Origin of the sequence: Pseudovibrio denitrificans JCM 12308 (assembly GCF_001310815.1) — a bacterium.
In the GTDB taxonomy this organism is placed as follows: domain Bacteria; phylum Pseudomonadota; class Alphaproteobacteria; order Rhizobiales; family Stappiaceae; genus Pseudovibrio; species Pseudovibrio denitrificans.
In genome coordinates this window covers 1-57,487 of the sequence record NZ_BAZK01000004.1, presented here as the reverse complement: position 1 = coordinate 57,487, position 57,487 = coordinate 1, and the positions used below count along the sequence as shown (strand labels likewise).

At 53.2% G+C, this 57,487-nt stretch carries 50 protein-coding genes and 6 pseudogenes (1 of these 56 cut by a window edge); 21 read left to right on the top strand and 35 right to left on the bottom strand.

Going from position 1 to position 57,487, the window contains the following annotated elements; translation table 11 throughout:
* From JCM12308_RS05640 to JCM12308_RS05625, 3 genes and pseudogenes are all read right to left on the bottom strand, one after another.
* Positions 1–48 carry the 5' portion of a CDP-alcohol phosphatidyltransferase family protein gene (locus tag JCM12308_RS05640; RefSeq protein ID WP_008549886.1) on the bottom strand. 579 nt of this gene lie to the left of the window's left edge, so 48 of the gene's 627 nt are visible here — the first part of the coding sequence; it begins with the start codon at positions 46–48; its stop codon lies beyond the left edge, outside the window.
* Between the two features lie 180 nt (positions 49–228).
* Entirely contained in the window at positions 229–1,035 is an 807-nt protein-coding gene (locus JCM12308_RS05635) for an ion transporter (RefSeq protein ID WP_083417076.1), read from the bottom strand.
* Between the two features lie 360 nt (positions 1,036–1,395).
* Positions 1,396–2,213: pseudogene (locus JCM12308_RS05625) on the bottom strand (ion transporter).
* A 253-nt stretch (positions 2,214–2,466) separates the two neighbouring features.
* Here JCM12308_RS05625 and JCM12308_RS05620 point away from each other — a divergent pair.
* Complete coding sequence (locus JCM12308_RS05620) at positions 2,467–2,910, top strand: DUF1810 domain-containing protein (protein ID WP_054783115.1); 444 nt, start codon at positions 2,467–2,469, stop codon at positions 2,908–2,910.
* A 14-nt stretch (positions 2,911–2,924) separates the two neighbouring features.
* On the opposite strand, the gene JCM12308_RS05615 is transcribed toward JCM12308_RS05620, so the two are convergent.
* Positions 2,925–4,967: a glycosyltransferase family 2 protein gene (locus tag JCM12308_RS05615; protein WP_208609074.1), complete on the bottom strand. Its 2,043-nt coding sequence runs from the start codon at positions 4,965–4,967 to the stop codon at positions 2,925–2,927.
* A gap of 241 nt (positions 4,968–5,208) precedes the next feature.
* On the opposite strand from JCM12308_RS05615, the gene JCM12308_RS05610 reads away from it, so the two are divergent.
* The gene (locus tag JCM12308_RS05610; protein ID WP_054783113.1) at positions 5,209–6,081 is read left to right on the top strand and encodes a transporter substrate-binding domain-containing protein; all 873 of its coding nucleotides are present in this window, start codon (positions 5,209–5,211) and stop codon (positions 6,079–6,081) included.
* Here JCM12308_RS05610 and JCM12308_RS05605 read toward each other — a convergent pair.
* Positions 6,078–6,926 carry a sterol desaturase family protein gene (locus tag JCM12308_RS05605; RefSeq protein WP_054783112.1) on the bottom strand — a complete coding sequence of 283 codons (849 nt, stop codon included), beginning with the start codon at positions 6,924–6,926 and terminating at the stop codon, positions 6,078–6,080. The two genes, JCM12308_RS05610 and JCM12308_RS05605, sit on opposite strands and share 4 nt — an antisense overlap.
* Before the next feature lie 132 nt (positions 6,927–7,058).
* On the opposite strand from JCM12308_RS05605, the gene JCM12308_RS05600 reads away from it, so the two are divergent.
* Positions 7,059–7,709: an alpha/beta family hydrolase gene (locus tag JCM12308_RS05600; RefSeq protein ID WP_054783111.1), complete on the top strand. Its 651-nt coding sequence runs from the start codon at positions 7,059–7,061 to the stop codon at positions 7,707–7,709.
* 55 nt (positions 7,710–7,764) lie between these two features.
* A complete protein-coding gene (locus JCM12308_RS05595) occupies positions 7,765–9,114 on the top strand; it encodes an anti-phage deoxyguanosine triphosphatase (protein WP_054783110.1) in 1,350 nt (449 codons plus the stop codon).
* Between the two features lie 109 nt (positions 9,115–9,223).
* Here the strand turns inward: JCM12308_RS05595 and JCM12308_RS05590 are convergent, their stop codons facing one another.
* From JCM12308_RS05590 to JCM12308_RS05580, 3 genes are all read right to left on the bottom strand, one after another.
* Positions 9,224–10,210 carry an Hsp33 family molecular chaperone gene (locus JCM12308_RS05590; RefSeq protein ID WP_008549972.1) on the bottom strand — a complete coding sequence of 329 codons (987 nt, stop codon included), beginning with the start codon at positions 10,208–10,210 and terminating at the stop codon, positions 9,224–9,226.
* Positions 10,211–10,332: 122 nt separating this feature from the next.
* Positions 10,333–11,271 (bottom strand): ornithine carbamoyltransferase, encoded by a 939-nt coding sequence (gene argF / locus JCM12308_RS05585; RefSeq protein WP_054783109.1) that lies wholly within the window; start codon positions 11,269–11,271, stop codon positions 10,333–10,335.
* Positions 11,268–12,470: an aspartate aminotransferase family protein gene (locus tag JCM12308_RS05580; RefSeq protein ID WP_083417075.1), complete on the bottom strand. Its 1,203-nt coding sequence runs from the start codon at positions 12,468–12,470 to the stop codon at positions 11,268–11,270. The genes argF and JCM12308_RS05580 overlap by 4 nt, the downstream gene beginning before the upstream one ends.
* An 817-nt stretch (positions 12,471–13,287) precedes the next feature.
* Between JCM12308_RS05580 and JCM12308_RS05575 the strand changes: the two genes are divergently transcribed.
* On the top strand, positions 13,288–13,848 hold the full coding sequence (locus tag JCM12308_RS05575; protein WP_008549984.1) for a GcrA family cell cycle regulator: 561 nt from the start codon (positions 13,288–13,290) through the stop codon (positions 13,846–13,848).
* 96 nt (positions 13,849–13,944) lie between these two features.
* Here the strand turns inward: JCM12308_RS05575 and JCM12308_RS05570 are convergent, their stop codons facing one another.
* The 9 genes and pseudogenes from JCM12308_RS05570 to JCM12308_RS05535 all read right to left on the bottom strand — a co-directional run bounded on the left by JCM12308_RS05570 (position 13,945) and on the right by JCM12308_RS05535 (position 22,982).
* A complete protein-coding gene (locus tag JCM12308_RS05570) occupies positions 13,945–14,415 on the bottom strand; it encodes a GNAT family N-acetyltransferase (protein ID WP_054783108.1) in 471 nt (156 codons plus the stop codon).
* Positions 14,416–14,492: 77 nt separating this feature from the next.
* Positions 14,493–15,188, bottom strand: coding sequence for a phosphate regulon transcriptional regulator PhoB (phoB, locus tag JCM12308_RS05565; protein ID WP_008549923.1), 696 nt, complete (start codon positions 15,186–15,188; stop codon positions 14,493–14,495).
* Positions 15,189–15,408: 220 nt separating this feature from the next.
* Positions 15,409–16,113 carry a phosphate signaling complex protein PhoU gene (gene phoU / locus JCM12308_RS05560; RefSeq protein ID WP_008549853.1) on the bottom strand — a complete coding sequence of 235 codons (705 nt, stop codon included), beginning with the start codon at positions 16,111–16,113 and terminating at the stop codon, positions 15,409–15,411.
* A gap of 35 nt (positions 16,114–16,148) precedes the next feature.
* Positions 16,149–16,952 carry a phosphate ABC transporter ATP-binding protein PstB gene (gene pstB, locus JCM12308_RS05555; RefSeq protein ID WP_050773927.1) on the bottom strand — a complete coding sequence of 268 codons (804 nt, stop codon included), beginning with the start codon at positions 16,950–16,952 and terminating at the stop codon, positions 16,149–16,151.
* A 52-nt stretch (positions 16,953–17,004) separates the two neighbouring features.
* A pseudogene (pstA, locus tag JCM12308_RS32715) lies at positions 17,005–17,715 on the bottom strand (phosphate ABC transporter permease PstA); the annotation flags it as partial.
* 633 nt (positions 17,716–18,348) lie between these two features.
* A pseudogene (locus JCM12308_RS32710) lies at positions 18,349–18,852 on the bottom strand (DUF3333 domain-containing protein); the annotation flags it as partial.
* On the bottom strand, positions 18,845–20,233 hold the full coding sequence (gene pstC / locus JCM12308_RS05545) for a phosphate ABC transporter permease subunit PstC (RefSeq protein ID WP_054783106.1): 1,389 nt from the start codon (positions 20,231–20,233) through the stop codon (positions 18,845–18,847). The gene pstC and the pseudogene JCM12308_RS32710, both read right to left, overlap by 8 nt.
* A 198-nt stretch (positions 20,234–20,431) precedes the next feature.
* Entirely contained in the window at positions 20,432–21,451 is a 1,020-nt protein-coding gene (locus tag JCM12308_RS05540) for a PstS family phosphate ABC transporter substrate-binding protein (RefSeq protein WP_054783105.1), read from the bottom strand.
* Positions 21,452–21,614: 163 nt separating this feature from the next.
* Complete coding sequence (locus tag JCM12308_RS05535) at positions 21,615–22,982, bottom strand: ATP-binding protein (RefSeq protein WP_054783104.1); 1,368 nt, start codon at positions 22,980–22,982, stop codon at positions 21,615–21,617.
* A gap of 484 nt (positions 22,983–23,466) precedes the next feature.
* Between JCM12308_RS05535 and JCM12308_RS05530 the strand changes: the two genes are divergently transcribed.
* Positions 23,467–24,051, top strand: a complete 585-nt coding sequence (locus JCM12308_RS05530; protein WP_037036960.1) for a tetratricopeptide repeat protein — start codon at positions 23,467–23,469, stop codon at positions 24,049–24,051.
* Between the two features lie 21 nt (positions 24,052–24,072).
* On the opposite strand, the gene JCM12308_RS05525 is transcribed toward JCM12308_RS05530, so the two are convergent.
* Genes JCM12308_RS05525 through JCM12308_RS31320 form a run of 3 tightly spaced genes read right to left on the bottom strand, consistent with a single transcriptional unit; the run spans position 24,073 to position 25,889 of the window.
* The gene (locus tag JCM12308_RS05525; RefSeq protein ID WP_054783103.1) at positions 24,073–24,789 is read right to left on the bottom strand and encodes a hypothetical protein; all 717 of its coding nucleotides are present in this window, start codon (positions 24,787–24,789) and stop codon (positions 24,073–24,075) included.
* Positions 24,790–24,846: 57 nt separating this feature from the next.
* On the bottom strand, positions 24,847–25,335 hold the full coding sequence (locus tag JCM12308_RS05520) for an SRPBCC family protein (RefSeq protein ID WP_008549934.1): 489 nt from the start codon (positions 25,333–25,335) through the stop codon (positions 24,847–24,849).
* A gap of 23 nt (positions 25,336–25,358) precedes the next feature.
* On the bottom strand, positions 25,359–25,889 hold the full coding sequence (locus JCM12308_RS31320; protein ID WP_244271837.1) for an ABC transporter permease: 531 nt from the start codon (positions 25,887–25,889) through the stop codon (positions 25,359–25,361).
* Here JCM12308_RS31320 and JCM12308_RS31315 point away from each other — a divergent pair.
* On the top strand, positions 25,889–26,047 hold the full coding sequence (locus tag JCM12308_RS31315) for a hypothetical protein (RefSeq protein WP_244271836.1): 159 nt from the start codon (positions 25,889–25,891) through the stop codon (positions 26,045–26,047). The two genes, JCM12308_RS31320 and JCM12308_RS31315, sit on opposite strands and share 1 nt — an antisense overlap.
* 146 nt (positions 26,048–26,193) lie before the next feature.
* Here the strand turns inward: JCM12308_RS31315 and JCM12308_RS05510 are convergent, their stop codons facing one another.
* The 7 genes from JCM12308_RS05510 to JCM12308_RS05480 form a co-directional block, all read right to left on the bottom strand.
* Positions 26,194–27,528, bottom strand: coding sequence for an ABC transporter permease subunit (locus JCM12308_RS05510; RefSeq protein ID WP_208609072.1), 1,335 nt, complete (start codon positions 27,526–27,528; stop codon positions 26,194–26,196).
* On the bottom strand, positions 27,521–28,606 hold the full coding sequence (locus JCM12308_RS05505; RefSeq protein WP_054783102.1) for an ABC transporter ATP-binding protein: 1,086 nt from the start codon (positions 28,604–28,606) through the stop codon (positions 27,521–27,523). Before JCM12308_RS05505 ends, JCM12308_RS05510 begins: the two co-directional genes overlap by 8 nt.
* Positions 28,607–28,784: 178 nt before the next feature.
* Positions 28,785–29,912, bottom strand: a complete 1,128-nt coding sequence (locus JCM12308_RS05500; protein ID WP_008549908.1) for an extracellular solute-binding protein — start codon at positions 29,910–29,912, stop codon at positions 28,785–28,787.
* Between the two features lie 303 nt (positions 29,913–30,215).
* Complete coding sequence (locus JCM12308_RS05495; protein ID WP_054783101.1) at positions 30,216–31,157, bottom strand: metal ABC transporter permease; 942 nt, start codon at positions 31,155–31,157, stop codon at positions 30,216–30,218.
* Positions 31,157–32,392 carry a metal ABC transporter permease gene (locus JCM12308_RS05490; protein ID WP_054783100.1) on the bottom strand — a complete coding sequence of 412 codons (1,236 nt, stop codon included), beginning with the start codon at positions 32,390–32,392 and terminating at the stop codon, positions 31,157–31,159. The genes JCM12308_RS05495 and JCM12308_RS05490 overlap by 1 nt, the downstream gene beginning before the upstream one ends.
* A gap of 9 nt (positions 32,393–32,401) precedes the next feature.
* Positions 32,402–33,226, bottom strand: coding sequence for a metal ABC transporter ATP-binding protein (locus JCM12308_RS05485; RefSeq protein WP_054783099.1), 825 nt, complete (start codon positions 33,224–33,226; stop codon positions 32,402–32,404).
* Between the two features lies 1 nt (position 33,227).
* Complete coding sequence (locus JCM12308_RS05480; protein ID WP_054783098.1) at positions 33,228–34,196, bottom strand: metal ABC transporter solute-binding protein, Zn/Mn family; 969 nt, start codon at positions 34,194–34,196, stop codon at positions 33,228–33,230.
* A gap of 341 nt (positions 34,197–34,537) precedes the next feature.
* On the opposite strand from JCM12308_RS05480, the gene JCM12308_RS05475 reads away from it, so the two are divergent.
* Both JCM12308_RS05475 and JCM12308_RS05470 read left to right on the top strand, forming a co-directional pair.
* Positions 34,538–35,455 carry an MBL fold metallo-hydrolase gene (locus tag JCM12308_RS05475; RefSeq protein ID WP_054783097.1) on the top strand — a complete coding sequence of 306 codons (918 nt, stop codon included), beginning with the start codon at positions 34,538–34,540 and terminating at the stop codon, positions 35,453–35,455.
* Between the two features lie 62 nt (positions 35,456–35,517).
* The gene (locus JCM12308_RS05470) at positions 35,518–36,729 is read left to right on the top strand and encodes a MalY/PatB family protein (RefSeq protein ID WP_054783096.1); all 1,212 of its coding nucleotides are present in this window, start codon (positions 35,518–35,520) and stop codon (positions 36,727–36,729) included.
* A 286-nt stretch (positions 36,730–37,015) separates the two neighbouring features.
* On the opposite strand, the gene JCM12308_RS05465 is transcribed toward JCM12308_RS05470, so the two are convergent.
* Positions 37,016–37,948 carry a DUF1499 domain-containing protein gene (locus tag JCM12308_RS05465; RefSeq protein ID WP_008549967.1) on the bottom strand — a complete coding sequence of 311 codons (933 nt, stop codon included), beginning with the start codon at positions 37,946–37,948 and terminating at the stop codon, positions 37,016–37,018.
* Between the two features lie 187 nt (positions 37,949–38,135).
* Positions 38,136–38,861, bottom strand: a complete 726-nt coding sequence (locus JCM12308_RS05460) for an HAD family hydrolase (protein WP_208609071.1) — start codon at positions 38,859–38,861, stop codon at positions 38,136–38,138.
* A gap of 566 nt (positions 38,862–39,427) precedes the next feature.
* Here JCM12308_RS05460 and JCM12308_RS28210 point away from each other — a divergent pair.
* Positions 39,428–39,598 (top strand): hypothetical protein, encoded by a 171-nt coding sequence (locus tag JCM12308_RS28210; protein ID WP_008549913.1) that lies wholly within the window; start codon positions 39,428–39,430, stop codon positions 39,596–39,598.
* Between the two features lie 368 nt (positions 39,599–39,966).
* Here JCM12308_RS28210 and pdxH read toward each other — a convergent pair whose 3' ends face one another.
* On the bottom strand, positions 39,967–40,593 hold the full coding sequence (pdxH, locus tag JCM12308_RS05455; protein WP_371256321.1) for a pyridoxamine 5'-phosphate oxidase: 627 nt from the start codon (positions 40,591–40,593) through the stop codon (positions 39,967–39,969).
* A 189-nt stretch (positions 40,594–40,782) separates the two neighbouring features.
* Here pdxH and JCM12308_RS05450 point away from each other — a divergent pair, with 189 nt between their 5' ends.
* Complete coding sequence (locus tag JCM12308_RS05450) at positions 40,783–41,181, top strand: RT0821/Lpp0805 family surface protein (RefSeq protein ID WP_164845265.1); 399 nt, start codon at positions 40,783–40,785, stop codon at positions 41,179–41,181.
* A gap of 172 nt (positions 41,182–41,353) precedes the next feature.
* Positions 41,354–42,354, top strand: a pseudogene (locus JCM12308_RS05445) (DnaJ C-terminal domain-containing protein).
* 117 nt (positions 42,355–42,471) lie between these two features.
* On the opposite strand, the gene JCM12308_RS05440 reads toward JCM12308_RS05445, so the two are convergent.
* From JCM12308_RS05440 to JCM12308_RS05420, 5 genes and pseudogenes are all read right to left on the bottom strand, one after another.
* Complete coding sequence (locus tag JCM12308_RS05440; RefSeq protein ID WP_054783094.1) at positions 42,472–43,521, bottom strand: FUSC family protein; 1,050 nt, start codon at positions 43,519–43,521, stop codon at positions 42,472–42,474.
* An 8-nt stretch (positions 43,522–43,529) separates the two neighbouring features.
* Positions 43,530–44,453 (bottom strand): HlyD family secretion protein, encoded by a 924-nt coding sequence (locus JCM12308_RS05435; protein ID WP_208609070.1) that lies wholly within the window; start codon positions 44,451–44,453, stop codon positions 43,530–43,532.
* Positions 44,454–44,806: 353 nt separating this feature from the next.
* Positions 44,807–45,673: an SDR family oxidoreductase gene (locus JCM12308_RS05430; protein WP_054783092.1), complete on the bottom strand. Its 867-nt coding sequence runs from the start codon at positions 45,671–45,673 to the stop codon at positions 44,807–44,809.
* Positions 45,674–45,727: 54 nt separating this feature from the next.
* On the bottom strand, positions 45,728–46,465 hold the full coding sequence (locus JCM12308_RS05425) for a crotonase/enoyl-CoA hydratase family protein (RefSeq protein WP_054783091.1): 738 nt from the start codon (positions 46,463–46,465) through the stop codon (positions 45,728–45,730).
* A 71-nt stretch (positions 46,466–46,536) separates the two neighbouring features.
* Positions 46,537–48,314, bottom strand: a pseudogene (locus JCM12308_RS05420) (acyl-CoA dehydrogenase).
* A gap of 324 nt (positions 48,315–48,638) precedes the next feature.
* On the opposite strand from JCM12308_RS05420, the gene JCM12308_RS05415 reads away from it, so the two are divergent.
* From JCM12308_RS05415 to JCM12308_RS28205, 9 genes and pseudogenes are all read left to right on the top strand, one after another.
* Positions 48,639–49,628 (top strand): L-threonylcarbamoyladenylate synthase, encoded by a 990-nt coding sequence (locus JCM12308_RS05415; protein ID WP_054783090.1) that lies wholly within the window; start codon positions 48,639–48,641, stop codon positions 49,626–49,628.
* A gap of 590 nt (positions 49,629–50,218) precedes the next feature.
* Positions 50,219–51,147, top strand: a pseudogene (locus JCM12308_RS05410) (histone deacetylase family protein).
* 35 nt (positions 51,148–51,182) lie between these two features.
* The gene (locus JCM12308_RS05405) at positions 51,183–51,434 is read left to right on the top strand and encodes an exodeoxyribonuclease VII small subunit (protein ID WP_008549902.1); all 252 of its coding nucleotides are present in this window, start codon (positions 51,183–51,185) and stop codon (positions 51,432–51,434) included.
* A 782-nt stretch (positions 51,435–52,216) separates the two neighbouring features.
* The gene (dxs, locus tag JCM12308_RS05400; protein WP_014284398.1) at positions 52,217–54,118 is read left to right on the top strand and encodes a 1-deoxy-D-xylulose-5-phosphate synthase; all 1,902 of its coding nucleotides are present in this window, start codon (positions 52,217–52,219) and stop codon (positions 54,116–54,118) included.
* Between the two features lie 114 nt (positions 54,119–54,232).
* The gene (locus tag JCM12308_RS05395) at positions 54,233–55,636 is read left to right on the top strand and encodes an MFS transporter (protein WP_208978287.1); all 1,404 of its coding nucleotides are present in this window, start codon (positions 54,233–54,235) and stop codon (positions 55,634–55,636) included.
* Between the two features lie 38 nt (positions 55,637–55,674).
* On the top strand, positions 55,675–56,088 hold the full coding sequence (locus tag JCM12308_RS05390; protein WP_037036970.1) for a hypothetical protein: 414 nt from the start codon (positions 55,675–55,677) through the stop codon (positions 56,086–56,088).
* 87 nt (positions 56,089–56,175) lie between these two features.
* Positions 56,176–56,649: a copper chaperone PCu(A)C gene (locus JCM12308_RS05385; protein ID WP_208609065.1), complete on the top strand. Its 474-nt coding sequence runs from the start codon at positions 56,176–56,178 to the stop codon at positions 56,647–56,649.
* A gap of 29 nt (positions 56,650–56,678) precedes the next feature.
* Positions 56,679–57,281 (top strand): SCO family protein, encoded by a 603-nt coding sequence (locus tag JCM12308_RS05380; RefSeq protein WP_054783088.1) that lies wholly within the window; start codon positions 56,679–56,681, stop codon positions 57,279–57,281.
* Between the two features lie 50 nt (positions 57,282–57,331).
* Positions 57,332–57,478 (top strand): hypothetical protein, encoded by a 147-nt coding sequence (locus JCM12308_RS28205; protein WP_164845264.1) that lies wholly within the window; start codon positions 57,332–57,334, stop codon positions 57,476–57,478.
* Positions 57,479–57,487: the final 9 nt, after the last annotated feature.

The window sequence follows — 57,487 nt, the reverse complement described above, 5'->3', positions numbered from 1 at the left end:
TCTGTTGAGCGGGGGATCTATATAGCCGCGGAGTTTTGCATCAAACATATCGTATCCTATCAGATATGCTTTTCGTCTTAGGCCTTTTTTATGCAGGTGCCTATATTAGCAAACCCGCAATCCACACGCGCTGCGATCAAGATTACTTCAACACGACTTGATCGCAAATACAGCAGCGGCAACCCTTTGAAGGGAAAGAAGCTCCTGCTGCAAAGACCTGAGAGTACATCAGCCCTTCTTGCGGTCCTTTCGGATGCGCTCCAGCTCACTGAGCAGTTCAACCTTCAGATCTTTGAGTTCGTGCAAAACGTGGCGTGTTTCTTCGTGCACGTTGATACGGTCTTCCTCAAGATCCTTATCATGCTCCTGCTGCATTGCTGCAACGATTATACCGATGAACAGGTTCAACACTGTGAAGGCCGTGCATAGGATGAACGGAATGAAGAACATCCACGCATTCGGGAAGACTTCCATCACCGGACGCACAATGCCCATACTCCAGCTTTCCAGCGTCATGATCTGGAACAGTGAATAGGCCGAAGCGCCGATGGAGCCGAACCATTCCGGAAACACTGCGCCGTATAGCCGTGTCGCCATGACGGAGAAGACATAGAACACGAGGCCCATGAGCAGAACGATGGAGCCCATGCCTGGCAGCGCGAGGATAAGGCCACCGATAACACTTCGGAGCGATGGAACCACCGAGATCAGGCGTAAGATCCTGAGAATTCGCAGGGAACGTAGGATGGTTGCCGGGCCTGTTGCCGGCACAAGCGCAATAGAAATGATGAAGAAGTCGAAGAGATTCCAAGGACCTTTGAAGAAACTTGGGCCAAACGCGATGATACGTAAGGTCAGCTCTACAACAAAAATTGCGAGGATCAACTCATCCAAAAACCGCAGGATCATGCCGTAATTCGCAATCAGCGACATGCTTGTATCCAACCCCAGGATAATAGCATTCAACGCGATTATACTAATAATTGTGTATTCCCATTGGCGGCTTTCAATGATGGATCGCAACTTCGCCCGCATTTCGACACTTGACCTCACAATACGTATTTGGGCCCACCCTAAGTATTTATCTGATGGTTTCAAGTTGAAAGGGGCCAGCAAAATAATGGCGCGCAGAGATGAAGAAATCGCCAAGAACTAGAGGTAGTAAAGGTGAAACAACACCACCAAATTTAGCTTATAGTTTTCATGGGGTTGCTCGTTTCCACAAGACCTTACACAAATTTGTTCAAATTCTGTAGATATTGCGGCAGCAACCCGCCCAGAGGCTGTTGCTTTGAGAAATATGAGAGGGTCGGCATGAAAGATGTCGTTTGAACTTCGATAACGTGGCATTGAGACCGCCGCTTGTTTTGACAACCGGCGGTCGTATCTTTGCGCTTAAGTCATTTCGACTTTCTGTTTGTGGCTGGCCTTACGGTTGCGTCTCAGCTTTGCCACATCCTGCCGCAGAGTTCTGAGTTCTTTCATGATCTCACTGGCTTCCATGCGCACATAGTGATGGTGTTCTTCCATCTCCTTTTCATGCTCCTCCTCCATGGCTGCCACAATCACGCCGATGAACAGGTTCAGCACAGTCAGCGCTGTTGTGAGGATGAAGGGGATGAAGAACATCCAGGCATTTGGATAAACATCCATGACCGGGCGCACAATCGCGTCACTCCAGCCTTCCAACGTCATGATCTGGAACAGAGAATAGCTGAAGCGCCGATTGTGCCGAACCATTCGGGGAAGGTCTCGCCATAGAGCTGTGTGGCCATGACGGAGAAGACATAATAGACGAGAGACAGGAGCAGCATGATTGAACCCATACCGGGCAATGCCAGAACCAGCCCTCCTATTACGCGTCTGAGTGATGGCACAACTGAGATCAGGCGCAGGATACGCAGGATCCTGAGTGAGCGCAGTATGGCAGCTGGGCCGGTGGTTGGAACAAGAGCAATGCTTACGATTATGAAATCAAAGAGATTCCAGGCTCCTCGAAAGAACCGTAAGCCATATGCATATACGCGAAGAGAGATCTCAACCACGTAAATGCCCACTACGATGTCATCCAATGTGCGGAGAATTGGGCCGTAATGTTGTTGAACAGTCTGGCTGGTTTCTATCCCTAGTGTTATCGCATTCAACGCGATAATGGATATGATTGTGTACTCCCAAGCCTTGCTTTCGATGATCGCACGAAGTTTTTCTCGCATCGTCCATATACCCAGGACATTACGTTAGGGAAGGTCAATTAAAACTCCGAAACCAGATGTTTTTTATGTTCTTGCAATGTGAAACTTATCAGGACAGCAAACAGCAGATTACTCAGTGAGATAAAAATGTAGTTCACTCTTAGGTATCTGCACGGTTTTGGCTCTGGTTGAACGTCAAAAGTATTCGTGTTTTCGCTGGGAAGTCGTAGTCACCGTGTTTACTGTTAAGCTGAAACCAAGTGGAGGAAATCCCATGGTTAGAACCGTTAAGGACGACATCACCCGGTTTGTTATTGGGCAGGAGCCAGTGTTTCAACAGGTGGTTCAGGAGCTGCAGCAAGGCCATAAGACCAGTCACTGGATCTGGTTCATCTTCCCGCAACTTCGAAAGCTTGGGCGCTCCTCAACAGCCCACTTTTATGGGATTGAAAACCTTGAAGAGGCACAGCGGTATCTTGCCTATCCCCTCCTCGCCTCACGTTTGCGCGGATGTTGCCAGTTGTTGCTTCAGCATATCGACCTTACCTCCCGTCAGATCCTTGGTGAGATTGACAGCATGAAGGTACGCAGCTGTGCCACCCTGTTTGCATATGCGGCAGATGATCCAACAGTGTTTCATCAGGTGCTCAACCAGTTTTATGAGGGCCAACCCTGTGAGCTTACAGTCGATGCACTCCGCATCCCCTGGAAACCTTAGTCGCATCCGCTGAGCTAGGCTCCTTCTGCATCCTTGATTTTTCCACGGTGCCGAACGATGCCGTGCTCGGTTTTTCGCCAGTAATGCGGTTTGACGATGAACTCAAACAAGGCTTTGTAGGAGGCAATGCAGCCAAGTACCCAATAGAGCGGAATGCTTACGATCTCCCAGCCGCGAGGTCTGAAGCCCCGCTTTGCGCTGCCTTGAAGGACAGTCACGACAGTCCCCCCCAAACCGAACAGGAAGCAGAAAAGAGCGTATATGCTGAAAGCATCGAAGGCTTGTAGACCGGATTGGTGGACACCCCAGAGGACTCCAGCAAACATCAATGCTGTCAGTGGAGCCGCCCAGAGGCACAGCATACCACCAAAGAAAGTCAGCAGCAGTAGTGTAAAGTTATTCGCGCCTAGTTGCTTATAGATCAATCGTGGGCTTCTGAGGTGGACAGCCAGTGTCTGTATCCAGCCTTTGTGCCAACGAGTGCGCTGATGCAGCCATGCTTTGAGCGTCAGTGGCGCTTCCTCATAGGTGGAGCTGTTCAAGGTGCGCGTTCTGAAACCCTGTCTGGCAAACCTGACGGCGAGATCTGCATCTTCAGTGACGTTGAAGGGATCCCATCCCCCTACTTTGCGAAGTGCGCTGACGCGGAAGTGGTTGGAGGTGCCACCCAGCGGGAGCAGTAGGTTGTTGCGCGAGAGGAACGGAAGGAAGACATCAAACAGAGCGGCATACTCAAAGGCGAACTGGCGCACGAGCCAGCCTTCTTTGGCATGATCGATAGATAGCGCTGCTTGCAGGCAGGCGACGTCATGGCCTTCCAACGCAAACTGGCAGATCGCTTTCTTAAGTTGCTGCGGTTCTGGGCGGTCTTCTGCATCAAAAACCGTAACAAATTCGCCCTTTGTGGCAGCTAGGCCAACTGAAAGTGCTCTTGGTTTGGTTTGAGGCTTGCCGGGAGGCAGGATGATCATCCGCATGGACTTGCGCAGAAGTTTGCGGAGGTTCTTTTGCGTGAGTTCGTCATCCTGCTCCACCAGAAAGATGACATCGAGCGCCTCTTTTGGGTAGTCCAATGCATCCAATGCATCAACCAGTTGGCGACAGATAGCTGACTCTTTGTAAAGCGGGACCAGAACGGTGTAATGCGGCCACTTTTCAAGTTCTGGGACCACGAAATCCTGTTTGTCGGAGTAGGTGAAGAAGGAGGCAATCCTGAGCAAACCAATAGCTCCGAGAGAGAGCGTCAGCAGTATGAACAGGGCCCAATAGAACACATCAAATGCAAAGCCGATTGTGCCGAGGAAGAAGATTGGCGAGACCGTGAGAAGCTTTCGCTGTGACGGCATGAAACGATGAACCGCTGACATGGAAAGATTGTCTTGCACCAAGGCGTTAGAGCTTGCTGTGGTGACGGTGAGTGCCTTCTGGTACTCAGGCGTTACCACGACAATTTTGCTGGTGGCTTCGTCAAAGTACCCAAGCGCCCGCTCAAAGGCCTCCAGTTGGTGTCCGAGGGGAGCGGCGGCGAAGACAACTTTCTGGTTCAGGTCCAGTGCTGGTACAAACAGAATGCCTTCTGTTTCAAAGGGTTTTAGCTTGTCCGAGATGGGGGCAATGGCAGATAGGCTGCCATCCGCAGCGTAGCGGATGTTCATTTTGCCGGAGATGCCCCAATAAAACACGGAGGCATCCAGAAACCCTTGGTCAATCAGATAGCTGCTGACGCATTTATCTTCAGCTGAGCATCGGGACTTTGCAAAATCAATCAAGGCATCAGAGCAGTTGCATTGCAGCAAGATTTCTCGCTCTAAAGCATTGCGTAAACGTAGAAATTCCGGGACATAGCGTTCTTTGTCTTGGCTGCCTGAGATTTTCTGAACAACTGATGATGTCCTCCGCGAATGCGAAGGAGCTTCTAGCGGTGAGATGGTGGTCATGCGGCTTCGTAGGGCTTGCCCGGCTTCGGCGGAGCGCATGCTGTCGATACGGCTGATGGAGAGCGCCAGAGAGCGCAGCGTGTTTGCCTGCTGCACTGACCTCGATGGTTCGTTACTCACTGAGTTATCAGAGTATTCCCGACTTCCCCATGATACTTCCGCCCCTGTTAATCCATGAGGCTGGTTTCCGGCTACAGGCCTTTCCCTCTCGCAGACATTCACTTAGTATCTCCTTGAGAATTTCCCGTTAGGCTTACGCTCTGTTGCAAACTGGATTGGATAGCTTTTGCGTTTCCCTTTATTCTTCATATTGCTGATTTTCTGTAGTGCCCAGCCGCTCATTTTCGCGGCGTCAAATGCCATGGCACAGAATGCATATGGCACTGATACATGGGCGATTTCCCAGAGCTCTCCCTTGTTGGGAGCGGGAAACGATGGCTCTGAAAATGCAGTAAACTCGCAAAAAGCTCCCTCTTCCGTGACAATCCCACTGTTCTCAGGTGGACAATCTGGCTTAGCGACAACTGGCAAGGTGCCAGAGCGTATTCGTTTCATTGCAGCCGATGATTTTCCGCCCTTCATTTTCCGGGATAGTGAAGAGCGTCTGATGGGGTACAACGTGGATCTTGCCCGTGAGATCTGCCAGAGCCTGAAAGCGGCTTGTAGTCTGAAGATCCTGCCGTTTAATCATCTGGCCAATACCGTGGCCAATGGTGAGGCTGATGCTGTGATTGCTGGTGTCAGCATGACACCGGCCAACCTTGAAAAGCTTTCCTTTTCACAGATTTACATGCGCTTTCCAGGGCGCTTTGTAACCAGCAAGCGCAGCACTCTGGAGCCTCTACCTGAAACAATGGGCGGTAAACGTGTTGCGGTGGTTCAAGGGTCTCGTCACGAGGCGTTTTTAGAGCGGTTCTTTACCGATGCTGTTGCTGTTCCCTTTGAGAATGAAGAACTTGCACGAAACGCTCTTGTGAGTTCCGAGGTAGATGCTTTGTTCGGCGATGGGATGCGATTGTCGTTCTGGCTGGATACTCAGAAAGCCAACGGGTGCTGCAAGTTTGCCGGGGGGCCGTGGCTGGACCCAAGTTATTTCAGTGGCGGGCTGGCGATTGCAACAAAGGCAGGCAATATCAAGATGCTGAATGCGATCAATCTTGGTCTTACCCGCCTTCAATCCAATGGCCGTTTGGGGGAGCTTTATCTCAGATATTTCCCACGTGGCTTTTTCTAGTGCCCTGCTTTTGGCGTTCCATCTTTGTTGACACGGCTGGACAGCCAGCCTTGTACATGAGTTAAGGCCTTGAAAGGCAAGAGCAATGCCCAACCTAACTGGCGTGGCTCTTTGCCCTGAAATTCCTTCAGACCAAACGTGATGTTCTCTTGCCCGCCTTTCGGATCATGGACATAGGTGGAGAATAACCGGTCCCACCAAGGGAAGTTGAAGCCGTAGTTGCTATCGGTTTCGATTGGGCGGGTTGAGTGGTGGATGCGGTGCATATCTGGCGTCACAATCACCCATCTCAGCACACGGTCAGCCTTCTCAGAAAGCTTGATGTTGGCATGGTTGAACATAGCAGCGGCATTGAGGACCACTTCGAAGATCACAACTGAGAGAACAGGCGCGCCAAGCAAGGCGACCACGACCACTTTCCAGAGCATAGAGACGGCAATTTCCAGCGGGTGGAAGCGAAGTGCGGTGGTGACATCGAAGCGCGGATCGGTGTGGTGCACCTTATGCAGATGCCACAGGAACGGGACTTTATGGCTTGCGACATGCATGGCCCATACTGCGAAATCGAGGGCAAAGAATGCGATGATGCCGCCGAGCACGGGATCCAGCACCAGCCAGTGAACCAAACCGAAGCCCTGCATCTGCGCCCAGTAAGCCGTTGAAACTGCAGCAAAAGGCAGGGCAAAGCGCAGCATAAGTGTATTGATTGCCGACAGGATAAGGTTGGTGGACCAGCGCTGTGGCCGTTCCTGGCTCTCGGAGCGCCGGGGGATAAATATTTCCAGCAGCGCGAACACGAGGAACGCTCCTGCAAAAATTCCCAGGCGAATGGCGCCTTCTTCCATAGTGTATTCCGTTCTATTCTCGCGTAGGTTCTACGCATTTATATTAGCTAATTTGAATATGGGTCTTATTGAAGACGGGGACAAGTAAATTTCCTGTCACTTTTGATGTGAAAGAGGCGTTAAAATAGCGTCATGACTGAGATTTTATGGACACGTCCTGAAGGTGAGTGCCTTGGCACTCTGGTGTTGGCTCATGGTGCGGGTGCGCCAATGGATGCCAATTTTATGAACCGGTTTGCGGAAGCGGCGGCGGCAAATGGTGTTGCTGTGGCGCGGTTTGAGTTTGGCTATATGGCTAAGCGTCGGGAAACAGGGAAGAAATCGCCTCCACCAAGAGCTGACAAGCTGATTGGTGAGTACCAAAAGGCTGTGCAGCTGATTTTGGAAAGTGCTGATGGGCCTGTACTGATTGGTGGGAAGTCCATGGGTGGGCGCGTTGCGGCGATGCTGGCGGGTGGTGAGAGCCTTCCGAAGCGGGTTCTGGGCGTTGTGTGTCTGGGCTATCCCTTTCATGCTATTGGGAAATCTGATCTGGCAGACTGGCGTATGGAGCCGCTGCAAAATGCGCAGCGTCCGATCTTCATTGCGCAGGGAGACCGGGATCAGATGGGGAACCAGAGCGAGGTGCAAGCTGTTGATCTTCCTGAGACAATCAGCATTGATTGGCTGGAGGATGGCAACCATGATCTGGCGCCGCGCGGGGCGTCTCCCGCGACCTGGAACGGTAATATCGAACAGTCTGCTGCGAAGACCGCCGAGTTCCTTAAGAGCCTGATAGCTTAAGCTTTTTTCTGCCCTGCGCTTTGTTGTGCAGGGCTTTTTTGTGTGAGGTTTAGACGTGAGTGATGTTGTTTGGACTGCTCGTCAGAGTGGCTGGGTTCCCAAGTCGGATGATGCGCGAACGCCTTATGATGTAGATTATGCCCGCATTGTTCACTCTCATGCCTTTCGCCGCCTGCAGGGGAAAACCCAAATCCTCAATCTGGGGGACAGCGACTTTTATCGCACGCGCCTGACCCACACACTGGAAGTGGCGCAGATTGCCTCCGGCATCACGCGGCAGTTTCGGGCCTTCTTCAAAGATCACCCGGCCTATGACTTCATCCCAGAAGAAAGCCTCGTTAAAACAATCAGCTATTGCCATGACATCGGCCATCCTCCGTTTGGGCACGGGGGTGAAGTGGCGCTGAACTACTGCATGCGGGAGAATGGTGGGTTTGAAGGCAACGGCCAGACCCTGCGCATTGTTTCACGTCTGGAGAAGATGTCTGCCAAGCATGGGGCGGATCTGACACGGCGGGCATTACTGGGCATGATGAAGTATCCGGTCGCGTTTTCCCGCGTGCATAATCCCGATTTATCCCCGCAGCTTAGTCCCAACACCTCGACGGTGAGCCTGATCGACAGGAAACGCTCAGCTCCGCCTAAGTGTTTTATGGATGGGGAACAAGAGATCGTCGATTGGGTGCTGGAGCCGCTCTCTGAGCAGGATCGCTCGCTGTTCTGCAGCTTTGCGCGTAAAGACGGTAAGCACGCGAAATCCCGTTTTAAATCATGGGATTGCTCCATCATGGATCTGGCTGATGACATCGCTTACGGGGTTCATGACTTTGAAGATGCGATTGCTTTGGGGCTGGTGCGAGAGGAGCAGTTCCGGGAGGATATCTCAAAAGAAGACTGTTCGGCATTCCTTGAAGATCTGGCTTCCAGCAATCCGGGTAAGTATTCAAAAGATCCCTATGAGCAGATGATTGCAGGGCTGTTTGGCAATGCCAATCGGCGAAAGCAGTTCATCGGTAAGCTGGTTCATTTCTTCATCGTGGCCGTTCAGATCAAGGAACAAGAAGCGTTCAGCGAGCCGCTTTTGAAGTACAAAGCTGTTCTGCCAGAAGGCCACGCGAAGGTTCTGGATGCACTGAAAGGCTTTGTCTTTAAACGGGTTATTCAGGCGCCGAACGTTCAGCATCTTGAGTTCAAAGGGCAAACCATGGTGGTTGCCGTTTTTGAGACGCTGATGAGCGAGCCGCAAGCGTTTTTGCCGGAAGATGTTTACGCGGACTTCAAAGAGGCTGAAGAGGGTTCACGGATCATCTGTGATTACGTTGCCAGCATGACAGACATGATGCTGCTGAAAACCTATGACCGGCTGTTCAGCCCGCGTATGGGGTCGATCTTTGATCGTGTTTAGCGGAATAATCCATTCAGTTTCAATGAGTTAAAGAAAAACGCTGCCAGAGGTTTTCTGACAGCGTTTTTTATTGCGTTCGTTTGCGTTATTTACGCTTTTCCTGAAAGGATTAGTCCTTGAACACCTTGTTGGCGTCCAGCTCATAATCCTTGGAGCAGAAGTCGCACTTGATGTGGACCGTACCTTCCGCTTTCATCTCAGCTTTGTCTGCATCAGAAAAGTTCTGCATCATGGCAGTGATTTTTTCTTCAGAGCAGGTGCACTTGTCTGCCATGCTCTGCGGGGAGAAGACGGATGCACCACGTTCGTGGAACAAACGGTAGAGCAGACCTTCAACGGTGAGGCTCGGATCGATGAGTTCGTCATCTTTCACGGTCTCAACCAGTGAGCGCGCTTCGACCCATGCGTCGTCTTCATCAACCTGATGAGCTTCGTGCCCTTCTGGCGCGTCACCCGGGTGGATGTCTGCCTGTCTCAGGCGATCCAGAGACTGTGGCAGGAACTGAACCATGATGCCGCCAGCAGCCCAGGAGTGCTCTGCACCCCCTTCTTCCGCTTTGGTCAGCACTTCAGCAACGCCGAGGCGTACGAATGTCGGGATCTGTTCGGACTTCTGGAAGTACTCATGCGCAGCTTCTTCCAGAGTGGTGCCGTTCAGAACCACGATTCCCTGGTAACGGCTGGTATGGGCGCCCTGATCGATGGTGAAGGCGAGATGGCCTTTGCCGAGCAGCTGGTCTGGCTTGAAGCCATCCTTGCTTGCGACTTCAGCAACCTTTGCCTCGTCAAACTGAGCCATAGCGCGCAGGCCATCAGGTGCGTTGAAGTCTACCACGAGCATGGAGACTGCACCGTCTGTCTGGGCTTGCAGGGTCAGGCGACCTTCGAACTTGAGGGTACTGCCAAGCATGGATGTCAGGACAATGGCCTCTGACAGCAGCTTGTTTACCGGCGCAGGGTACTTGTGCCGCGCCAGCATTGAGTTCAGCACCGGCCCCATATTGATAACCCGACCGCGAACGTCCAGTGCTTCAACAGCAAATGGAACGACAGCGTCAACGCCGGCGGCGGTCGGTTGAGCAGGTGTATTTGTCATCTTGTTCTTTTATCCTTGCGCATATCTTCAACTGAAGACCGGACAACCACTTTTCAGCGATATGCACTATGCTTGCGCATATCGTTACCTGAAAACCAGCAGCCACTTTTCAGCGATATGCTTTATCCTTGAGGCGATGCACCCATGCACCACGCCATAATGCCTTTTTGGGCGTGGAGTCGGTTTTCTGCCTCGTCGAATACCACAGAATGCGGGCCGTCGATCACCTCATTTGTCACTTCTTCCCCACGATGTGCAGGCAGGCAGTGCATAAACAGGGCTGAATCGTTGGCTTCACTCATCAGGCGTTCGTTCACCTGATAGGCAGCCAGCATGTTGTGACGGGTTTCAGCATCGCTGTCACCCATGGAAACCCAGCAGTCGGTGATAACACAATCACTGTTTTTAACAGCAGCAAACGGATCGTCTGTTACTGAAAGTTCAGCACCGGATGTATAGGCCTTTTCGATCCATTCAAGGGGTACTGTCAGTTCATTTGGTGCGGCAACGTTAATTTTGAAGTCAAATATGGATGCCGCTTCGATCCAGGAATAAAGAACGTTGTTGCTGTCACCCACCCAGGAAACGGTTTTACCCTTAATGCTTCCGCGGTGTTCTTCGAAGGTCATGATGTCTGCCATGATCTGGCAAGGATGTGAAATCTTAGTCAAACCATTGATGACCGGCACGGTTGCATATTCCGCCAGCTCTCTGACGGCATCATGGTCCAGCATGCGGATCATGATCATGTCGACGAAGCGGGACAGGACGCGGGCGGTGTCCGGAATGGACTCGCCACGACCAAGCTGCATTTCTGCACCGGTCAGCATCAGGGTTTCGCCGCCGAGCTCACGCATGCCCACATCAAAGGAGATGCGGGTTCTGGTGGATGGCTGTTCGAAGACCATGGCCAGCACTTTGCCTGCCAGAGGCCCCTGCCCGCGATGAACGCCATTGCGGGTGGATTTGATCTGCTTGGAGACATCCATGATGTGACGGAGTTCGTCACTTGAAAAATCACTGATATCGAGAAAGTGCTGTGGTTTTGTCAGTGTAGTCATTTGGCAGTCTCGGCAGTTTTCAGCTCGTTTTCCATGTCCGCAGCAGCGGCTTCAATTTTCTGGGCGAGCACGTCAATTTCTTCAGCGGTGATGGTCATTGGCGGCATAATGCGGAGCACGTTGTCTCCCGCACCAACCGGCAGCAAGCCATTATTACGCATGTGAACCAGCAGCTGGGTGTTTGGAACCTTACATTTGAGGCCAAGCATCAGGCCCTCACCGCGCACCAGCTCAAACACGTCGCCGTGCTGGTCTACAATGCAGGCAAGCTTTTGCTTCAGCATCAGGCCTTTTTCCTGAACAGCTTCCAGAAAGCCCGGCTCCAGAACGGTTTCCATAACAGCGGTGCCGACAGCCATCGCCAGCGGGTTGCCGCCGAATGTGGTGCCATGCACGCCCGGCACCATGCCACTGGCTGCTTCGTTGGTTGCGAGGAACGCCCCCATCGGGAAGCCACCGCCGATGCCTTTTGCAATCGCCATCAGGTCTGGTGCAACACCAGCCCATTCGTGGGCAAAGAGCTTGCCGGTACGACCAACGCCGGTCTGGATCTCGTCATAGATCAGCAGCAAGTCGTTTTCATCACAGATCTCACGCAGGCCTTTCAGGAAAGCCGGATCCATGGAGCGGATGCCGCCTTCGCCCTGAACAGGCTCCAGCATGATGGCTGCGGTTTCCGGGCCAACAATCTTTTTGACTGCTTCCAGATCGCCAGCTGGCACCTGATCAAAGCCTTCTGGTGCAGGACCGAAGCCTTCCAGATACTTTTGCTGACCACCAGCAGCCAGAGCTGCCATGGTTCTGCCGTGGAACGCATTTTCAAAGGTGATGATGCGGTTCTTTTCCGGGTTGCCCTTGGCAAAGTGGTAGCGACGCGCTGCCTTCATGGCACCTTCAGTTGCTTCCGTACCGGAGTTGGTAAAGAACACAACGTCAGCAAAGGTGTTGTCTGTCAGCAGCTTTGCGAGCTTCTCACCCTCTGGAATGGTGTAGAGGTTGGTGACGTGCCACAGCTTTTCAGCCTGAGACTTGAGCGCCTCAACGAGCTTTGGGTGCGCATGACCCAAGCCGGAGACGGCGATACCCGAGGCACAATCCATGTATCGTCGACCATCAGCCGCATAAAGCCAGACACCTTCCCCACGCTCAAACGCCAGGTCTGAACGTGCATAAGTCTGCATTAGCGACGAAGTCGTCATTTCTCACTCCTCATGGATTGAGCTCTGGGCTCAAAAATCTTGGTTGCTACAAAAACAAAAAACGCCATCTGGCGCTTCATTCAACACCCGAAGGTGTCCGGTTGTAAGGGAAGCGACATATAAACCGCGTTCCCTCAGGGCAGTCAATAACACGTATTGCCAGCAATACCTTACTCCTGTTCAGGAATGGGCAGCCGGCTTTTTGCTCTTCCTATCGGAGCATTCTGGTTGGTCTGCTACCTGAGGAAGGGCACATTGTGGCATTTTTAAATGGTGGAGTAGAGGTCTAATCCCCTCTTCACTGGCCAGTTTTTTTCCATATCTCTTAAGGTTTATTCAATACACCTCTAGCGTGTACCGCGTCATATGAAGGTGTCATTCGGTGAGTGCATCTGCACTGCAATTTGTAGTTTACTAGTGTTTTTTACTAGTTGTTTTTCAGTGGTAAATATATGTATTAAATATCAACGGGGTAACGCTATCAGCTCTTACTTTGTGTTGGAAAGAATGCGGTGGAACTTGGTTTAACAAACAGCTCCTATTCTTTAGATTGATAATCTTCTCCCACCACAAGAAGGCTGTTATAGGTAAGTAGTAGTACGGCAATTCTGGGGAAAACCAGAGTCTTCCCCACCTCAATTCTTTGAGGTTATTGCTCGTAGGAACGCCGATATAGTACTGTGCGATAAGAGTTATACACCATCTCGTAGTTACTGAACGCTGCAAGCACACACGCTCAGGTTAGCGGCAAATTCGGATACGTCCGAGCTGAGCGAATACTGTTTTGCGCGCCACTGAAGGAAGACGGGGGCCTTTAATGAGCTGGACAGCAGAACGTGTAGAGTTACTAACCAAGCTTTGGGCAGACGGGTTAAGCGCAAGCCAGATCGCTGGAGAACTAGGCAATGTGACCCGAAATGCCGTAATTGGTAAGGTTCACCGGCTCGGGCTTTCAGGGCGTGCTAAATCAGGGGGCGGTGCAACCAAGACGAGAAAGGCAACTGCCCCAGCGGCAAGAACAGCTTCTCCAATTAAACCAACAGTGACCGAAGCGGTCGCAGCAGCAGCTCCCTCTCCTACTCCTCGACAAGTTCAGCCAACAGTGGCAGGCGCCAACGCCCTTAAAGTTGAGCCAATTGAAACGATCGAGACCGAAATCGCTCCCGTCCCAGTCGCAGAAATCTTTATTCCGGTTTCCGAACGCGCATCCATCCTGACATTGAACGAACGCACCTGTAAGTGGCCAATTGGCGATCCGGGTTCTGAAGACTTCTACTTCTGCGGTCGTCAATCGGATGCAGGCACACCGTATTGCGCGCATCACCGCAGCATTGCCTATCAGCCAGTCAGCGACCGCCGCAACCGCCGCGCCAGCTAAGACAGACTGACAGCAAGCGTTATGAGCCGGGTCCAGTACCCGGCTTTTTGCTGTCTGGATGCCTGTAATGTAACGACTATCCGCCTGTGACTGCGTTTAGTGCTTCTGAGCGCTGAAGGTTTGGCGGGTGACATTGCCCCAGTACGGGTCGTTGTAGCTGTCTTCCTGATAGTGGCCTGAAGTGTAGTCATTCACCACTGCGCGCCAGAAGGCAGTGGCGTGGTCAGCCCCTTCGATCTGCTTGATCTGCCAGTTACCGGGCATCTGATCAAACAGCGCGCTGGCGAACTGCAGGCCTAGCTTGTGTCGTCGGTAGTAAGGTACAACGTAGAATTCGCAGACTTCGAACTCTGCGTGCTCATCCTGCTTGATGGCCGCCAGTCCTGCCGGAAGGTCGTCGCTGTACACCAGATAGCCGGTGATATTGCCTTCCAGCAGCGTGTCCTTAGCGAACAGACCGTTGGCGTCGGCTTGTTTGTGCGTGAGAGGCGAGAACTCTGCCTCATAAGCCTGGCAGAGATTGTCGTAGATATGAGCGGTTGCTCTATCAACCGTCTTGATTTTCATTTGTTATCCGCATTGTTTTTAGTCTGCACCTCCGGATCAGAGATGCAGTTTCACAATGCGCATATAGCAGAAATCGATTACCCGACAGCAAACTGGTCGTTGAAAGCGTATCCGGCGCCGCGGACGGTGCGGATTGGGTCTTTCATGCGGCCTTTGTTGATGGCTTTGCGCAGGCGGCCCACATGGACGTCGACAGTGCGTTCATCCACGTAAACATCGTGTCCCCACACGCCGTCGAGCAGTTGCTCGCGGGAGTAGACGCGGCCTGGGGCGCTCATGAGGAACTCCAGCAGGCGGAATTCGGTTGGGCCTAGGTGGATTTCGCGGCCAGTTCTGCGGACGCGGTGGGTTTCGCGGTCGAGCTCAATGTCGCCGGACTTGAGCATGGTGGAGACAACTTCTGGCAATGCACGGCGGAAGATCGCTCGCACGCGGGCCATAAGCTCCGGAATGGAGAAAGGTTTGACGACGTAATCATCGGCTCCGGTTGCCAGCCCACGGATGCGTTCGGACTCTTCCCCACGCGCTGTGAGCATGATGATTGGCATGCGTTCGGTTTCTGAACGTGCCCGAAGACGGCGGCAAAGCTCGATACCGGAGAGGCCGGGCAGCATCCAGTCCAGCAAGAGCAGGTCCGGCTGACTTTCCTGCAGCAGGAGTTCTGCCTCATCTCCTCTTGCGCATACGTCGACATTGTAGCCTTCCGCTTCGAGGTTGTATCTCAGCAGCAGGCTTAAGGGTTCTTCGTCTTCTACAATCAGTATCTTAGGCATACCCTAGTGCTCTCTTTGCACCTTCTGTTATAAAGCAGTTTACCGTCATCACTGTGCATGTAAACCACTTTAACCTTTTGTAGTTGCGTCTTTTCTTATCAGAAACGCGAAGCCGCCCTCTGATTTGACGCATGAAGTGCCGCGTAATGAACCCGACACTCCAAACCTTGTTCAACGTGTTCACCTTCCGGGCTTGCAGCGTCCCGGAGAGCGGCACGTCTCAGACAGCGCTGCTGTCTGCCAGTTCGTCCGTTTTTGGGCGATCAGCCGGAAGCTGATTTCCGGAGATCATGTAGTAGATGTTCTCGGCAATGTTGGTCGCATGGTCACCGATGCGCTCAATGTTCTTTGCGCAGAACAGCAGGTGGGCGCACATGGTGATGGAGCGTGGATCTTCCATCATGTAGGTGAGTAGCTGACGGAACAGGCTGGTATACAGCGCATCGACCTCATCATCGCGCAGATGCACGCGCTGAACGACTTCCAGATCACCAGAGGTGTAAGCATCGAGAACCGCTTTGAGCTGTTCCAACGCCAGATCGGACATATGCTCCACACCAACAGCAAGCTGTTTGTTGTTGAACTCACTCTCGATTGCCAGTGTCCGCTTGGCGATGTTCTTGGCCATGTCGCCAACACGCTCCAGATCGTTGGAGATGCGCATAGCGGCGATGATGTCGCGCAGGTCGCTTGCCATTGGCTGGCGGCGTGCAATCACGGAGATGCACAGCTCTTCCAGCTCGGCCTGCATGTTGTCGAGGCGTCTGTCCGCCGCAATGGTGCGGGTTGCGAGCTCGCGGTCCTGTCTCAGTAGTGCGCTGACGGCGTCATGTACCAGCGTTTCTGCGAGGCCGCCCATTTCGACGACACGACCGGCCAGCTCTTTCAGTTCTTCATTGAAGGACGAGACGATATGATCTTTCATCGGATGATCTCCTTAGACCTCCTTGCCTATTATTCTTAACCGAAACGGCCAGTGATGTAATCCTGCGTGCGCTGGTCTTTGGGGTTGGTGAAGATGTCGTTGGTCAGACCCTCTTCCACCAGTGTTCCTAAGTGGAAGAATGCAGTGCGCTGCGAAACACGCGCCGCCTGCTGCATGGAGTGGGTTACGATCACGATGGTGTAGTTCTGGCGCAGTTCGTCGATCAGCTCTTCCACTTTTGCGGTGGCGATCGGGTCGAGCGCGGAACATGGCTCATCCATCAGGATCACTTCCGGAGACACTGCGATTGCGCGCGCGATGCACAAACGCTGCTGCTGACCACCGGAGAGGCCGGTTCCCGGCTCATCCAGACGGTCTTTCACTTCCTCAAACAGACCGGCGCGCTGCAGGGAGCTGGCGACGATCTCTTCCAGATCGGCCTTGCTTTGTGCCAGACCGTGAATGCGTGGGCCGTAAGCCACGTTCTCGAAGATGGACTTCGGGAACGGGTTTGGCTTCTGGAACACCATGCCAACACGGGCCCGCAGTTCCACCACATCAATGCGTGGGTCATAGACATCATCGTTGTCGAGAAGGATATCACCTTCCACGCGGCAGATGTCGATGGTGTCGTTCATGCGGTTGAGGCAGCGCAGGAAGGTGGACTTGCCGCAACCGGACGGGCCGATCAGTGCGGTCACCTGATTTTTGCGCACATCCAGATCCACGCCATGCAGAGCCTGCTTGTCGCCGTAAAACACTTTTACATCACGGCCACGCATTTTGAGCGTTTCGCCTTCAGCGGATACGGCTGGAGGGGCACTTATTGTTGTATCCATTGCACTCTCGGTGTCTGTGGTCATTTCCAATGCCATGATCTTGCCTTTCAAATCACCAGCGGCGCTCAAAACGTTTACGTAGGACGATTGCGATTGCATTCATCGAGATCAGGAAGCCGAGCAGCACCATGATCGCGGCAGAGGTTTTCTGCTGGAAGGCCGGTTCGGGGAAGTCTGCCCACATGAAGATCTGAACCGGCAGCACGGTCGATGGATCAACCGGGTTTGCCGGGATGTCGACGATGAAAGCCACCATACCGATCATGAGAAGCGGTGCGGTTTCGCCCAGAGCCTGCGCCATGCCGATGATGGTTCCTGTCAGGATGCCCGGCATTGCCAGTGGCAGCACATGGTGGAACACAGCCTGCAAGCGAGAAGCTCCAACACCCAGTGCAGCTTCGCGGATGCTTGGCGGCACAGCCTGAAGCGCTGCGCGGGAGGCGATGATGATGGTTGGCAGGGTCATAAGCGCCAGCACCATACCGCCGACGACCGGCGCGGATCTCGGCAATCCGAAGACGTTGAGGAACACCGCCAGACCGAGCAGACCGAAGACAATGGATGGAACCGCTGCCAGGTTGTTGATGTTCACCTCAATCAGGTGGGTCCAGCGGTTCTTAGGCGCGAACTCTTCCAGATAAATCGCAGCGGCCACACCAATCGGGAACGACAGAGACAAGGTAACGAGCATGGTCCAGAAGGAACCAACAGCTGCGCCCCAGATACCAGCCATCTCAGGCTCACGGCTTGCACCGGATTTGAAGAAGATGGAGTTCCACTGGTTCTCGATGGTGCCTTTGGAGACCAGATAGTCCGTGTAGGCGATTTCTTTGTCGGAGAACTTACGGAAGCTTTCCGGTGTTTCCAACTCTTCAACGCCCCACTGGCCAGCAGCGACGGCTGCATCGGAGCTGAGCGGGATGAAGGCGGTGCCGGAGACGCTGGTTGGCGTTACTTTCTCCGCTTTGATGGTGCCGCCATTCACGTTCACAAAGAAGCTTGGCATCTTGTTGTTGAGCGTGCCGCCATTTTCAATATTGGCGAGATGGCCTTGCAATACTGCCAGTTCAGCTTTTCGGGTTTCCAGAGTGGACTTGATTTTCTCAAGCGCTTCTCTGTTGCTCTCAACTTCAGCAGTCAGACGCTGTACGACCAGCGGATCTTTTTCACTTTTCAGGCGGGTTTCGAGGCCTGTGATCTTGGTGTTGACGCTGACTTCAGAACGGCCACGGGCTTCAATCTTGTCAGAAAGCAGTGTGACTTCGTTCTCGTAGTAAGACTTGAGCGCCGCGATGAGCGCACCGAACTCCGGTTTCTCGGCGGTGATGGTCACCTGCCCTTCGGTTCCGGAAACAGTTGCTGCGCTTGTTGTGGTGATCTCGTTTTTCTGCGTGATCAGGCCTTTGACATAAAGGTCAGCAAAGTCAGAGAGTGGGATGGCGACCGGGCCAGTTCCACCCAACATGGATGTGTCGGCGACCACCTGCTTTTGCAGGATGACGTTGGCGCCGGAGGACACCAGCGAGTACAGCACGCGGCGGTTTTTGCGGTCGGATGCAAATGGCAGCTCAGCCTTCAGACCATCGCGGATGATCTTATTGTAGCTGGCGCCTGCCGGATTGGCAGGATCAACCTTTTCAGAACTCAGGTTTAGCGGCACGCTCACGTAGTTGTAGGTGAAGGCTGGCAAGCCAGTGCCGACAATTGTGAAGAGCAGCAGAACCAGAAAGGTTGCGGCCATTGCAATAGCACCGATGCCGTAAGCCTTGAAGCGCGCTTCCATGCTGTAGCGCTTTTTCAGGCGCTTGCGAGCTTCGTCTGTCGTATGGACGCCGGAAGGAATGCCTTTGACACGTCCGCCAATTGCGGAACCGGCAGTGTCCTGAGCGATATCAATCATACTGTTCCCTATATTTCTTCACGACGCGCAGAGCGAAGATGTTCAGAGCAAGTGTGATGCAGAAGAGGAGAAGACCGAGAGCAAATGCTGCGAGTGTTTTCGCGCTGTCAAACTCCTGGTCACCGACCAGCAAGGTGACGATCTGCACGGTCACGGTTGTTACTGCTTCCAGTGGGTTCACTGTCATGTTGGCGGCAAGGCCTGCTGCCATCACCACGATCATGGTTTCGCCAATGGCGCGGGAGATGGCGAGGATCAGCGCCGAGACGATGCCCGGCAGGGCTGCCGGCAGAACCACACGGCGGATGGTTTCGGACTTGGTTGCCCCAAGGCCCGCAGAGCCATCACGCAGAGACTGAGGCACCGCGTTGATCACATCATCAGAAAGGGAGGAGACGAACGGGATGATCATGATGCCCATGACAAGGCCAGCGGCCAGTGCACTTTCTGAGCTGACTGACAGGCCGATGCTTTCGCCCCATCCACGAATGAACGGTGCCACGGTGAGCGCAGCGAAGAAGCCGTAGACCACTGTTGGGATACCAGCCAGAATTTCCAATACCGGCTTTGCGATGGCGCGCACTGGTGTGCTTGCATAGTCAGAGAGGTAAATCGCTGAGAGCAAGCCGATTGGTGCGGCCACGATGATCGCGATTGCGGTGATCAGCATGGTGCCGACCAGAAGCGGGATTGCGCCGAAGATCTTGGTGTTTGCTTCGCCGTGTTCTGCACCTGCGCCTTCAAACGCGCTTTGCGGGCTCCAGTGGGTGCCGAAGACAAAGTCCAGAATTGGGATCTGGCGGAAGAACATCAGGCTTTCAAAGATCAGTGAGAGCACGATGCCGATGGTGGTGAAGATCGCAACAGCAGAACACAGGATCAGCAATCCCATGACGGTGCGCTCTACAAAATGGCGAGCCCGCATTGTGGGGCGAATGGCACGGTTGCCGTACCAAAGGCCGCCAAGCACGAGGCCAACCATGAGAACTGATTTAAGCACAAAGGAGGTTTGAGCGAGCGAGGCGAACACCTCAGCAGCTTGCTCCTTGCCAGCATCGGAGAAGGCAACAATGCCGCCGAATGCGATAGCACGGGCATCGCGCAGGAATGCCTGAAGTTCTGGTTTGGATAGTCCTTCAATCACCTCGGCGTTGGCGCTGATGACCATCATGTCCAGCATGCGCGGCTCAACGACTGCCCATGCAATCAGGAGCACAAATGCCGGAAGTGTGGACAGGATTGCCAGATACCCACCGTGGTAAGTTGGCCGGGAGTGAAGCACGGAAAGCTGGTGACCAGCGACCTGCAGAGCCCGGAAGCGTCCATAGACGTTAGCGGCTACGAAGACCAGTAGAAGAAGGGCAGCGTAAGTCCAGAACATTTGATTGCGTCGCCTTATTGGGCTCTTCTGTCAGAGCGTATTTCTGCCTGCAGATCAGGCTTGTTATGCGGAAACACGCTGCAACTGTTATAGCGAATTCATGGTGTTTGTTTGGAAGCACCCGAATGCGCTGTCGACCTTTTGCGGATGCGTGAAAGCGGCCAGCTGAGGTGCTGACCGCTCTCTGATTTTTTGCAATTAGAATGCAAGTGGTGTCAGAGCTGATGCAGACTTGGAAACTGATGCGCGGTCAGCTGCTGGCAGTGGGATCAGACCTTTGTCTGCCAGGTAACCTTCGTCGCCCCAGGTGTCTTCGTTGGTGAACTCAGCCAGGTATTCTGCGATGCCTGGGATGACGCCAACGTGCTCTTTCTTGATGTAGAAGAACAGGGAACGGGCCACTGGGTAGTCACCAGCTGCGATCGCATCAAAAGTAGGAGCAACACCGTTGATGTTTGCGCCCTGCATTTTGTCAGCGTTCTGGTCGAGGAAGGAGAAGCCGAAGATGCCGAGTGCGTTCGGGTTTGCTTCCAGCTTCTGAACGATCAGGTTGTCGTTCTCGCCTGCTTCGATGTAAGCACCGTCTTCACGAACTTCGTGACATGCTTTTTTCTTCAGGCCGAGTTCTGCAGCGCCAGCAACTTTCTTACAGCCACCCTGCATTGCCAGCTCAGCGAATGCGTCACGAGTGCCGGATGTTGGAGGAGGACCGAGAACTTCGATCTTGGTGTTTGGCAGAGATGGGTCGATGTCGGACCACTTCTGGTATGGGTTTGCAACCAGCTTGCCGTCGACTGGGACTTCTTTGGCCAGAGCCAGGAACACCTGATCAAGGGTCAGGTCCAGCTGAGCGCCCGCTTTGGAGTTTGCCAGAACGATACCGTCGAAACCTACAGTGACTTCAACCGGGGTTACGCCAGCCTCATTACACTTAACCAGCTCCTTTGCCTTCATGCGGCGGGAAGCGTTGGTGATGTCAGGTGTGTTTTCGCCAACGCCTTCACAGAAGAGCTTGATGCCGCCACCAGAACCAGTGGATTCGACAACTGGTGTTTTGAAGTTTGTTTTCTGACCAAACTGCTCAGCTACTGCTGTTGCAAATGGGAAAACAGTGGAGGAACCAACGATCTGAATCTGATCACGAGCCTGTGCGGAACCTGCAGCAATGGTACCTGCGAGAGCGAGCGCTGCGACGCTTGCGAATGCCTTGATTTTCACCTGAAGTCTCCTGAGAGTCTTGGTTTTAAAACTGATTAATTACGTTCACCTCACAGCGCCCCGGCTGTGAGCTGGCTGTAACCTAGCGTTTGGCTGTGATGGTTATATGAACGTTGAGTATCAGTTTTATGACATCGCAAGATATTGATTTTGCTACATATTTTTAATCGAGTTCATTTTCGTCATAAATAACGGCACCGGGTATGAACACACGGAAGCAGGCGCCTTCATCTGGCTTACTCTCGATCTCCAGGCGGGCTCTGTGGCGAGTGAGAATGTGTTTTACGATGGCCAGACCGAGGCCTGTGCCCTTCATCTGACGGGAGGTGACCACGTCAACCCGATAGAAACGCTCGGTTAATCGCGGCAGGTGCTCCGGATCGATGCCCGGGCCGTAATCACGAACCTCTGCGATCCAGTGCGGTGTCTCGGTGGAATCAGGGTCCGGGCGGCATGTGACATCGACTCGGCCACCGCTGGAGCCGTATTTCAGGGCGTTTTCGACCAGATTGTTGAAGACCTGCACCAGCTCGTCGTTCTCACCGCGAATCTCTGCAGGTTCATCGGGCACTGTCACATTCAGCTCGACGCCGTTTTCCTTGGCGACGGGCAGAAGCGATTCCACGGAGTGGCGCATAATCAGGCCGAGGTCCACGAGGGTTTCGGGCTGGACGTGCACTTTCATCTCGATGCGGGACAGAGACAGCAGATCATCAATGAGGCGGCGCATGCGCTCTGCCTGATCCAGCATGATGCCGAGGAACTGGTCCTGAGCCTTCGGGTCGCCCTTCGCTGGTCCCTGCAGGGTTTCAATGAAGCCTGTGAGGGATGCGAGCGGTGTGCGCAGCTCGTGGGAGGCGTTGGCGACAAAGTCGGCGCGCATACGCTCCAGACGACGGGCTTCGGTCAGGTCGCGGATGACGACGAGGATCAGGCCCGGACGTCCGCGAGGAACGGCGAGGTTTCCGCTGGAGACAGACCAGAGCGGCGCAATGTGCGCTTCAAGCCAGAGTTCCATTGGCACCTTCTCGGACCAGTCAATGACTTCTGTGGAACCGCCATTGGAGACACGGTCCAGCGCTTCCAGCAGGGAAGGTGCTCGGATGCGGAAGGACAGAGGGTCGCCCACCGCGATGGTGCCGAAGCGGCGCTGTGCGGCGAGGTTCACGTACTGGGTGGTACCGCGGTAGTCGACGACGAAACACGGATCCGGCAGTGCGTTGACGGCGGACTTCATGCCGCGATCCACGATCTCGCTGGCTTCCTTGCGGCTGACACCGCTTGGCGCTTTGACCTTGGTGCGGCTTTTCATGCCACCGCCAATGACCAGAATGAAGATGAGCGCGTATGCGAAGAAGGAGGCCCAGACAGGCACCTGAAAGGCAATAGAGAAGACAGCAAAAATGCCTGCGGCGGCCAGAAGGATCCAGCGTACATCGACGGTTTTGCGATAAATCGCCTGCCTGTTGAGACCCAGTCTCAACGGCTCCTGATTTACCTGCTTTTCTTCCTTGTCAGTATCCAGGGACATACGTGCCACTCTCTAAACGCCGCTGCGCGTTTACGTTGTTTTTTCTTTCAGACTGACCGAGAATTTAACAGGGTCAGCATGACATTCTCGCGACGGCGGCTGCTCATTTTTGCAATTTCCCCACAAGGAGACGTAGCGAAACCAAGGATCTTGGAGGTTCGGTCCACTCAGGAAATAGCGTAGATCCACTCAGACATTTTCGACGCATTGGCGCGGTTATATATTTAGCAGGTTTAACAAATCAAGCAGAAGAGAAGCTGAGGAATAATAATTAATCGGCAAAGCTTCATTTGAAGCAGGTTCAACGTCACGCAACTCTCATCTTTTGCGTTTAGAGCTCAATTGATGCGAAGTGTCATCTCTCTCTTACCTTTGGTAATTGTATTTAAATGGCCTGCGCCTTTAAATAGGTACTGCGGACGGACCTGAGAGCGAAGGCAATTTGCTTGCCGGGGAAGACTTTAGGGCACGGAACGAAGGGCTGATGATGGAAGAGATTCTGGAAAAACTGGAAGCAGCAATTTCGCAGGAAAACTGGCCAGAAGCAGAGAAGTATATTCTTCTCATGCTGGAAGAAGACGAGACCAACCCGAGCCTCTGGTACAATCTGGGCCTTGTTCGTCGCCGCGCCGGCAACAATGCTCAAGCCCTTGAGAACTTTGAGAAGACACTGGAGTTTTCACCGCAGCACCAAGGCGCAATGTTTGAGCGGGCTGCGGCTTGTCTGGACATGGAAGATTTCAACACCGCCCTGAATGACTTCGCCGAGTACACAGCCGCCTACCCCGATGACGGAGACGGATTGCTGAATCTGGCGCGCATTGCGCTTCACATGGAAGTGCCGGATCTTGCGTTGCAGGCGTTCCAGAAGCGGGCTGAGATTGAGAATGATGCGGAGAACATTCTGGGTGCTGCCGAGGCCATGCAGATGATGGGGGATGAAGAAGGTATCAGTATGCTGCGGCGCCTGTTTGCCAACAACCCACCTGTGCGTCCTGAACTTTTGAAGATTATGAGCCAGGGCTCCTTTGGCCGTGTGCCGCTCAACTCAAAGGCTATGCTGCCCTAGAGATTAGAAGCCCCCTCACCTTTACGCTTCCACGGAGCGCTTGGCCCGAACAGACTTGCGGTAGTGCCCCGGCTCTGCCTGCAGCTTGTTTTGCGTGTCCAGATGGGTTTCGAACTCAGCCTCATCCATCGGCGCACAATCCAGCTCCATTGCTTCTCGCTTGAACGGGAAAGCCTGTGCGATTGGGGTGCCAGCTTTGAGTGTGCCTTCAAACTCCGCGTTCTTCCAGAGTGCCGGGAAGTGCACAAAACCACCTTTGAAGCGGTCACAGTCCACCACACCAGCCAGCGTTCTGAAGGGTAGTTCTTCACGATTGAGGGGATGGGTGAAGAGCAGTGAGATGCCCTCCGGCGCTTCGATGCTCCAGAAGTTGTTGAGCTTGATGATGAAGTCGCCCGGGTTCGTGCCCAGCGGAGCCCCGGTTGCCTGTTCCGGCACATGCAGGCCGATGGGGGATCGGGTTTGCTGTGCTTTGGGCGAGACCGGTTTGGGCCAGTGCCACGAAAACTCACCGTCTTTGACTGTCACATCGCAGGGCAACTTGAAGAGGATGCCCGTAGAGAAAACGTCAATGATGGGTGGGCAGTGTTTGAGGGTGCGCACCTGTTCGTTACCCAGCAGCTCACTTTCCACGGTCGAAGGGATGTCCTTCAACCATTCCGGAAGCGCTGATTTTGCCTCAACCGGCTCTGGAATATGGCCATGAAGTTCTGGCAGGCAACGGAACTTGAGCTTCATGAGGGCTCCTAAATGCATAGTTTCATTGGAGAACCGGCACCGCTTTGAGCGAGGTGCCTAGATCTTCACAATGGCGGTTTTCAGCTTGTTCAGGCAGTAGGCCCATCCGGCGCTGGAGTTCATGGCGCGCAGGTACTCCCGCCAGCCGTCTCCGTAGCGCTCAAAGTGACTATGCACCAGTTTGAGCTGGGTGCCACCCTCAACATCTGAAAACTGAATTGTCACGATGCCAGCCTTTTGCGGGTCTTCAATGAGCAGGCGTTTGGGAGAGATCTGCCAGGCAAGGACGATCTTGCTACCCTCTTCCAGCTCCTGAATGGTACCCCAGTGCAGGCGCCTGCCATCTTCCACGTCTTCAAAGCACGAGCCGCCCACCAGCGGCTCTATGCCTAAAACCCCGTCCGGGGAGAACCTGTATTCCGCAGGCCACCAGGCATCAATTTTCTCCAGAAAACACACATAGGCGCTTTGAGCAGAGGCAGGCAGAAGCACCTCTGCCTTGCACAATGAAAATTGCTCCAAGACACCCATTTCGCCTGATGTCATTGCTTCCCCCCAAAATAGTTCTGTCAGCCGCGTCCCTTCCTGCGGCTTGCCATCACATAGACTGTAGCAGCAATTATCGTAATTGCTACAAAGAGAACACCGATGACATTGATGACAGGGGATATACCAAAGCGCATGCGCGCGCCAATCTCTGTCACAAGGGTCCAGCTTGGGCCGATGGCAAAGAAGGTGGTGTTGTAATTCTCAATGGACTGCAAAAACGCGATGGCGGATGCGGTCAAAATGGTGGGCATCAAGAAGGGCAACGTGATCCGGCGGAACACGAAGAACGAGGACGCCCCCAAGTCCAGCGCTGCTTCTTCCAGCACGATATCTTGACGCTGCAAGCGGGCCATGAACATGAGCATGCAGTAGGAGGCGATGAAGCTGGACTGGGCGATGGTGGCCGTGAACAGGCCGCCTTCCACGCCAAATGCATCCCGCCAGAAGATGAGCGTGGTTGCGCCAAGTACAATGCCCGGTGTGAGCATGGGCGAGACCAGAACGGTGTAGAGGAAGGTTGTTGCCTGAGACTGCAGGCGGGTGAGCAGCAATGCGCCTGCAAGGCCCAGCGGATGGAGATGATAATCACGCCCACCGCAATGATAAGCGAATGGACAAGACCATCAATGAAACGCTGATCCTGCGGCAAAGCGCGGAACCAATCCAGCGTGAAGCCCTGCCAGTCAATGACCGAAGGTGTTGGCGCTGAGTTGAAGGCTGCGATCACCATGAAGATCATCGGCAGGAACATATAGGCGAAGAAAATCACCAGATAGCCGTTGAGGACGGCGGACGCCCAATCAATTGGAGTTTTAGCTGTTTCTGTCACGCCGGTACTTTCAAGAGTTGTTGCCGTCATTTCGCGATATCCCGGATACCGACGCGGAAGACCCACATATTAAACAGAATAAAGACGATACAGGCCACCAGAAGTGCCAGTGAATAAGCAGCGCCCTGGTTCCAGCTGTCAGCCTCAAAGAAGCGGCGGTAGATCACCTGACTAAACCAGTCTGGGTGCAGACCACGACCCACGGCACTTGGAACTGCGATGGAACCGGCTGAGAGCATGAAGGTCATGATCGCGCCAACGGCAATGCCCGGTTTGGCGTGCGGCAAGACCACGCGCCAGTGGATGCGCCATGTAGAGGCCCCAAGATCGCGGGCCGCTTCGATCTGGTTTTTGTCCAGCGTGTCGATGGTGTTGTAGATCGGGAAGACCATGAACAGCACGTAGGCATAGACCATCACCGTAAAGACTGCGCCGTTTGAGGCGACAAAGCGGAAGCCCTCACCTGCTTCCAGATTAATGATGCCCAACAGATCGAGCAGTCCATTTAAGATGCCTTGCTTCTCCAGGATCATGATCCACGAGAAGATGCGCAACAGCTCGTTGATCGCATAGGGGATCAGCAGGCCAATCATCAGGATAGCAAGTTTGTTGCGGCTGGTTGTTGTGGCGACAGCGTAAGCCACCGGGTAACACATGATGAACGCCAGAATGGTGACGCAAAGCGCATAGGCGATGGTTGCCAGGAAGATCTGGAAGTGGATCGAACTCATCATCGTGAAATTTTTGAGAGAGTACGAAGTATCCAGTCCAACACTTTCGCTGGTGGCTTTCTCTTCGGCTTCCAGTGTGGCGATCTTTGCTTCCAGCTCGCCTTTTCTGGCAAGAAGCGGTTCTACTTCAGCTTCGATTTCAGCAATCGTGCGGGTCGCGCTTGTTGCCCCGCCAGACGATGGTGCTCCGAACGGGTTCAGGCCGGTGGTGTCATTGCCGGAAGGTTCTGCAAATGGATTGAGGCCGGTGGCATCGTTTGACGGCGCCGGGCTTTCCTCTGCAAATGGGTTTAGACCAGATGCTCCGCCAGGGGTGGAGGGTTCTGGTGTGGCAAACGGGTTGAGAGAGGAGGCGCCGTCCTGCGGTTTGGCTGTTGCCTCCCCTGCATTGACAGCATCTTTTTCTGCGTCCAGCTCTTCCAGCGAAGTGTTGATCTGGAACACTTCTTCATAGGCCCGATCAATTTCCAGCGCCAGTGTGGCCGCTGCACCGCCCCTGTCTTCGTAGGTGAAGGCACGCTCGATCATGGAAAACTGAGGCAGGACGATGAGGAGCACGATCCAGAGTGCTGCCAGCCCCATGAAAAGAGCCGTGAGCCCTTTGCCGTAACTTTTGATCAGACTATTCACTGGCCAGCTCTCCTGGACGCATCACAACAGCATCCTGTGCTGCGAACCAGAGGTTCTGATCAGAGCCGAGTGGCTGGTGTGTTTTCTCCACGTTGGTGACATGGACTGCGATTGGCTGATCCCCTGCCCGCATATGCAGGTTCACAAACGGTCCTTCCAGATCGCGGCGTTCCAGCTTTGCAGAGAGGCCATTTTGCTGGCCGTCCTTTTCTTCCAGCGTGACGCGTTCCGGGCGAACGAACAGGATGGCCTCCTCCCCTTCGTTCAAGCCATGTGCGTTCTGGCCGAACAGCTTGCCTTGGGAGGTTTCCAGAACGGCAAAGTCACCTTCTTTGCCAACGACCTTGCCCTTGAAGACGTTCTGCTCACCCACAAAGCTGGCGACGAATGGGGTGACAGGATGGGCGTAGATTTCGTCAGAGGTGGCGACCTGTTCCACCACGCCGTGGTTCATGACGGCGACACGGTCTGACATGGTGAGCGCCTCACCCTGATCGTGGGTGATGTAGATGAAGGTGACGCCGGTTTTACGCTGCAGTTCTTTCAGCTCAGCGCGCATATGTTGGCGCAGCTTTAGGTCCAGCGCGGAAAGCGGCTCGTCAAGCAGGAGCACGGATGGCTCAACTGCGAGAGCACGGGCAATGGCAACGCGCTGACGCTGACCGCCGGACAGTTCGGTTGGCAGTTTATCGCCCTGCCCGTCCAGCGCGACGAGGGATAGGAGCTCCTGCGCTTTTTCGTGGCGGATCTTTTTGGAAATGCCGCGTGCTTCCAGACCGAAGGCGATGTTGTCTCGTACGCTCATGAGCGGGAAGAGCGCGAGGTTCTGGAAGATCAGAGCGGTGGGTCTGGCATTGGCTCGAATGCCGGACATGTCTTTGTCGCCAATGACGACGCGGCCCTGAGAGGGACTGAGGAAGCCGGAGATCATGCGCAGGATGGTTGTTTTTCCGCAGCCGGACGGGCCGAGGATAGAGAAAAACTCACCAGCATTGATTTTGAGGTTCGTGGGCTGAACGGCGACAAAATCGCCAAATCTCATGGAGAGGTTTTCAAGAATTACATCATTGCCATGCATGAAGGGCCTATTGCTTTATCTTATGGTTTTCAGGGATGGAAACCTGAGGTTTTCCGCTCGGCTTCTGGCCGTACCAGAGCGCAGTTCCTTCCTTGCAAACTACTGGGCTTGTGCCGCCGCTGCGATTGCAAGCTGATATGCAAAGCGCGGCTGATGCCGCGCTTTGCTGTCAACGCCGCTAGGCGTTGGTGATCTTGTCCACGTACTCCTGACGAAGCGGTGCAAACCACGGCGTGTCAGCCGGGTACCACCACAGGTTCGCCAGGGTGTCGTTGTTGTAGATCTCCAGGAACTGCTTCTTGTAGGTTTCGCCTGCATGGTTTGCGGCACCCACAACAGCGGAGTTGTAGCCGGTGTTTGCGCTGAACATGCCAGCCATTTCCGGATCAAGCATGGCGTTGATGAACGCATAGGCCTGCTCAGTGTTTTCAGCACCGCTTGGAATGCCCATGGAGTCCATCCAGGTCATGCCGCCTTCTTTTGGCATGCGGTACTTCCACTTTGCATCTTCACGGCTGAGCAGCAGGCCAGTGGTGTCCCATGTCTGGCCGATGGACGCGCCTGCCTGTTTGAAGGCATTTGTTGCTTCGGTTGCGTTGTTCCAGAACGCTGCGATGTTTTCTTTGCGTTCGATGATGAACTTGGCCACTTCATCCCAGACGCGGCGGGCGTCTTCTTCGGTCTTGTACACGTCGAGCATGCGGTTGGATTTCACCTTGCCGATTGCATCGAGGTACAGGCCTGTGCCGATCAGAGCGGATTTCTGACGGAATGCAGCCTTGCCTTTGGCTTCCGGAGCCCAGAGAGAGCCGAAGGAGACTTCGTCGTTTGAGAGCGGGAAGACTGTGCTGTCGAAGGTGATAGCTTCTGTGCCCCAGTCGAATGGCAGCAACATGCGCTTGCCGCGGTAGGTACCGCCGAGCTTTACACTGTCGCGCAGCATGGATGGCACAACAGCATCCACCTTGAGCTTGCTTTCGTCCAGAGGGGCCAGCAGGTCATCCGGGTAGTAGTTCGCGCCGTTGGTGATGGACGGGAAGATCACGTCAAAGCCTTTGCCGCCAGCTGCTTTCAGCTTCTGCTCAGCTTCATCGTTGGAGCCGAAGGTGGACAGGTTGATCTTGATCCCTGTGTCACCTTCAAACTTCTTGATCATGTTGTCCTGAACGTAGTCGCCCCATGCGAACACATTCACCTGACCTGAAGATGCCAGCGCATCAGAGGCCTTCAAAATTGCAGGAGCAGCAACAGCAGCGGCGGACGCTGCAGCAGTGCCTTTCAGTACTGAACGACGAGAGATAGACATTAACGGGCCCTCAAGAGACTAAGAAATTCTAATAGCAACCAAGGTGCGATGCAGAGATTCGACACCTCTCTGGTTCCATCACCTAGGCAGCTAACTGCAACCTGTGACAGACCCATGACAATTTACGTATATTAACTTATCGAGCGTAGCTCATTATTAGCGAGCTACGCAATATTGTATTTGTATTTCTATAAGTTGAGCGAAAAACTCTAGGTAATTTCAATCTGTTATTTATTTGGCAAACTAAAAAAGGGAGCGCCTTTTGGGGCACTCCCTTTTCATTGTCGAAGTCTACAGGCTCTTTCAGGCGCTGACATGCTCCCTTTGCCGGCGGCGACGCATGACGACGCCGTAGTGCGGCGCGAACAACATGGCAAGCACCTGCTGCAGACCAGCGACAACAGCAATCATACCGGCAGCGGAGACGGAGAACTCATAGCCCAACAGGCCCGGACCGAAGGCTGCAAGTAGGTAACCGAACAGGCCAGCGGACAGGGATGCAATGCCTGAGATGAAGAGCTGGGTCTTTAGGTTATCGGTCAGCATGCGCGCTGTGGCAGCCGGGCAGATGAACATGGCAATCACGAGGATTGAGCCCACTGCGCTGAACGCTGCAACTGCTGCAATGGCGACCATCACGATGAGTGAGAGGCCGAGCCATTTTGGCGAGAAGCCGAGGCTGGCGGAGAGCAGCGGGTCGAAGCTGGAGATCTTCAGCTCTTTGAAGAACAGCACGATGAAGCCGATCACCAACAAATTGACGATGAACAGCTGCTTGATGCTCTCCGGCAGGGTCGACAGTGCCTGCCAGTTCCAAAGATCAGAGAGGGTGTAAGCATCCAGCCAGATGGCGCTTTCCAGATTGCCATATAGAGCGTGCTCTACATCCAAGTGGACGCCTGCTGTTCCGGTTTGCTCCAGAATGACAACGCCAGCTGCGAACATGGTGGTGAAGACCACACCCATGGCAGCGCCGGGTTCTACATTGCCGATGCGGCGGATGAGCTCGATAAGCAGCACGGCGAAGATGGCAGCAATCCCTGCCCCGATCATCATGGCCCAGGAACCGGTCTCATGAGAGAACAGGAAGCCGAGCACGATACCGGGAAGCACCACGTGGGAGATCGCATCACCCATGAGCGCCTGTTTGCGCAGGACGAGGAAGTTGCCGAGCAGACCGCAGGCCAGCGCTGCCAGAGAGCCCAGCAGGATGCTTGGGAGGTCAAATTGCAGGAAGATATCCATCAGTTTGCTCCTCCTTTACCGCTTTCTTCAGGGTGCACCACATGGGGGCTGAGTTCCTGCTCCAGCACCTTAACGGTGTCAGCAGGCAGGACTTCGCCGATTGGTTTCAGGGACCAGTCAGCCAGCGCATGGGACTCTTCCGGATGCATTTCCCGGTAGAGGTTCCAGAGCTTCTGATCACGCTCGATCAGGCGTGCTTCTGACTGGCCTTTCACGGTCGGTTGGCCGTCTCCGCTCATAAAGCCGCCTCTGCGCAGGATGGAGCGGGTCAGCGGTTCGAGCACCGGCTCGTTGTGCGCGATGGCGAGCAAGCCCTGACGCAGGTGCACGATGCGCTGGAAGCGGTAATGCTTGAGCGCTGCGGCGAGCACACCGCGAACGGGCGAGACAAGGAGGGAAACCACAAAGAAGCTGAAGAGCACCAGCACGATCAAACCGCCGGTTGGCATGTTTGGTGCGCTGGCTGAGAGAGCAGCTCCAATGTAGCTTCCCGAGGCGCCAATTCCTGCTGCAATGGCAACCAACACCGGCACGCGGTCTGTCCAGAAACGGGCAGCCACAGGCGGGATGATGGCCAGAGCGATGATGAGCACGAGGCCAACGGTTTTGAGGCCGATTACCACGATGCCGAGAAGCAAGAGAAGAAGAGTACGGTCGAGCCAGCGGACGTTGTAACCACTGGCTGCTGCAAAGCCTTCATCAAAGCAAAGCAGCGAGAATTCTTTCATGCGCAGCACAACGGCAAGGCCAACGAGGGCTGCAGCCACTGCGATTGTCAGCGCTTCGGACTTGAGCATGCCGGAGGTTGCGCCGAGGAGGAAGCCCTCCAGACCCGCCTGCCCTGAGATGGACATGGACTGGATGATGGTCAGAAGGACCATACCGACTGCAAAGAAGGTGGAGAGCACAGTGCCGATGGCAGCATCTTCTGTGAGGCGGGTGTGGGTTTTGATCCAGTCCACGGCCAGCACGCCGATACCAGCAGACAGCGCTGCGCCGAACAGGAGCACCGGGAGGGATCGGCCTGAGCCGAAGTAGACTTGCGCAATGATAAAAGCGAGCGCTACGCCGGGAAGCGTCGCGTGGCTGACCGCATCAGAGACCAGCGTGCGTTTTCTGAGCAAAACAAAAACGCCGATTGCGCCGCTGGCCGCGCCCAGGAGGGCAGCGCCGATGCAGACCAGTGCTGTGTTATAGCCTGCAGACAGAGTGAGGGCGGCAAAGAACTGTTCCATGGCTTTGCCTTATGCGCCTGAGGCTTCGGAGAGGCCGTCCAGCTGGGTGCTGGCGAGGCGTCCGCCATACGCTTTTTGCAGGTTTTCCGGGGTGAAGGTTGTTTCAACCGGACCGTCCGCCACATGCTGACCATTAAGCAGTAGGATGTGGGAGTAGTAATCGCGCACGGTTTCAAGATCGTGGTGCACGACGAGCACGGTTTTACCATCAGCAACAAGCTGACGAAGTACGGCCACGATGGCTTTTTCTGTCGCAGCATCCACGCCCGCAAACGGCTCATCCATCAGATAGACTTCAGAGTCCTGCGCCAATGCACGGGCAAGGAACACGCGCTGCTGCTGACCACCTGAAAGCTGGCCGATCTGGCGGTTTGCGAAGTCCTGCATGCCGACCGATTTCAGGCAGTCCATTGCCTTTTGGCGATGCTTGCGAGATGGCCAGCGGAACCAGCCAATTTGGCCGTAAAGGCCCATCATCACCACATCGATAGCTGTCGCCGGGAAGTCCCAGTCCACAGCTGAACGCTGCGGGACGTAGGCGATGCGCTTCAGAGCCTTTTCGATTGGCTCACCGAATACTTTGGTTTCACCAGAAAGCTTCGGGATCAGGCCCAGCGCTGCTTTGAGGAATGTGGATTTGCCTGCACCGTTGGGACCGATGATCGCTGTGAGGCATCCTTTTGGGGCAGAGTAGGAAACGCCCCAAAGAACTGGCTTGTGATGGTACGCAACTGTCATGCCCTGCACGGTGAACGGCAGATCTTCAGGTCTTATGTTTTTGCCTGCATCGGTATCGTGCAACAGGTGCAGGCCGGAAGAACTTCTGTCGTGCATGTTAGTGACCTGCTCCAAGTTTACCCTGCATGCCTCGCGCAGGAGCTTCACCGCCCAGAGCGCGGGTAATCGACGTCATGTTGTGGTCGATCATACCGATATACGTTCCTTCATAGGTGTTGGACTGCCCCATTGCATCGGAGAAAAGCTCGCCGCCCACTTCCACTTTGTGGCCTTTGGCTTCAGCACCTTCCACCAGGGCACGCACGTTGCGCTCTGATACTGACGATTCAACAAACACTGCTGTGATTTTTCGATCTACGAGAAGGTCCACCAGCTCCTCAATACGCTGCAGGCCAGCTTCTGAGTTGGTGGAGATGCCCTGAACGCCGACCACTTCCAGATCAAAGTCGCGGCCAAGATAGGTGAACGCATCATGCGCGGTTACGAGAACACGGCGCTCCTGCGGGACTGTCTTGAGGATTTTGTCGCCGTAGTCAGCAAGCTCCTGTACCTGCACAAGGTAAGCTGCTGCGTTGTCGCGGTATTCCTGCTCGTTTTCAGGATCGATAGAAATGAGTGCTTCTGTGACACCATCAACTGCACCTTTCCAGAGAGTTGGGCTCATCCAGACGTGCGGGTCATAGCGACCTGTGTAGGCCGTTGAGCCTTCCAGTTTTGCGGAGTCGATGGTCTCACCAATAAAGAAGACCGGCTTGCGCTTTTGCAGCTTCAGCAGCAGATCTTCCATCTGCGCTTCCAGAAACAAACCGTTTGCGAAGATTGCGTCTGCACGGCCCATCTTCACAACATCAGAGCGGGTCTGGCGGTAAGAGTGCGGGTCGATGCCGGTTCCCATGAGCGCTTCGACAGTGACGTTATCACCACCGACAGCGCGGACTGCATCTGCCACCATGCCAACGGTTGCCACTGCGTTGATTGGAGTTTTTGCAAAGCCCGCTGACAGGCTGGAGAAGCCTGCGAAGATCATCAGAGTGACTGCAAGTGCAGCAGCTTTAAAGTAGCGCATAAAGTCCAACTTTCTAAAACGACTTGAGCAAACGTACCGGCTCTTCATCTTTTGCAGTTCTCCGATCTGGCCGCTTTGTCCTTGGCCAATATCTTCGCCCTGAGCTCTTTAAAATATAGATACCACCAGATCTTCCGCAGGTATCCTGTTTCTTCACCCAGTCTAGTTGCAACTCATTCTTAATAGCAATAAAAAAATGAAGCTTTCTGAAATTTGTTGTTTCGCTGCCATTCTCATGGAGCGTTTGAAGTGAGCAGAAAGTCGACTATCAATCAGGCCTAGTTGCCATTGCCTCTTATTTGCCAAAGGCTTATTTATAGGGGCAACGGGAGGGACCTGAGATGAGCAAGATGGATTTCAATCGCGAGTTTGATGCACAACACGGCAAGCTTGTTGCAATCACCGACGAACTGGCGCGGGTGACCTGCAATAACCCGGGTGCCCTAACGTTTGCAGGCACTAACACGTTTATCGTTGGCAAAAACGAGGTTGTCGTCATCGATCCGGGCCCGATGGATCTGGAGCATCTGGACGCTCTGATGGCAGCGATTGATGGTCGTCCTGTGAAGGCCATTCTTGTGAGCCACACCCATGTGGACCACTCCCCTCTTGCAGGTCCTTTGAAAGAAAAAACCGGCGCACCCGTGATGGGTTGCGGCCCGCACAGACGTGCAGTTTCCTTCGAGGACATGGATGAAACTCCGATGGATGCGAGCTCTCAAAAGGACTTTGCACCGGATGAAGAGCTGGAAGATGGGGCCAAAATCTCTGTTGATGGTGTGGTGATTGAGGTGGTTGCGACCCCGGGGCATACCGAGAATCACCTGTCTTTTGCCCTGCCCGACCACGGTGTGATGCTGCCAGGTGACCACGTGATGGCCTGGTCCACGACCATTGTAGCGCCGCCAGATGGCTCCATGAACGCCTACATGAAGTCGCTGGACAAGCTGATGGCACGTGGCGAAACCCGCTACTTTCCTTCTCATGGCGGTGAAGTGAACAACCCGAAAGTGTTTCTTGCTCAGCTGAAGCAGCATCGCCAAATGCGCTCTGACGCTATTATGGAGCGCCTGCGTGCCGGAGATGATGATGTCATGACCATGGTGAAAGCCATCTACACCGATGTGGATCCAAAGCTGCACGGTGCTGCGGCGCTCAATGTACTTGCACAACTGGATGATCTCATCGCGCAAGGGGTTGTCTTGTGCAATGGTAAGGTTACACTCTCCGCAAAATTCACGCTGCGTGAGACGGCATAGCCAGACCTACACGCTGTCACGACACCCCAGAGAAACCGATCTCTCCAACTTTTCGAGACGTAATGACCAGTATTTTTGATAAGAAGATCGATCGCAGAAACACTCATTCTCTGAAATGGGATGAGATGGAAAGTCGCTACGGCATCAGCAGTGATGACGGTTTGCCTATGTGGGTTGCGGACATGGATTTCCGCCCGCCTCAGGCCGTGAACGATATGGTTGCGCGTGCTGCCGAGCACGGGATCAACGGTTATTATGGCAATGACGTGCCTTATAAAGAGGCCATCATCTCCTGGATGAAGCGTCGCCATCAGTTTGACGTTTCTGCAGACTGGATCACCACCGTGCCCGGCGTTGTGGCTGGTTACTCCATGGCTATTCAGGCGTTTTCGGAAGAAGGCGATGGCGTACTGGTGTTCTCACCGGTTTACCACGCGTTTGGCCGCGCCGTGCGCGACAACAACCGCCGCCTTGTTGAGAGCCAGCTGATTGAGCGTGATGGTGCTTATTACATGGACTTCGACAATCTGAAGGACCAGATTGACGAGCGAACCAAGATCCTTCTGCTGTGCAGCCCTCACAACCCGGGTGGTCGTGTCTGGACCTCTGAAGAACTGACCCGCATTTGTGAATTCTGCCTTGAGAACAACATCCTGATTATCTCTGATGAGATCCACCACGATCTTATTCTGGATGGTTCCAAGCACGTTGTGACAGCCACCCTTTCTGAAAAGATTGCAGAGCGGACGATTACGTTCACCTCCGCCTCTAAGACCTTCAACCTTGCCGGTTTTGCGACTGCGGCTTGCCTCATCAGCAACAAAGAGCTGCGTGACGCCTATCGCAAGGTCTGCACCGCTTGTGGTGTGCACTCTACTCCGCTTGGCTCTCAGGCAACCACTGAGGCTTACAACCATGGCGAAGAGTGGCTGGCGGAACTGTGCGACTACGTTGCGGCCAATCAGGAGCTGCTGATTGAAGGGCTGGAAGCGGCTATTCCGGGTGCCAAAGTGATGCGCATGGCGAGCACCTATCTGGAGTGGGTCGACTTTAAAGATGTAGACCTACCGTTTGATGAGATCGTGAACCGAATCCAGAAACAGGCGAAGATTGCGGTCAACATTGGCAGCACGTTTGGAAAAGGTGGCGAAACCTTCCTGCGATTCAATCTGGCCTGTCCAAAATCAACAGTTGAAGAAGCAATCAAACGTCTGGAAGATGTTTTTGCAGATCTTCGCATGCAGCAAACGCCTGATTTCAAAGCGATAATTTGAGTTATCAAAGATACGCCCGTTTCTGGGCGTATTTTTTTGTGCGTGCGTGACAATAATCACACACATATGCTATTAAATGAGTCATATTAGATTCACAGAGTTCGACGGCTTCCCCGGCTTTAAGAACTCTTCGAGTTTCGCGATAGCCTTAAAGCGGTACTCGTTGTTCACGCAAGCTTTCATAACCAGTGCTTCCCCGGCGCTGGTTATGTTGTTTCTGGGGCTACTTTCTCAAGCAAATCACGAATAGCGAGCAGTCCGGACCTTCCCGGTGCTGAACGTCTTCTTACTGTGCTGGTTTTTGAGCGGGGATTGGTGCGGAGCCACGTTCTTTCAACATGGATGCAATTGAAGGTGGCAGTTCCAGAGGAACTTCCAGCAGCGGCGCGCGCTCTGTGATTTGTGGCTCGTCCAGCTCTATTTCTTCCTGCAGCACCAGTTCCGGCTCTTCTACCCTCGCTGTGATGCCGTAGTTTTGCAGCAGGACTTTATCCAGACTTGCCAGAAAACCTCTGATCCGGCGGGCGTTGGTGCCGAAATCATGACTGCCAAAGCGGGAAGCGGAGCGGATATCCAGCAGCGTACCGACACGATCTGGTTGAATGCGGATTGCGACATCATCCTTCAAAGAGAAGTACGGCATGCGTGCTTCCATAAGAAGATAGGTTGGCTCATCCGGAAAGCCTGCTGGCAGTTCATAGACGGTTTTCCAGCCCATACTGGAGGCCACGCTGGAGACAGCGTTGTGCAGCTCTGGCGGTGGCAAGCGGAAGCGGCGAGGCACGATGTCCGGATAGCTGGCCTTTTGCATCAACTGCTTATCCTGCTCAATCTCATCATCAATGCGATCACCTGCCACCAATGCGGGCGGGTCTTCCATATCTGTAGAGATGTCGTTGAGCGGTGGGAACATGTAGAGCCCCAGCGTTGCGATGAACAGCGGGGTCAGAACAATTGAGCCGTAAAATGTGCCGAGGAAGCAATTGCCAAAGCCCTTGCCGCCATCCTTCCAAAGGTCGACCACAGCAATGGCGGCCAGCACAATGGCTGTCGCTCCCATGAAGAAGCCGATGACGAAGAGGACGAGGAGCACTTCTGTGTTGAAGAGCTCGAAGTAATGACCAGCAACGGAGAGAATGAGAAACGGGATCGCAATGGCGCCGATGCGGCGGCTGCGCATGGCAGTGCGAGAATGTCTTAAAGGCAGTTGCAGTGTCATTCTATCCCACTCTCTTCGATCTGCAGCTCAGAGTTTAACTTACCCGTTCGTCAGGCAGGTTACAGCTCTTTACTTCGCGATACCAGATTATAGCAGTCCAGAATTACCGAGGGTTGAATGCCTTTATTATTTTCGCGCAGCTTCTGGGAGGACCGCGACGGGGGGCCGCCGCGATCAAACTCATGGATCAGGCTGCTGCGCCCTCACCTGCTGACTTAAGGCCAACAAGATTCACGAGATCTGTCAGGCTATCCAACAGATGGTCGCAGTGGTCTTTCAGCTCTTCTGCGGTCAATGCGCCCGTGGTGACTGCGACGCGCAGCATGCCTGCGTTCTGAGCGGCGTGCATGTCGTGCAGGCTGTCCCCTACCATCGCGATGTGCTGTGGTTCGATGCCAGTATGCTCAGCAAAGCCGAACAGCTGGCCCGGCTCCGGTTTTTCACCATGGCCGCTGTCATAACCCACGACGAAGGTGAAGTAGTCGAAGATGCCCAGACGCTTCAGCTGGGCGATCGCGCTGGCTTCGGTGCCGTTGGTTGCCAGACCGATTGGCAAACCGGCTGCAGCCAATGCTTTGATGGATGAAGTGGTGTCATCAAATGCTGCAACGCACTCAGCGGCATGTTCCAGAATGAGGTCTTCGATCCGATCCAGAAATGCGCGGTTGAACTCAACGCCAAGATGGTTGGCCCATGGCTCGCTGTAACCGCTTGGTGGATTGGTCAGGATCGGGCTGCCCGGCTCGCAGGCACAGCTGGCGTAATCAAACTTAACGAGATGGCCAAGCTCGGTGGCCAGCTTTACATCCCCACCCGCAAGATCCATCAGAACATGCTGGAGCACGGTGCCCCATGTCTTATTGAAATCAATCAGGGTTCCATCGCGATCAAACAAAACGGCGCGCACGTTCATTGTCATTTTCCTTTAGCGCAGTTGACGGCTTTTATGGGAGACCGTCTTCAGGCCAAGCCTGAACAGAGGTGTTATTTGCAAGCGGCTCAATCTACGCACTTATACAGAGTATTACGAGCACCAATCACTATGAACGGTGCTAATCAATCGGCCACAAGCTTAGTCGCACAATAAATACACAGTTTTTTGTCAGTTTCGTATTCGGGGAAATTGCGGCCAAATGTCACCCAAAATGGCCTGATACATTAATGGTTTAGTGGCGATAATTTTAATCAACTCACAACCCAAAACCTTATCCTTTTGTATAATATAGCAAATTTCCAGAATACATCTCAGGTAAATAGTTAACGGCATGTTTCATGCATTCAAATTGCTGAGATTATTGGGAAATTCCCCCCTCTAAATTAGATTGGCTTTTTTAGTTTTTTTGGCGCTAACATATTCATGCCCGATTTGAGTATCACTCCTGCATATGAGCTGACGCTTATATCGGGTTATCCGGCTACTCATTCCGGGTAAGCATCGCAATTTCTGCAACACAACTTGTCCCAAGGGGACGGACTAAAATGGCCTTCGGAACCACTGAGCAACAAAACAAAAACGTAAAACCTGATCTGGACAAGCTTTATCGTCCAGTCGGCATTCAGGCTGTCAACGCTGCAAACTGCTGTTCAGGTAAGCAGAAAGAGTCTTATCAGCCAAAGGTTCAGGAAGAATATCCTCTTCCGACTGACTGATGCGTCAGGGGCTGCAGATCAGGCATTCGGCTTCCGTTTTGCACGAAGCAAATTGATTGATTATGTATTCCAATCACATTGGTAGCAGCTGCATCCCATAGTCATGGCCCAGATTGGCATGGCTTCAAAGAGGCTTAATGATCTAACGAACATTCAGTCATCTGCTTAAAGAAGGCGACCCGCAGGATTGCGAGCCGCCTTAATTTTTGCCTTTCGTTCAGTTTCAGGCCACAAGCTACTTTTTTGGTGCAGTGCACCTACAGCCCTTCCCCTTCCGAACAGCCAACGCCCATAGGACGCCTGAGAGACCTCTACAAACAAGAAACGCACCAGCTGTGTGGTGCGTCTCCAGATCAAATCAGTATGTATTAAGGATACAGACGGACCTTGTCCCATTCGGCGTCTGCGCTGTCTCTCTTGAAGACAAATCGATCATGCAGACGGAACGCGCGGTCGTGCCAGAACTCGATTTCCAATGGTTGCAAAATGCAACCGCTCCAGTATTCGGGACGCGGAATATCACCGACGGCATACTTAGCAGCGTACTTTGCGACCTCTTTTTCGAGCGCAAAGCGGCTCTCCAGAGGGCGGGACTGTTTGGACGCCCACGCACCAATGCGGCTTTTTCGTGGCCGTGAGTTATAGTATTCGTCTGCCTGTTCATTAGTTACGTGGATAACATTGCCGCGTACACGAACTTGTCTGCGCAGACTTTTCCAGTGAAAACATAGAGCTACTTTAGGGTGAGCAAGAATTTCCCGACCTTTTGTGCTTTCAAAGTTTGTATAAAACACAAATCCCTGTGGACTGTAACCTTTAAGGAGTAACATCCGTACATTAGGCATGCCATTCTCATCTACAGTCGCAACTGACATGGCATTAGGATCATTGGGCTCGCTCTTTTCAGCAAGGGCCAACCAGTCGCCAAATAGTTGAAAAGGAACCTCTACGCTTTCGGAGTAACTATTTGTAAACTTTTCTTCCAGATTTTGGATGTCACCATTCATAGTTAATAGTCCCTTTAGGATCCTCACACTGTGGATGAACCGGAACTCGTAAAAGCAGCGGCTTCAACCTGAGGCTCTAGTAGTAATATGGCAGTTTTGTATAGCAAGAAAACCAGTTTACGCCAGTCGTGTTTTGTCTCGGCTGCGATCTTGCTGTTGCTTCCTGCCTGCACTCAGATGTCCATATCGGTGAACAACAGTGAGTATCAAGAACCTCTCAACCTGACTGAGACGGTTGATACCAAGCAAAAGGTCGCGGATAGCGAAATCCACCGCACAGACCGTACGGTTATTACGGATACCATCGAGGAAGCTCTGAATGAGGGTGGAAAAGATGACCGTAGTTTTGCGCCTATGGCCTGGACCAATCCGGTCAGTGGTAACAGTGGCACAATTACTTCCCTGATGTCTGTTGATAAGACCGGAAGCATTGCCGGTTGTACTGATTTTGTGACCAGCGCAAACACTGTTGGCGGTGTGCGTGCGTATCAGGGCCGCAGCTGCCCGGACACCAATCACAAAATGAAGATTGTCCAGTTGGCTCCGTTCCAGGTTGACGCAGCTCCTGCCCAATAACGTGTTCCTCACCTAAGCTTTGCAAAACGTGAAGTAAGCCAACACATTAAAAGCGCTGAAATACTCACTTCTGATTAGCTAAGTTCGGCTGCGGCTGCTTGCTTGTTTTCATTTGCATGGTTATGTAATGGGTGAGTTGTAAACTGCCCCAATTTCTATTTGATGGATGACGATGAGAGATCCCTATTCTGTTCTTGGTGTTAGCAAAAATGCCAGTGAGGCAGAGATCAAAAAAGCGTTTCGCAAGCTGGCCAAGAAGTATCACCCAGACCAGAATGCAGATGATCCAAAGGCCAAGGAGCGCTTTTCAGAAGCGAATCAAGCCTATGAGATTTTGGGCGACAAAGATAAGCGCGGTCAGTTTGATCGCGGTGAGATCGACGCTGAAGGTAAGCCTAAGTTTTATGGCGGCCCGGGTGGCGGTGCTGGCGGCTTTGAAGGTTTCTCCGGTTTCCGCAATGCAGGACGTCGTGGCGGCTTCCGCTTCGAGCAGGGCTTTGGTGATGGTCACGGTGGCGGCGGCCCGCAGGATGCCGGCGGCTTTGACGACATTCTCAATGACATCCTCGGCGGCTTTGGCGGCGGCAAACGTCGCAGTGCAGGTGGTGGCGGTGAATCTCACTTCCATCAAGGCCCAACCAAGGGTGCAGACGCCAACCTGATCGCCCGTGTAACGCTTGAAGATCTGCCAATCACGGCAAGGTTCAAGTGAAGCTGCCAAGCGGCAAGACTGTGAATGTGAAAATTCCAGCTGGCACGCAGAGCGGCGACAAGATCCGATTAAAGGGTCAGGGCTTTGCTTCTGCCAAGAGCGGACAGGCTGGCGATGCGCTGGTGGAAGTTCGCATCTCGACCCATAAGCTGTTCAAAGTGGATGGCGCAGATATCCGTGTGGATGTTCCCCTCACCCTTTATGAAGCTGTGCTGGGCGGCAAGGTTCGCATTCCAACGCTCAGCGGTGCAGTGAACCTGACAATTCCAGCCAACACCAGCAGCGGCAAAACCATGCGCCTGAAAGGCAAGGGTTTGCCTAAGAAGGAAGGCGGCCACGGCGATCTTCTGGTTGGACTAGAGATTGTGCTGCCAGAACAGACCGACGAAGAGCTGGAAAACCTGATGCGCGCCTGGAAAGAAGTGAAGCCCTACACGGCTCGCGGACCAGAATTCGACTGATCAGAACATACAACAAAGGCGGGTCACCCCGCCTTTTATTTTGCCGCTAGGTTTGACAGTTATCTGAGCTGACACTCCATGACGCTGCGCAACGCTTCATACTGCACGTTTGCCAAGTCACACTCTATCACCGGTCCCGCCTTCACTTTCACTCACCAACCGCTTGATGTCATGCACCTGCCTTCCTTGCCAAACACGCACGGCAAACAAGACGGCAATACTTAGGAAAGCACCAATATAAATGCCGACTAGTCGATCCAGAACGCCTTCAATATCGTTGACCGGTCCTGCAGAAGCCAAAGCAGCGACGATAAATGCGTACCCTGCCTGCGTTCCTGAATATGCCCAGTAATTGGTGCTGTGATGAAGTGAGCAGACAAGGAACAGGGTTCCTGCATATATGGCCAGCCACCAGAAGAATGTCTCGAGACCCAATGCAACAAACAGCAGCCCTAGCCCTCCACCGAGGAGGCAGCCAGCCATTCTGTTTAGGGCAAGTTTTTTGACATCTTCCGCCGGCCCGTAAAGCACAATCAGTGTTGTTATGGTGATCTGTAGCATAGCAACCAGATCATGGCCGACGTAAACAATTGGCGCCAGAACTGAAACAACAGCTGCAGTTATGCAAAGAGCTGTTACCCAACTGCGTTCAACATCATCCAGCTGACGGATTGTGATAGGACCTGCTCCAATGCCAATGGGGCTGTCCTTTGTCAGACTATACATGACGATCGTTGCACTGCCGATGCCGATGGTTGCAGCAGCTCCCCAATCCGTCATGATCGAAAAAAGTTGATCGACTTCAACAACGGAGATGTAGAGCGCAAGCATCGCACTGATAGTTCCCAGGAGCCATGCGATGTTGTAGTCGGGGCTTGCCAGACGTTTGTAAACCGCCAGAGCTGCTAAACCACCAATGCTTGCCATTTGCAGAATGGGTACATCTTTGAACAGGATGACAAAAAGGTATCCGACAATCATTCCAATATAGATACCAATTATGCGCTGGCCTCCCTGAAACCAGGCATTGCTCCAGTTGGCATTGGCGACTGTGAGGGCCAGCATACCCGACCACCATGGATCATCCACATCCAGAACCAATGCCAGCACTGAGGCCAACGTAATGATCAGGGCGGTTCGAAAGCCGTTGTAGTAGTCCAGTTTCATTTCGCCCCTCAATGGAAAAGGAAGATGCGCGCATCACCGCCGTGCATCGGTTTGTGATTTAAGAGAAATTCCCCCATATCAATTTCAACGGGAAATCGTTGCGAGAGTCGGACCCAGGCCGTGGTCAGCGGAATGAAGGGAAGAACACGTGGGTTTTCATCCATGCGCGATACTCCACGCCCAATGGATCTGACTGTGCCTTTATGGATGCGGTAAGGATCACTGGAGACTTGAAAGTAGACTGTCTGCCCCGGCTTCAATCGTGCAGCATGACGCTCAACCAGATTGGCAATAATCCGCCAATCAGTGTTTGTAATCAGCGCTAACTGCGGCACACCTTCCAGAACATAATTGCCGGGATTGACCGAGTACTCGCTCACTATTCCATCAACTGGAGAGGTCAGTGAAGATTTACGCAGGTTATATTGAGCAAGGGCGGTTGCCGCTTGAGCCGCCTCGTAAGTGGCCCGCATCACCTCTACCTGATGTGCTGCTGCGCGTAACATGTCGCGCGCGCTATCAGTTTCCGCGTTTGCTTCTTCAAGAGACAGACTGATGTTATCGAGCCGTTGCTGGGTAACAAAACCACTGTTGGTCAGTTCTTCAAAGCGCTGCTGCTGAGCTGCGAGGTTTGCAACTTTGGCAACCGCCGCTGTTACTGCGGCCTCAGCGACCTGAACCTCGGCCTCCGAGCGCCTCAGATTTGCCAGTGCTCTTGCCTCTTCCGCCCGTGTTTGCTGGACTGCAAGGGCGAAGGGTTCTGGATCGATTTGCATGAGCAACTCTCCGGCTTTGACCTGTCGGTTCCGATCCACCGGAACCTCAGTTACGAAGCCAGAAATCTCTGGAGCAACAAGGACGACATCTGCTGAAACGTAGGCATCTGCTGTGTACGTAAAGAAGTAATCCCAGATGATATAAGCGCTTATCAAAGCGAATATGCTTATGATTACCTTGATTGGCCCACTTAACTGAAAGATGCCAACGGCCACCTCTTATCTCCGTACTCCCAGCATCAGGCTGACCTCGGCAACTCACTCCCGAAACACTGGCTTAAGCCCCGATCAAAGCACCGTTAAGAGAGCACGAGAAAGCATATCATTCCGTTTTTTGAAATTCCCCCTCCAGATTCTAACTAGCTAGCAAACACAAAAGTAACCTTTGCTCAGGTAACGAAACTCGCAACTTTCATTCCTGGCAGACAACTGCTGACCTCTAGCAAAAAGGGCACCGTGAAACCAAACACGATGCCCTCTCAAATGATTTTATTTGTCGTTACAGCTGCCTAAGCTTCGATTGCTGCCAGGCTGGCCGGGGCTTCGCTGTCGTCTGGGACGAAGAAGTCTGGTTGCAGATTGACCTTCGGGTTGACGCGGTATTTGTCGAAGTCGGTCATACCGTTTTCAGCCAGCAGCGTGTCATCGATGAAGAAGTTGCCGGTGGTATCGCCGGATGGCTTGGTGAAGATCAGGTGCGCGGCATCTGCCAGAATGTCTGGTGTGCGACTGGCCTGAACCATCATGTCACCGCCCAACAGGTTCTGAACCGCAGCGGTTGCAATGGTGGTGCGCGGCCACAGAGCGTTTACACCGATTTTCTTGGAACGCAGCTCTCCTGCCAGTCCCAGTACGACAAGGCTCATACCATACTTTGCAATGGAGTATGGCGTGTGGTTCTTGAACCACTTTTCCTGCATATCAAGCGGAGGCGAGAGCATCAGTATGTGTGGGTTCTCAGCTTCCTTCAGATAAGGAATAGCCAGTTTTGAGCAGAGCAATGTGCCGCGGGTGTTGATCTGATGCATGAGATCAAATCGTTTCATGTCGATCTTCTGCACGGGTGTCAGGTTGATCGCACTGGCGTTGTTGACCACGATATCAATGCCGCCAAACTTCTCAGCAGCGGCCTTCATGGCGTTGTCGACACTTTCCTCACTGCGCACATCAACCACGAGCGGAAGTGCCTGACCTCCGGCATCCTCAATCTCTTTGGCAGCTGTATAGATCGTGCCTTCCAGTTTTGGATGCGGTTCTGCGGTTTTTGCGGCAATTACGATGTTCGCACCGTCCTGCGCCGCACGCTTGCCAATGGCGAGCCCAATTCCACGAGACGCGCCGGTAATGAACAGCGTTTTACCCTTCAGACTTCCCATGTTCCCCCCAGTTTCTGAGATGGACTGCGGTGCTGAGCACCGCCTCCTAATGGTTTAAGCTTTGCTCATGAACTTCATGAAGGCTTCACGCGCTTCATCGGACTTCAGCAACTCTGCAAAGAGGCCGATTTCCTCGTAGATGCGCTTTTCAAGAGGCTCACGCTTGCCGCGCAGCAACTCTCTGGAGATACGCAGTGCGTTTTGCGGCTTGGCAGCCACTTTCTGTGCCATGCCGATCACACGCTCTTCTAGTTCATCTGGTGAGACCACGTGATTTACGAAACCAGCTTCCTTGGCCATTTCAGCGGTGAAGTTTTCACCTAATGCCAGCAGCTCAAACGCTTTGTGATAACCCATGGTTTCCGGACCGATCAGTGTCGATCCTGCTTCCGGGATGATACCCAGATCGGTGAATGGGGTTTTGAAGAGTGCGTTTTCGGTCGCATAGACCATGTCGAAGTGGAACAGCATGGTGGTGCCAACGCCAATGGCTGGGCCGTCAACGCCTGCGATCACTGGTCTGGATGGCGCGTGGAGCGCACCGAGGAACTTGCCAACGCCGCCTGCTTCCAGTCCTTCGCCAGACATAGCGGCTTTGAGGAAGTCTGCGATATCATTGCCAGCCGTGAAAACTCCCGGACGACCAAGCATCACGTGGCAACGGATGCCTTCATCTTCAGTTTTCAGTGCTTCTGCCATGTCCATGTACATGGCCTGTGTCAGTGCGTTTTTCTTTTCTACGCGGTCCATGCGGATGATCTGGACTGCGCCGTCCCGTTCAATACTGATCATATGTCCCTCCCAAACTAACTGGGTGAGGCCTATGCGGCCTCACCTCCAAAATGCGATGGCCTGTTTTAACTTCAGGCAAGCTCAGCAGCATCGAATGCAAGGATTGCTTCAGCTGCACGGGTTACATCGTCTTTCAGCGGAGCGCTCTCACCCAGAACGGTTTCCGCAAAGCTGCGTGCCATGAGATAGCGCGGCTTTTTGAGTGCTTCTGGCGCGCTCTTGGATGCAAGTGCACCTTTGGCCAGCAGGCCAGCTCCCAGCGTGATACCAGCCAGACGCAGGTATGGTGTGGCGCCCGCCAGAGCTTCAGAGACCTTGCCATCTGCCTGCGCTGCCAACATCCACTCGGTGGCTGTTTCCAGATCAGCAACTGCTGCATCCAGCTTGGAACCGAGGTCACCCAGCTCACCGGTGTTGTCTGCGTTTACGCTTGATGCGATCTCCTTGATTTCAGAGATGAGGCTGCGCACCTGATCGCCGCCAGACATTGGCAGCTTGCGCATCACCAGATCGATGGACTGGATGCCGTTGGTGCCTTCATAGATTGGAGCAATACGGGCATCACGCAGGTGCTGTGCTGCACCGGTCTCTTCAATGAAGCCCATGCCGCCATGGATTTGAATGCCGAGGGAAGCAACATCCACGCCGAAGTCGGTGGAGAGTGCTTTTGCAATTGGGGTTAGCAGCCCCGCACGCTCTGACCAGAACTTCTTCTGCTCTGCATCTGGTGCGAGTTTGGCCATATCCAGTGCATGGGCACAGGCATAACAGATCGCGCGGGCAACCTGTGTCTGTGACTTCATGGAGAGGAGCGTACGCTTAATGTCCGGATGTACTGCAATTGGGTCCATGCCATCGGTCTTTGACCCAACACCACGTCCCTGCTTGCGATCCAGAGAATATGCCAGCGCTTCCTGGAAAGCGCGCTCTGCGATGCCGAGGCCCTGAACACCAACTGCGAGGCGGGCGTTGTTCATCATGGTGAACATGCACGCCAGACCACGGTTCTCTTCGCCGATCAACCAACCGATTGCACCGCCATTGTCTCCATAAGACATGGTGCAGGTTGGTGAGCCGTGAATGCCGAGCTTGTGCTCCACACCAGCAACGGTGACATCGTTCTTCTCGCCCAGGCTGCCATCATCATTGACGAAGTATTTTGGAACCGCGAACAGAGAAATACCGCGTGTGCCAGCTGGCGCATCCGGCAAGCGTGCCAGCACCAGATGGATCACGTTGTCGGTCATGTCGTGATCACCGTAAGTGATGAAGATCTTCTGGCCGGAGATCTTGTAGGACCCATCCCCAACAGGCTCTGCCTTTGCACGCAGGGCATTGAGGTCAGATCCTGCATGAGGCTCGGTCAGGTTCATGGTACCTGTCCACTCACCGCTGGTGAGCTTTTCAAGGTACTTGGCTTTCAGCTCTGAAGAGCCGTGCTTCTCGATGGCTTCCACGGCACCTGTGGTCAGGGTTGGGCAGAGGGTGAATGCCATGCTGCCAGCGTTCCACATCTCAAAGACCGCTACGTGGAGCATGTTTGGAAGGCCCTGTCCGCCAAACTCCGGATCACCGGTCAGCGCGTTCCATCCGCCTTCACGCCAACGGGTATACACATCTTTCCAGCCCGGTGAGGTTTTAACGCTGCCATTAATCAGCTGAGCCGGTTCTCGTCTCCAACCCGGTTGAGTGGTGCAATCTCTTCTTCAGCGAACTTAGCAGCTTCACCCAGAATAGCTTCGATCAGGTCATCTGAGAGCTCTTCCTGTCCTGGCTGCGCTTGTAGCTGTCCCAGTCCTGCCACTTCTTTCAGCGTGAATGCAATTTCACTTAGTGGTGCACGATACATTTTTTATCTTCCTCCCCTTCTGAAGCTGCCTACCTTGCATATAGGGCCAGCGAGCGGCTTCAGAGATGTGCGTTTGCGGTGTTCCCTACCGACTATCGGCGGCTGTTCAGCGGACATACGCGTAGTTTCGCGCATATCCTTGTCCGAAAACCGGCGCTACGTCTCAGGAACACGCTATAGCGACTTGACGAATTGGCTTTTGCCTATCAAAAGGCCGCTACAGAAATTTTTCCTGTTTGGGACAGTAGTGCGATTAACCTATACGTCAAGCATCCCTTAAAGGCAGGTAGCCCCCTACATTCGTCTTAGTAAGAAAGAAAAGGTATGAAACTCTGGCGCTTGAACCCATCTGATACCCAGTTGGAAGACACGCAAATTTTTCAGGATATTTGCGATGCGCTGAGCGATGGCAAGCTGGTCGCCATACCTACTGAGACGGTTTATGGACTGGCAGCCGATGCCACCAACGGAAAGGCCTGCGCCGGTATATATGAGGCTAAAGGGCGACCTAGTTTCAATCCCTTAATCTCACATGTCGACAGTCTGGAAGCGGCACAAACCCACGCGTTTTTTGATGACCGCGCTTTGAAACTGGCAGAAGCATTCTGGCCGGGGCCGTTGACCCTTGTGTTGCCGAAACTGCCAACCAGTCCGGTTTCTGATTTGGCTGTTGCGGGCTTGGAGACCATAGCGCTTCGTGTGCCACGCTCTGCTGTTATGCGCGCCCTGTGCAAGCGGACGGGTCTGCCTTTGGCAGCGCCTTCGGCGAACCTGTCTGGCCGGATCAGCGGCACAACGGCGGAAGATGTTATCAACGATCTTAAAGATCACTTGTCTTACATTATCGATTCAGGTGCGACCCCAGTGGGTGTTGAATCAACCATCGTCTCGCTGGTTGGTGACCGCCCTACACTGCTGCGTCCAGGTGGCCTTGCGCGTGAGGATGTTGAAGCCGTTCTTGGTGAAAAGCTGGTGCGTGCGGGGACTGATGACAGCGCGCCAATGGCGCCAGGCATGCTGACTTCTCATTATGCACCCAACTCCCATATTCGCCTGAATGCGGAGGATGTGGCAGCTGATGAAGCTCTGATTACCTTTGGCAGTACGCTGCCGGATGGCTCAGACAAGGCGGCCAAGTTGGTTCCCCTAAGCGACTCAGAGGATCTGACCGAAGCTGCAGCTCGTCTGTTTACTGCTTTGCGCCAAGCAGATCTGGGTGAGAACGGAAAAATTGCGGTCATGCCAATCCCTCATCATGGACTGGGCGAAGCTATTAATGACCGGCTGGCACGTGCCGCAGCGCCACGCGATTAAAACGCTTTCAGAGCGCTGAAAACAGACAGCGCTCTGCACTCTTCTTTGCATTTTGCCTACAAACTTCTCCTGCAAGCCGTTGAGAGCACAGGATAACTCCCCCTGAATACTTTGGGTTTATTGTAGAATTCCTTGTATTTATGCAACACATAAAGAATAGGTATTAACCTTTTCTCATTTCACTCAGTGTGAATTCATGGAGCGCACGAATAAACGGCGTGCAAATTTCAAGAATTAGCTCAATATTACAGTCATGTATTTCTTAGAGATGCAGCGGACCTCCCCCACGAGCAACACAGATTGCTCGCACCTTTAATCCGGGGCTGCGTGTCGTACACGCACTCCGGATTTTTCTTGTCTCCATGACCGATCTCAGGGGCATTCCATGCCGGCATCAACGTGGTCTTTTGCGAGCACCTCATCCCAATTGCCGAGATCAACTGAAGGGTTGCGCAATTGACAGATCACTCCGCATTGTGGAGTGGTATATTTAATTCGCCCAATTTTTCACAGGACTGGATTTAGGTGCCTTCACTTTAGAGTTGGCTGTCGGTTGTGTACCTGATTTCATTTTTTACGGGTTCAATATCTTGAGTACTTTGCTGCTGCACCATCAGGCTTTTTTAAATCACCTTACTCCACTTGGTCACCCGGAACGGCCTGACCGTTTGCGGGCTATCGATCGAATGCTTGAGAACGAACGGTTCTTTATGCTGGATCGCGACATCGCACCGTTTGGAACATTTCAGGATATTGCCCGGGTTCACAGCTCCGACTACATCAACTCCATCCACAATATGAATCCTGAAGAGGGGCTCGTTGATTTTGCGCCGGATACCAACCTTTCCCCTGGTAGTTGGGAATCTGCGATGCGAGCTGTTGGCGGATCCACTCGCTGTGTAGATGAGGTGATGAGCAAGCGCGTTTCCAATGCCTTTGCGGCCTGCCGACCTCCGGGGCACCATGCAGAGACAGCGGTTACCTCCGGCTTTTGTCTGTTCAACAATGCTGCGATTGCAGCACGCTATGCGCAAGACGTTTATGGGCTCGAACGTGTAGCGATTATGGATTTTGACGTTCACCATGGAAATGGCACTCAGGAGATCTTCTGGCTGATCCTTCGGTGATGTATACCTCCACGCATCAGATGCCGCTGTTTCCGGGAACTGGGGCCGTGAATGAAACCGGAGAGCACAACAACATCGTCAATGCTCCACTGACAGCGGGTGATGATGGCACGCAGTTCCGTGAGGCACTGGATTACGCCATCCTGCCTCGTATCCGGGAGTTTTCTCCAGACCTCATCATTATCTCAGCCGGCTTTGATGCGCATGAGCGTGATCCACTGGGTGGGCTGCGCCTGACAGAGTTGGATTTTGCGTGGGCGACTCGCAAGCTTATCGAGATCGCAGATGATTGCTGTGAGGGGCGCGTCGTTTCCCTATTAGAAGGTGGGTATGATCTGGAAGGCCTTGCGCGATCCGCTGCTGCTCATGTAATGACATTGATGGATTACTAATTGGGAGCCCCTGTTCCCAACTGAGCGAGGACATATTGGTGACAGAAGAAGCAGCCGGTTCCATTGAAAATCTTAGCTTTGAGCAAGCGTTAGCTGAGCTGGAAACCATTGTTCGCAATTTGGAGCAAGGCAACGTACCGCTGGAAAAGAGCATTGAGCTTTATGCGCGCGGCGAAGCTTTGCGTGAAAAGTGCGACGGTCTGCTCAAAGCTGCCGAAGAGAAGGTGGAAAAAATCCAGATGAACACCTCTGGAAACGCGGTTGGTACAGAAGCACTGGATAACTAAGAAATTCAGCTAGTCCGGAACAGAAATTCTAGTTTTATCAGTAGTAACTAGAATTTACGCTCTAGTACACGCGTTCATTTTTTCAACAGACCCCGCCTCGAGCGGGGTTTTTGTTTACCTGTGAAACATCCAGAACACCGATTTACTTCGCTGATAAAAATTTCGTGATAATTAATTATTTAGCCTACTAAATAAAATTGGACAAAAATTACTGAGCACAACACACACTTGTTATTCTATGGGACTGTGAAGTTTTAATTGGAACAATACTTAACTGGAGATATTTCACAGAATATTGTTTCAGGGCAGAGAATACAAAGATCATCATTGATCGTATTACCGACCGGACGGTCTAGTTTAAATTGGTAAGTATTCTTCATTTATCGCGGGTTATTGGCACAGACAAAAAAAAGGGGGCTACGAAAACCGTAGCCCCAAGTCGATCACTGTGCACGTGGCCCCATCGACCACACATTCGACATAGGACGTTTCGTCGCAGATTGCATCACCCCATGGGGTGACAAAAGCGCAATTTGTACTAGCAAATGAAAAAAAATACGTTCTCATCCCCTATTGACAGGGGATTCTTAGGGACATCCCTACAAAAGGACCTAGCATAAACGATCAATTATTCATGACAGGCAATTGCGCAGTGGGCAGCCTTGCTATAATCGTGATCAATTACGGAAGACACTTGTCCCGGCCATAATTTGGAACATATACCATGGTCGGTTCCATAGGTGTTAAGCTGCCAGATAGTCAAAAGACTCAAGAAGACCCAGATGTCCCTGCTAGATCAAATTCATAATCCATCTGATCTCAAAAAGGTCCCGGAAGACCGCCTTCAACAAGTTGCTGAAGAGCTGCGTGAGGAGATGGTTGATGCTGTTTCTGTCACCGGGGGCCATTTGGGAGCCGGATTGGGTGTAGTTGAGCTGACTGTTGCGCTCCACCACGTCTTCGACACCCCAAAAGATCGCCTGATCTGGGATGTGGGACACCAATGTTACCCACATAAGATCCTGACCGATCGCAAGCAACGTATACGTACGTTGCGTCAAGACGGTGGATTGAGTGGATTCACCAAGCGTTCTGAGAGCGAGTATGACCCATTTGGTGCGGGCCACTCCTCTACTTCTATTTCTGCTGGTCTCGGCATGGCTGTTGCCCGCGACCTTGCTGGTGGCGACAACAATGTGATTGCCGTTATCGGTGATGGCGCAATGTCAGCTGGCATGGCTTATGAGGCCATGAACAACGCTGGTGCGTTGAACTCTCGCCTGATCGTTATTCTGAACGACAACGATATGTCGATTGCTCCACCAGTTGGCGCTCTTTCTGCGAGCCTTGCACGTCTTGTTTCCGGCAAGACTTACACAGGTTTCCGCGAAGCGGCCAAACAGGTGGCGAGCGCACTTCCAAAGCCATTGCAGGAGAAAGCAGCGCAAGCTGAAGAGTTTGCTCGCAGCTTCTTTACTGGTGGTACCCTGTTTGAAGAACTTGGCTTTTATTATGTAGGCCCGGTTGATGGACACAATCTCGATCACCTGCTGCCAGTGCTGAAAAACGTTCGTGATGCCAAAGAAGGTCCGATCCTTGTTCACGTGGTGACGCAAAAGGGTAAGGGCTATCTGCCAGCTGAGAACGCCAGCAACAAGTACCATGCGGTTGCCAAGTTTGATGTTGTGACTGGTGAGCAGTCCAAGCCAAAACCAAACGCGCCGTCCTACACCCGAGTCTTCGCCAATGCGTTGATTGAAGAAGCGAACAAGGATGAGAAGATCGTTGGTATCACCGCTGCGATGCCGGATGGTACTGGTCTGGACGTATTCGAAAAGGTTCACCCAACCCGCATGTTCGACGTGGGCATCGCTGAACAGCATGCAGTGACGTTCGCGGCAGGTATGGCTTCAGAAGGCTACAAGCCGTTCTGTGCGATTTACTCCACTTTCCTTCAGCGTGGCTACGATCAGGTTGTTCATGATGTAGCGATCCAGAAGCTGCCAGTGCGTTTCCCAATTGACCGTGCGGGTCTCGTGGGCGCTGATGGCGCGACGCATGCTGGTTCCTTTGACACTGCTTTCCTCTCCTGTCTGCCGGGCATGGTTGTCATGTCTCCAGGTGATGAGGCTGAGCTTGTGCATATGGTTTCCACCGCAGCAGCTTACGATGAAGGCCCAATTGCTTTCCGCTATCCACGCGGTGAAGGCATTGGCATTGATTTGCCAGAGGTTGGAACTCCACTGGAGATCGGCAAAGGCCGCATCGTGAAAGAAGGCTCTCGCGTTGCTCTGGTTTCCTTGGGCGGTCGCCTGCAGGAAGCGCTTAAGGCAGCGGATACTCTTGATGCAGCTGGTCTTTCCACCACAGTGGCAGATGCACGCTTTGCCAAGCCGCTCGATACCGACATGATTGGCCGTCTTGCGAAAGAGCATGATGTGCTGATTACCATCGAGGAAGGCTCCATCGGCGGCTTCGGCAGTCAGGTGTTACAGTTCCTTTCTGACAATGGCTTGCTGGATGGCTCACTCAAGGTGCGCAGCATGATCCTGCCGGATGCTTTCCAGGACCACGCAAAGCCAGAAGCCATGTACAAAGATGCAGGACTAGACGCATCAGGGATTGTACATCGCGTCTTTGAAACCCTTGGTAAAGCTGAGGATTTGCCGTTAAGGCTTGTTTAGAACTACTCATTTTTGTTCATAACTCAGCGAAAAAGATAATTGAGGGGTAGCTTAGGCTGCCCTTCTTATTTTCTTTTTGCACATGGCATGTAATGTGACTCCAGTTTTACATTGTTGGCTGGTACGCGCATGATCCTGCTGCTTGCAACTTTTGCGTCCTTAATGTTGTCTACGGCCCTCATTCTTGCAGGGCATGGACTTTCCTCGACGCTTATCCCCCTCAGAGCTGATTTAGCCGGGTTTGGAGACCTCCAGATCGGTCTGATCTCGTCCAGTTTTTACATCGGTTTTGTGATCGGGTGTGTGTTTGGCCCGTTCCTGATCCTACGGGCTGGTCATATTCGTGCGTTTGCTGCGCTGGTATCGTTGATGTCTGGTGCAGCCCTGTTGCACCCTATCCTTCTCGATCCACTGGCGTGGGCGCTGTTTCGCGTCATTACCGGCTTGTGTTTTGCCGGTATCTTGCTAGTTGTCGAAAGTTGGTTGAATGACCAGGCAACCAATGAGAACCGCGGCACAGTGATGTCGCTCTACATCATCTGCTATCTGGGTGCGACCATGGGTGGCCAGCTGATGGTTGTCGGTTTTGACATCAGCACTTTCGTACCCTTTGCGATTGCGTCCATCTTTGTCAGCATCGCAGTGGTGCCCGTTGCGCTCACCAAAGCCGTGCAGCCAGCGCCGATTACGCTGGTGCGGTTCCGCCCGATCAATCTCTATCAGACGTCAGCTGTTGCGCTGATTGGTTGTCTACTCATCGGCCTTGCCAACAGTTCCATGTGGGCGCTTGCACCTCTGTACGCCAAGCAGATTGGCTATAGCACCAATGAAGCGGCCTATTTTGCGGCGGCTATCGTTTTGGGTGGCGCGATCACACAGTGGCCGATAGGTCGTCTTTCAGACCGTGTGGATCGTCGTATCATCATCTTGCTGCTCGGCTTTACAGCTGCTGCTGCATCTCTGCTGCTCTTCATCCTTGAGAGCGGGAACTTCTGGGGAACTTTCACCATCTTCCTGATGCTGGGCATGGCCAGTCAGCCGACTTACGCGATTGTTGCTGCACACGCCTTCGACTACGTGGAAGCTGAAGACTACGTTGAGACGTCCTCTGGCGTGTTGATGTCGAACGGAATCGGCTCAATGATCGGCCCTACCCTTGCTGCTGGTTTGATGTACAGCATTGGTCCGGAAGGGCTGTTTGTCTGGGTTGCGCTTGTTGAAGTCGCCTTGGCGCTCTTCGTTATCAGTCGCCTGTTCATCCGTCCTGCAGACGAGGCTCTAGAGAAGACAGACTTCGAATACGGTGCAACTTCCAACATGGGTGCTGTGCTTACGCCTGATCCGCTAGATATCGAAGATCCTTATGTTATTCCGCCTGAAGAGTTCCCTGCCTATGAACAGGAAGAGGAGGAAGAACCATCAGAAGAAACGGATGATTTGCCAAATCGCAATGATGAGGGTGAGAATCCGCCTACAACTGATGAGACTCAGGATAATTCCAGATTCCCTTCTGGCTAAGTGTAGACACACTCGATGGAAGCAACTAAGAAAGACCCATGGTCAAGCCGCGTAATACATTACATGTACTCAGAAGCGAGCGACACCCGCTTGTCTTGCTTGCCAGCGTTGCGATGCTGGCCCGAGTACTGCTGCTTGTCCTGAGTTTTTCCGGCGCAACGGCTGATCCTTCTGCTGCTGCGCTCATGCAATTGTGTGCCCCTTCAGGGGGCTCGCATATTGCCAAGATCGAAGGCTCGACTCATACCGAAAATCCGCTGGGAATAGGCTGCGATTGCACGTACATGTGCCCGCATACGTCCAAGCAGGCGACTTATTTTTCGATAGAGCCCGAGAACTGGCAGAGCCCTACCCTCGTGGTTGTCGGTTCTCTCTCCCTTGAAAGTGCTCTAGGAAATGTAAAAAGCCTCCGCGGTCATAATTTCCTCATCCGGGCTCCTCCAGTCGTCTAGTTTTTCTTTTCCGATCAACAAAACCTGATTTGACTGTCCTCTACTGCCTATATTTACAGGTAGAGAGCTATTCCTTGGATGGAAATTATGAAAACACGTGCTCTTCTTGTTGCAGCAGCTCTTGTTGCGTTCACCGGTTCTGCTGCTCTTGCGGAAAGCATTCAGCATGGCAACCTGACAATCAAAGATGCCTGGACACGCGCTACCCCACCAAAAGCAAAAGGTGGCGGAGCATTTGTGACCATCACCAACAATGGCAACGAAGATGCGCGCCTAACCGGTGCAGTGTCCAACTATGCCAAACGCACTGAAATTCACGAAATGGCCGTAAATGATGGTGTCATGAAAATGCGCAAGCTGGACGAAGGTGTTGTTATCCCAGCAGGCGAAACCCTTGAGCTGAAGCCTGGTAGCTACCACGTGATGTTCATGGGCCTGAACCAGCCATTCAAAATGGGCGAAGAGCTCAATGTTACTCTGGAATTCGAAAAAGCCGGTCCAGTAGACGTAACTTTCCCAGTTATGAAGATGGGTGCCAAGTCCGGCAAAATGCACCACTAACCAATTGAACTGTGCACGGGTGGAATAAAATGAACGTTGCGAAAACAATTCGATATGGAGCGTGGGCTGCTGTTGCCGTTCTCGTTGCCGCAGTTTCTGCTGTGACGGTGATGAAGTTTGTACAGGAAGATGTGCCTCAGGCCGCAACTGTACAGATTGGCGGTCCGTTTGAGCTGGTTGATGGCAAAGGTCAAGTCTTTACCGACAAGAACCTCAATGGCAAACCAACCCTGATGTTCTTTGGCTTCACGTACTGTCCTGATGTGTGCCCAACAACCCTTTCTGACATGCAGGGTTGGATTGAGAATCTGGGCCCTAAGGCGGACGATCTGAACTTCGTTTTCGTCAGCGTTGATCCTGAGCGCGATACACCAGACGTGATTGCAGATTATGTTGCAGCGTTTGACACTCGCGTTGTTCCACTGACTGGCTCCGTCGACCAGGTTAAAAAAGTCGTCAAAGACTACCGCGTATATGCGAGAAAAGTACCTCTGGATGACGGTGACTACACCATGGACCACACCGCAGCGGTTTACATGCTGAATGGTGATTTGGATTTCGTGGGAACCATCAGCTATCAGGAACCAGAAGAAACAGCACTTCCTAAAATCAGAAAGTTGCTTGGTAGCTAAGATAAGTTTAGGGTGTCTGAGAATTCAGGCACCCATTTTGGGATGAAGATATGAAGGATCATGCAGCTCTTTATGCAGGCACAGCCGCCGTTGGATTACTGCTGATCGCGGCCACCGCATTTCTTTGGATGCGCTATGGCAATTTGCTTTTCTCTGACAAACTGTTAAATGCACTGGCTGGTTGTTTCGGCTTATAAGCTGAGCTG

Bases quoted from the DNA above. Each gene is read 5' to 3' on its own strand.
- JCM12308_RS05635 (WP_083417076.1), bottom strand. From the start codon at position 1,035: ATGCGGGCGAAGTTGCGATCCATCATTGAAAGCCGCCAATGGGAATAC.
- JCM12308_RS05620 (WP_054783115.1), top strand. From the start codon at position 2,467: ATGGTTAGAACCGTTAAGGACGACATCACCCGGTTTGTTATTGGGCAG.
- JCM12308_RS05610 (WP_054783113.1), top strand. From the start codon at position 5,209: ATGGCACAGAATGCATATGGCACTGATACATGGGCGATTTCCCAGAGC.
- JCM12308_RS05605 (WP_054783112.1), bottom strand. From the start codon at position 6,926: ATGGAAGAAGGCGCCATTCGCCTGGGAATTTTTGCAGGAGCGTTCCTC.
- JCM12308_RS05600 (WP_054783111.1), top strand. From the start codon at position 7,059: ATGACTGAGATTTTATGGACACGTCCTGAAGGTGAGTGCCTTGGCACT.
- JCM12308_RS05590 (WP_008549972.1), bottom strand. From the start codon at position 10,210: ATGACAAATACACCTGCTCAACCGACCGCCGCCGGCGTTGACGCTGTC.
- argF (WP_054783109.1), bottom strand. From the start codon at position 11,271: ATGACTACACTGACAAAACCACAGCACTTTCTCGATATCAGTGATTTT.
- JCM12308_RS05580 (WP_083417075.1), bottom strand. From the start codon at position 12,470: ATGACGACTTCGTCGCTAATGCAGACTTATGCACGTTCAGACCTGGCG.
- JCM12308_RS05575 (WP_008549984.1), top strand. From the start codon at position 13,288: ATGAGCTGGACAGCAGAACGTGTAGAGTTACTAACCAAGCTTTGGGCA.
- JCM12308_RS05570 (WP_054783108.1), bottom strand. From the start codon at position 14,415: ATGAAAATCAAGACGGTTGATAGAGCAACCGCTCATATCTACGACAAT.
- phoB (WP_008549923.1), bottom strand. From the start codon at position 15,188: ATGCCTAAGATACTGATTGTAGAAGACGAAGAACCCTTAAGCCTGCTG.
- phoU (WP_008549853.1), bottom strand. From the start codon at position 16,113: ATGAAAGATCATATCGTCTCGTCCTTCAATGAAGAACTGAAAGAGCTG.
- pstB (WP_050773927.1), bottom strand. From the start codon at position 16,952: ATGGATACAACAATAAGTGCCCCTCCAGCCGTATCCGCTGAAGGCGAA.
- pstC (WP_054783106.1), bottom strand. From the start codon at position 20,233: ATGTTCTGGACTTACGCTGCCCTTCTTCTACTGGTCTTCGTAGCCGCT.
- JCM12308_RS05535 (WP_054783104.1), bottom strand. From the start codon at position 22,982: ATGTCCCTGGATACTGACAAGGAAGAAAAGCAGGTAAATCAGGAGCCG.
- JCM12308_RS05530 (WP_037036960.1), top strand. From the start codon at position 23,467: ATGATGGAAGAGATTCTGGAAAAACTGGAAGCAGCAATTTCGCAGGAA.
- JCM12308_RS05525 (WP_054783103.1), bottom strand. From the start codon at position 24,789: ATGAAGCTCAAGTTCCGTTGCCTGCCAGAACTTCATGGCCATATTCCA.
- JCM12308_RS05520 (WP_008549934.1), bottom strand. From the start codon at position 25,335: ATGACATCAGGCGAAATGGGTGTCTTGGAGCAATTTTCATTGTGCAAG.
- JCM12308_RS31315 (WP_244271836.1), top strand. From the start codon at position 25,889: ATGCGCCTGCAAGGCCCAGCGGATGGAGATGATAATCACGCCCACCGC.
- JCM12308_RS05505 (WP_054783102.1), bottom strand. From the start codon at position 28,606: ATGCATGGCAATGATGTAATTCTTGAAAACCTCTCCATGAGATTTGGC.
- JCM12308_RS05500 (WP_008549908.1), bottom strand. From the start codon at position 29,912: ATGTCTATCTCTCGTCGTTCAGTACTGAAAGGCACTGCTGCAGCGTCC.
- JCM12308_RS05495 (WP_054783101.1), bottom strand. From the start codon at position 31,157: ATGGATATCTTCCTGCAATTTGACCTCCCAAGCATCCTGCTGGGCTCT.
- JCM12308_RS05490 (WP_054783100.1), bottom strand. From the start codon at position 32,392: ATGGAACAGTTCTTTGCCGCCCTCACTCTGTCTGCAGGCTATAACACA.
- JCM12308_RS05485 (WP_054783099.1), bottom strand. From the start codon at position 33,226: ATGCACGACAGAAGTTCTTCCGGCCTGCACCTGTTGCACGATACCGAT.
- JCM12308_RS05480 (WP_054783098.1), bottom strand. From the start codon at position 34,196: ATGCGCTACTTTAAAGCTGCTGCACTTGCAGTCACTCTGATGATCTTC.
- JCM12308_RS05475 (WP_054783097.1), top strand. From the start codon at position 34,538: ATGAGCAAGATGGATTTCAATCGCGAGTTTGATGCACAACACGGCAAG.
- JCM12308_RS05470 (WP_054783096.1), top strand. From the start codon at position 35,518: ATGACCAGTATTTTTGATAAGAAGATCGATCGCAGAAACACTCATTCT.
- JCM12308_RS05465 (WP_008549967.1), bottom strand. From the start codon at position 37,948: ATGACACTGCAACTGCCTTTAAGACATTCTCGCACTGCCATGCGCAGC.
- JCM12308_RS05460 (WP_208609071.1), bottom strand. From the start codon at position 38,861: ATGAACGTGCGCGCCGTTTTGTTTGATCGCGATGGAACCCTGATTGAT.
- JCM12308_RS28210 (WP_008549913.1), top strand. From the start codon at position 39,428: ATGGCCTTCGGAACCACTGAGCAACAAAACAAAAACGTAAAACCTGAT.
- JCM12308_RS05450 (WP_164845265.1), top strand. From the start codon at position 40,783: ATGTCCATATCGGTGAACAACAGTGAGTATCAAGAACCTCTCAACCTG.
- JCM12308_RS05440 (WP_054783094.1), bottom strand. From the start codon at position 43,521: ATGAAACTGGACTACTACAACGGCTTTCGAACCGCCCTGATCATTACG.
- JCM12308_RS05430 (WP_054783092.1), bottom strand. From the start codon at position 45,673: ATGGGAAGTCTGAAGGGTAAAACGCTGTTCATTACCGGCGCGTCTCGT.
- JCM12308_RS05425 (WP_054783091.1), bottom strand. From the start codon at position 46,465: ATGATCAGTATTGAACGGGACGGCGCAGTCCAGATCATCCGCATGGAC.
- JCM12308_RS05415 (WP_054783090.1), top strand. From the start codon at position 48,639: ATGAAACTCTGGCGCTTGAACCCATCTGATACCCAGTTGGAAGACACG.
- dxs (WP_014284398.1), top strand. From the start codon at position 52,217: ATGTCCCTGCTAGATCAAATTCATAATCCATCTGATCTCAAAAAGGTC.
- JCM12308_RS05390 (WP_037036970.1), top strand. From the start codon at position 55,675: ATGGTCAAGCCGCGTAATACATTACATGTACTCAGAAGCGAGCGACAC.
- JCM12308_RS05385 (WP_208609065.1), top strand. From the start codon at position 56,176: ATGAAAACACGTGCTCTTCTTGTTGCAGCAGCTCTTGTTGCGTTCACC.
- JCM12308_RS05380 (WP_054783088.1), top strand. From the start codon at position 56,679: ATGAACGTTGCGAAAACAATTCGATATGGAGCGTGGGCTGCTGTTGCC.
- JCM12308_RS28205 (WP_164845264.1), top strand. From the start codon at position 57,332: ATGAAGGATCATGCAGCTCTTTATGCAGGCACAGCCGCCGTTGGATTA.